The sequence below is a fragment of the Polyangium spumosum genome, assembly GCF_009649845.1.
Classification (GTDB): Bacteria; Myxococcota_A; Polyangia; order Polyangiales; family Polyangiaceae; genus Polyangium; species Polyangium spumosum.
The window spans coordinates 1-57,671 of sequence record NZ_WJIE01000013.1 but is presented as its reverse complement, the minus strand read 5'-3'; the positions used below and the strand labels follow the sequence as shown (position 1 = coordinate 57,671).

Sequence of the window (57,671 nt, the reverse complement as noted above, 5' to 3'; positions counted from 1 at the left end):
CCATCATCGGATCGCGGACGATGCTATTGCCCCACTTGATGTTGCTGTCCAGGTACGTGAGCTTCCGTCCGCGCTCGGCCGTCTTCAGCCACAGGGAGAGCTTCGTGATCTCCACCGACTCGGCGTTCACGTCGACCCCGAACAGGTTGTTGTTGAGCACCGTCTTCGTGAGGTCGAAGATCGTCGCCTGGCCCTTGTTCAGCTCCGAGAGCTCGGCGTTCACGCGCTCGTACTCGCGTGACAACGCGTCGAACGCGGCAATCAAGAACGCGCCCGATCCACAGGAGAGATCGAGCACGCGAATCTTCTTGATGTCCTCTCGATACGCCTCGTAGGTCGCCGTCCACGCCGCCTTCCACGCGGGCGACCCCTCCTTCAGCTTCTTCGCGCCTGGCCCGTGCGCGCCGAGGGCCGCCTGCCACCGCTCCTCGAACACCCGCCCGAGCGTCTGATCGACGATGAACCGCGTGATGAACGCGGGCGTATAGAAGACACCCTCGGCCTTTCGCTTGGAGAGCTTCGGCTGATCGGGCAAGACGATCCCCGAATTGCCGCGCAGCTCCTCCAGGTCCGTGATCGACTGCTCGAAGATGTGCCCGAGCACGTCCACCGAGACGTCGTCTCGATAGTCGTACGCCGCGAGCTTCTTGAACTCGGCGCACATCTCGTCCGTGACTTCGAGCTCGTCGATGTTCGTGTTCGGCGCGAAGAGCCCGCCGTTGTACTCGGGGAAGCGCTCCGCCTCGTGCCCCTTATCGATCCACCGGAACACGGCGCAGAAGTTCTCCCACACGGGCACCGGCCTGAACTTATTCCGGTAATCGCAGGTGTTCTTGATCGTGTCCTTCGGCAAAAGGCCCCGATCCTCGGCGAAGGCGATGAACAGGATCCGATCGAGGATGGTCTGCGCGTACTGGAGAACGTCGGCCGCGGGGAGGTTCGGGTGTCGCCGACAAAGGTCCCGATAGAGCTTCTTTCGCAGGTCACGATATTCTACGTAGAGCCGGTTCGTTACGTCGGCTTCCTCCTTCACCGACGCGGCGAGCAGCTCGTCGACGAACGAGACGCCCCCGGGCTCGGCCGGGAGCAGGTGCTCGCGGCCGAGGAGGAGGTAGAAGCGCTTGAACGCCTCGATGTCCTCCATCTCCGAGAGGAGGAAACTCTCGTAGGCCTCCGGCGTGCGGGCCGTGCTGTAAAGCCGCGTCTCCTTGTAATTGGACACGAGGATGAAGCGACAGCCGGGCGAGTGATTCGCGTAATCCCAGGCCTGCTGCACCGGCGTGTGGACCCGACCCATCGCGTGATCGAGCGAGCGCTTGGCGCCCTTCAGCTCGATCGGCGCGAGCACCACGGCGGGCTTGCCTGGCGCGAAAAACCCGAGCGCACCATCGGCCGACTTTCCCCCGCCCCCCATCGTGCGTTCGGCCGAGATCTCCCACGCGCCCGCGCCCGACCCGGTGCGCGTCCGATACCCGAGCGCCCGACCGAACACATCGCCGAGGAACTCCCCGTGCAGCTCGACCTCCTTGGCCGAATCGAGCTTCCCGGCCCGCTGCGCCAGGACCCATTTCTTCAAAATCTCATGGCGTGCATCGAGATCCGCAGGAAACGTGTGTCCTGACAGACGCTGCTTGAGGATGCCTGCATGAAACAGGGGCAAGCGGGTCCGCGAGAGGCTCATGGCGCGGCAGTTAAGGGCACCTACCGCCCGAACGCAAGAACTTCAAGCAGCACACACACCCACATCCACGGACAACGTAAGTTCACCCCTCGACGACACCCGAAGGTCTCGCGCACACGACCCGAAGGTCTCGCGCACGATACCCGAAGGTCTCGTGCGCCCGTCTCCAGGTCGCGCGCGCACGCCTTCCCCTCGTGCCCGCGCGACCTGGAGACGCGCGCGCACGCCTTCCTGACATTCCCGAACGATCTCCACGTCATGCGCGCGCGACCCGACCTCGCGCACGCGCCACGCGCGCCTCACGCACGCTCGCCCCACCGCCCCTCGCGCGCGACTTCGCCTCCTGCCCACGCGACATTTTCTTGCGCCCACGCGCCTCCGGGACGCGCCCACCCGCCTCGCGCCTCGCTCGCGCGCGACGCCTCGGCGACTACCCCGGCCCGAACGGCATCCGCGGCGGCGCGGTCTTCCACAAAAGCGCCACCTCCTCCGCCGTGAGCCCGTACGCCTCGTTCACCAGCGCCGACAGCCGCCGTTCGAGCCCGAGCGCCTCCCGCCGTCGCTCCCGCATCGGCAAAGCCTCGTCCGCATACATCTCGCGGAGCGCCTTCATCTCGGCCGCCCTCAGCTTGCCCGCGGCCTTCGGCCGACGCTTCAACACCTCCTGCACGAACGCGTCCGCGTCGAGCGACGCGAAATCGGAGAGCTTGTTCCCGGGCTCCGCGACGGCGAATTGCGAACGTAACGAATCGAGGACGGCCGCGCGCGCGTGGTGGCTCTCCTTCGTCGATTCGATCAGCCTGGCGACGGCCGGCTCGGCCTCGTCGCGGGCCGCTCGCGGCGGCGTCGCGATGGGAATGGACTCCATGTACATGCTCTTCAGCCGCAGGACCTCGTCCTTGCCGTGCACGACGTTGCGCCAGAGATAGGCCCAGAGCAGCGGCGCGTTGAGGACCGCGAGGACCCACGGGTCCTTTGTGGGGATCATGAAGCAGAGATCACTCAGAAACGTGCCCCGCTCGTCGAGGCAGAATTCGCTCCTCCAGGCCAGATCCGCATAACAGATCTTCGGCACCGCGAAGAGGTGCGCATAATCGGCCGCATACCGGCTGAGGGCGAACCACGGAAAACGCCCGGCCTTCACCTCCGGGCGGCCCTCCAGGGTATCACGATGCCCTTCGAGGTGACGCAGCACGGAAGGAAAACGGCGGATGTCGAGGTCCCAGGGGATGTAGAGCATCCACAGATTCGACGGCGTCGCGACCCACCGATCGATGTCCTGCCCCCGCAAAAATGGCTTCATGAGCTCGCCGCAATGCGGATCGGCCCGCAAGAGCGCGTCCCTCGTGGAGGGATCGACGACGAACGCCTCGTTGCACCCCGTCTTGATGCCATAATAGGGTTTCGTCCCGGCAAACTCGGTGAGCGGCGCCCCCGCGGATCGGAGCTTGGCCATCAAGGCTTGGAGCGCCGGCGGTTCGAGGCTCCACGGGGCGGCGTCGAATCGTGATTGCGGCACGGGATATCGATGCTGCCGGACGTATTCGGGGACGGCGCTCGCCGAGAGCTCCTCCCGCGGGAACATGGTCACGTGCACGTCATGGAGCGCGGAGGGCGCGGGGCCCTCCGGCTTCGCGAGCGTCACGACACACGGAAAAGCGTCGGCGTCGGGGAAGATCGGCGCGTGGCCGAAGTCGACGATCGACTCGAGGCGCGTCTCCGTCGCGAGGAGCCTGCGCAACGGCTCGGCATACCCCGCGCGCAGCCACTTGTTCGCCACGATGAACCCGAGCCGCCCGCCCGGCTTCAGCACCGAAATGCCGCGCTCGAAGAAATACACGAACAGATCCGCCATCCCATGATGAGCCCGGTACGTCGCCGAGAGGTGCTCCTTGTACCTCGTGAGGAGCTCGTGCCGCACGTAGGGCGGGTTTCCGATCACGACGTCGAACCCTTCCCGGAAGCGCGCGCTCCAATCGAACGCGCGAGGGTCGACCCGCCCGTCGGTGATGATGCTGTTTCCCCATCGGATGTTCTCGTCGAGGCAGGTCAGCCTGCGCCCGCGCGCGGCGGTCTTCAGCCACAGGGAGAGCTTCGTGATCTCCACCGACTCGGCGCTCACGTCGACCCCGAAGAGGTTCTCGTGGAGCACCGTCTCCGCGACATCGAGCCCCGCGTTCACGCGCTCGTATTCACGCGCGAATGCCTCGAACGCGGCGAGCAGAAACGCGCCCGCGCCGCAGGAGAGATCGAGCACGCGGATCGTCCGGAGGTCCTCTCGATACGCCCGCCTCGCCTCGGGCCCGTGCGCGGCGAGGGCCACCTGCCACCGCTCCTCGAACACCCGCCCGAGCGTCTCTTCGACGAGGAAACGCGCGAGAAACGCGGGCGTGTAGAAGACCCCCTCGGTCTTTCGCCGGCTGGGCCCGCGATGACCACGCAGCTCTTCGAGGTCGGCGATCGATCGCTCGAAGACGTGGCCGAGGTCCTCCACGGACACGTCCTTTCGATGCTCGTACGCCGCGAGCTTCGCGAGCTCGGCGCGCATCACGTCGGTGACGTCGAGCCCGTCGATGTCCTCGTTCGGCGCGAAGAGCTCGCTTTCGAGGGTATCCTCCGGCGACAGGCCTCGCTCCTCGGCGAAGGCGATGAACAGGGCTCGATCGAGGAGGGTCTGGGTCGATCGGAGCAGGTCGGTCGGGGCTCGGTCCGGGTGCCTCCGGCAGAGGTCGCGGTGGAGCCTGATCCGCAGATCACGCAGCTCCGCGTGCAGCCTCCGGGCGGCGTTCATTCCTGTAGTTCAAGGTATCTTCGACGCGTCCGCAAGAGGCGGCTGCATGACGACGAAGGCCCACGGCGCGCCCCTTGCTTCGACGCTTCGCCATGCGAAGCCGCTCCTCCCGGAGACAGTTCCTGCAAATGGCCGGCGCGAGCGGCGCCGCGCTCGCGGCGGGCCTCGAGCCCGGCGCCGCCGGCGCCGTGCAGGGAGAGCGCCTCACGGGCCGCGTCGTCGTCCCTGGAGATCTCGGATATGAAGATGCCCGCGAATCGTACAATGGGCGCTTCTCCAGGCATCCGCTCGCCATTGTTTTTTGCCAGAATGTAAACGATGTCGTGAACGCCATTCGATGGGCGCGCGCGCGTGGCGTCCCCGTCCGGCCCCGGAGCGGGAGGCATTGCTACGAGGCGTACTCGACCGCGGACGACGCGCTCGTCATCGACGTGAGCGACATGCGAACCGTACGCGTCGCCGAGGATCGGCGCACGGCCGTCATCGAGGCCGGCGCCTCGCTCCTGCACGTCTATGATTCGCTCGGCGAGGTCGGCGTCACGCTCCCCGCGGGCTCTTGCCCCACGGTCGGCGTCGCCGGGCTGACGCTCGGCGGCGGGCACGGCGCGCTCGTCCGCACGCTGGGGCTCCTCTGCGACAGCCTGCGGGCCGTCGAAATGGTCACGGCCGCGGGCGAGGTGATCTTCGCGGACGAGACCCACGAACCGGACCTCCTCTGGGCCTCACGCGGGGGCGGCGGCGGCAATTTTGGTATCGTCACCGCTTTCACGTTCGAGGTTCACCCGATCCCCGACGTCACCGTGTTCGACCTCTCGTGGCGCAAGGGCGACCTCGCCCAGGTCCTCACGGCCTGGCAGGACTTCGCGCCGTATGCCGACGATCGCCTCACGTGTGGGCTCAGCCTGCTCGGCAGCGGCAGGGTCCGATGCGGGGGCCAGCTCGTGGGCGGAGGAGCGGACGAGCTCCGCGCGCTGCTCGACCCGCTCCTCTCCGCCGCCGCGCCGACGAGTTTGTCCATCCGGCGCATGCCCTACATGCAGGCCATCGGCGAATTCGCCGAGCTCGGGGGTGACGCCGACGCCTGGACGTCACCCGTGCGGCAGACGCAGCGGAAATTCAAGAATACCTCCGCCTATGCGTACGAGCCCTTCGGCAGCGACGCGATCGCGACGATGATCGCGGAGCTCGAGCGCGCGCCGAGCCCCCGCTGCCTCGTGCACCTCAATGCTTATGGCGGCGCGGTGGCCAGGATCGCGCCCGACGCGACGGCGTTCCCCCACCGCGAGGCGCTCTGCAGCATGCAGTATCAGTCGTACTGGGAGGATCCGAGGGACGAGGCCAGGTTCATCGCGTGGGTCGACCATTTCCGCCGCGCGATGTTGCCCTACACGAGGGGCGCCTACGTGAATTACATCGATATCCTGGTCGAGGACTGGCCGACGGCCTACTACGGGGCGAACCTCCCGAGGCTCGCGGCCATCAAGGCGAAGTACGATCCGGACGGCGTCTTTTCCTTCCCGCAGTCCATTCCCCCACCGAGCGCTCGCGAGCCTTGACAAGGCCCCCCGGCCCTTGGTAGGCGCCGCGCGCTCAGCGCTTCTGCGGCTTCGACGACTTCGCGGGCGCCTTCTGTGCAGGCTTCGCGGGCGCCTTCTGTGCAGGCTTCGCGGGCGCCTTGGCCGAAGGCTTCGAGGGCTCGTCGTCGTCGTCCTCGTCTTCGTCCTCGTCGTCCTCGTCGTCCTCGTCGTCTTCGTCGTCCTCTTCTTCCGCGAGCCGCGCCGCGCGTGTCTCCTCGTCCTCACCGAAGAGCGACGGTCCACCGTCTGTGCCGTGCTCGGCGACGAACACGTCCGCGACCTCGAGCAGCGCCGCGATCTTGTCCTCGCGGATCGGCCCGTAGATCGTGAGCAGCATGGCCTTGCCCTCCACGCGCACCCACACCTCGCCCGGCTCGACGAGCAGCTCGCGCAGCGGGCGCGTCAGCCACTTGCCGATCGCCTTCGCCGACGCGGCCGAGCCGTCGACGAGGTACCTCTCCATGAACTCCGGGTGCTTGCGGAACTCGATGCCCGTGTTCGGCGCGAGCTTGCCGTCGACGAAGGGCAGCGGGCGCGCGGTGAACGTGGGGCCGGGCTCCTCCAGGCGCGCGATCACCGTCTGATGATCGCTGCTGCCCGCGAGATCTCCCTGGACGAACCGCGCGAAGGCCACCTTCGGCGCGAGCTCGTAATCGCCGAGCAACTTCCCGCCGCCCGCGAGCTCCGCCGCCCGGGCGAGATCGGACGCGAGGCCCCCGATCCGCTTCGGGCGCGTGTCCTTGCCCTTCTTCTTCTTCGCGCCCGCCTTCGCCCCGGCCTTGCCCTGCCCCGCGCGCCGCGCGCCGAGCGCCGAGCGCCAGGCCTCGATTGCCGACAGAGCCCGCCTGTCCACCTGCCCCGTGAGCACGAAGATGAGCCCCGCGGCGATCGGCGCGACGATCCACAGCCACCACATGGCGGCGGAGCCTAGTCCGTCTCCAAAATTTTTCCCACAGGATCGAGGAGGCCGGATCCCTGCGGGAGAGGTGAAACGAAGCGCCGTTTCCGTTACCGTAGGCCCCAAAGCTCGATGCCGCAGTCCACGCTCTACTGGCTCACCATCATCGCCCTCGGCCTCTGCGTGATGCTCTCGCTCCTCCGGCGACAAACGGTCGCGCGCCTCAAGATCGCGCAGCGCCAGCTCGCCGACGAGCGCAAGGATCGCGAGCGCGCCACGAGCGAGCTCATCCACCAGAAGTCCCAGCGCGCCGCCGCCGAGAAGGAGGTCGAGGCCGCGAAGGAACAGATCGAGGCCACGAAGAAAGAGGCCGAGGCCGCGAAAGAACAGGCCGAGGCCGCGAAAGAACAGGCCGAGGAGCTCGCGGAGGCGAAGCGCAAGCTCGAGGCGATGGAGGCCGACGTCGCGCGGCTCGTGCTCGAGCGAGACGCGGCCCGCGCCATGGAGGAGACCACGCGCGAGGAGGCGAAGGGCCTGCGCGCGGCGAAGGCGGCCGAGGCCGAGGCCGCGCAGAAGCAACACGCGGAGATCGAGGCGAAGCTGCGCGAGCGTGACGCGGCGATCAAGGCGTCGCAGGCGAAGGCCGTGGCCCTCGAAGCCGAGCTCGCGAAGGCCCGCGAAGAGGCCACGAAGACGCCCCCGCCCCCGCCCGCAGCGGCGAGCGGCGGCGGCGATTTCCTCGCGACGCTCGACGGTGATCCCTACCTGAACCGCGGTCAGAAGGAGACGATCCGCATGACCTACAACCAGTTCACCGCGAAGAAGCGCGCCGCGGGAGCGTCGTGATAGAGGTCCCCGCGTGACCCGCGTCCTCCCCAGCCTCCTCGGCGTCATCCACCTCCCGCCCCTGCCCGGCAGCCCTCGATCCGACGGGGATCTCGGGCCCGCCGAGGAGCGCGCCTTTCAGGAAGCCGCGCTCCTCGTGGCCGCCAGCTACGACGGCGTCGTCATCGAGAACTTCGGCGACGCGCCCTTCTTCCCCGGCCCCGTCCCGCCGATCACGATCGCGTGCATGACGGCGTGCGCGCGCGCCGCGCGGGAAGGCGCGAAGGGCGTCTTCCTCGGCGTGAACATCCTGCGCAACGACGCGGACGCCGCGCTCGCCGTGGCCGTCGCCGCCCACGCCGACATGATCCGCGTCAACGTGCACACCGGCGCGCGTGTCACCGATCAAGGCCTCGTCCAGGGCGCCGCGCACCAGACGCTCCGCGCGCGCCGCGCGCTCTCGGCCGATCACATCCGCATCTTCTGCGACGTCGACGTCAAGCACTCCGCGCCCCTCGCGCCGCGGCCCATCGAAGAGGAGGCGCACGACCTCGCCGAGCGCGGCCTCGCCGACGCGTTGCTCGTCACCGGCAGCGGCACCGGCCGCGCGGCCTCCGAGGCCGATCTCGACACCGTCCTCCGCGCCGTCTCCGTCCCCGTCTTCGTCGCGAGCGGCGTCACCACCGAGAACCTCGCGGCGGTCCGAAGAGCCCACGGCATCATCGTCGGCTCGGCGCTGCGCGCGGGCGGGCGCGCCGGCGCGCCGATCGACCGCGACCTCGCGGCGCGCTTCGCCGAAGCCTTCCGCGCCTCGCGTCGATGACCACCCATCCATCGCGCCGGCTCCCTCGCCGCCGCACGTTCCTCGTCGCCGTCACGCTCCTCGCGCTCGCGCTCCGGCTCGTGTGGAACCTCGTGGTCCACCCGCCTGCCGATCACATCTACTCCGACATGGCCGGCTACTTCGAGCGCTCCACGGCCCTGCTCGACGCGCCCCTCCGCAAGGATCCCTCGGCCGCCTTCTTCCCGTACGGCACCCACGCCCTCTTCGGCCTCGTCCGCGTGTTGTTTGGCCGGGAAAACCATGCCGCGCTCGCCGTCGTCCTCGCGGCGCTCGGCGCCTCGCTCGTGCCGCTCGTCTCGCTCCTCTCCGAGCAGCTCGGCCGCGGCCGGATCGCGCCCCGGGCGGCGGCCCTCGTCGCTTGTTTCTATTACCCGTGGATCTCGCTCGGCGGCTACTACCTGAGCGAGCTGCCGTTCACGGTCTGCGTCACGGCCGCGGCCCTGTTTTCGCTTCGCCTCGCCGATACGGGCCGGGGGCGCGACGCCTTTTTTTTCGGCCTCTCCGTCGCGCTCGGCGCCACCTTCCGCCCGCAGATCCTGCTCTCGCTCCCCTTGCTCTTCCTCGTCTGGCTCGCGCGCCGCCGCGCCTTGCCTCGTGTCCGCCCCTCGCACCTCGCGCGCGCGCTCGTGCCCGTCGCCCTCGTGCTCGCCGTCTCCGCCGCGCGTTTTCACTACCACACGGACAGGCTCGGCCTCGTCTCGGCCAACGGCCCGCTCAATTTCGCCTTCGGCCGCTGCCACGCCGTCGACATCGAGGCGCGCTCGCGCGGCTACTACGCCTCGTTCTTGCCGCCGCCCATGGGGTACCTCGACAAGCGCGACAAGAAAGATCCGGACGCCTTCGTTCGGCTCGATCCCGCGTTCGGCAGGAGGCTCTCGGTCCGCGGCACGATGTGGAACCCGGAGCCTTTCGAGGCCCTCGCGCGGCGGTGCGTCGCGAAGACGGGGCCCCTCCGGCAGGCCCGATACGCGATCTCCCACGTGGTGATGCTCTGGGGCTTCAATATCGCCTGGCCCGACTCGGGCACCGAAGCGTTCCGACGCCCCATGCGGCGAGCGCTCGATCTGCACAACGTCCTGCTCCTGCCGCCGATGCTCGTGGCCTTCGCCGCGTCCTTCCGGACGCACCTCGCGCGGCACGCGTTGCTCTCGGCGCACCTCGTCGCGCTCGCCCTCGTGGCCATGCTTTACTTCGGCGACGTACGGTATCGCGTGCCCTACGACGGCATCGTGATCGCCCTCGCATTCGAGGGCCTCCCCCGTATGCTCGGCTGGGTTCGCGGCTTGCTGCCGCGGAAGGTCCGGGTTTGACCGCGCCTCGGCGCGTCTCGTGCTCCTCTCGGATGCAATCTTCACGCGGGGCCGCACCTTGGTGTACCGTGCCCGACGTGCGACGACCCGGAACCGAATTCGGGCTGCGGAGGAGCCGTGTTCACGGCGTCCCCTCGGCCCTCCTCGCCGCGGCGCTCTGTGCCTCCCCGTCTCTCGCGGCAGCACAAACCGAGCCCACCGCCGACCCAGAGGCCCCCGCGACCGAAGGCGCGCCGCCGCCGGCCCCCCCCGACGAAGCGGCCAAACAGGCCGAGCCGCCGCCTGCGCCTGCGCCTGCGCCTGCGAATGACGGCGGGGCCGAGAAACGCCCCGACGCGGGCGACGTGAAGCCGGCCGAGCAGGCGAAAGCGGAGGCCCCGAAAGCGCAGGCCGAGGCTGACAAGGCCGCGGCGCCGCCGCCGGAGTCCGGGTTTTTCCTGGGCACGTACGGCCGCGTCGGCGCGGCGAGCGATTTCCGCAAGCGCCCCGGCCGCGACGCCGACATCGTGGCGCGCGGCTCGCGCCTCGACGAATCGCCGTACTTCGAGATCGACATCCAGCGCCAGGATTACTGGAAAGCCACGGGCACGACGACGCGCGCCGTGATCACGCTCGGCACCTCGGCGCCGCTCTTTCATTACAATGCGGATTTCACGATCCGCATGGCCGTGCGGAACCTGTTCTTGCAGGCGAACAACATCGGCACGAAGGGCCTCTCGGCCTGGGTCGGCTCGCGCATGTACCGCGGCGACGACGCGTACCTCATCGATTACTGGCCCCTCGACAACCTCAACACGATGGGCGGCGGCCTCCGCTACGATTTCGCGAATGGCCGCACCTTCCTCGCCTGGCACGCCGGCCTGAACCAGCCGCGCACGGGTTTCTTCAGCCAGACCGTGGCGCGCACGCCGGCCTTGAACCAGGTCGGCGCGACGGACGTCAACGTCCTCGACCGGCAGAAGTTCATCACGAGCCTCAAGGCGAGCCATATCGTGAAGGTCGGCGAGACGGCCGGCGTCAAGGCGGTCCTCTACGGCGAGCTCCACGACATCCCCTCCGGCCAGCGCGAGACCGAGGTGCGCGGCACGTTCGAGACCATGCCCGACGATATGGGGTTCGTCGTGGGCGCGCAGCTCGGCGCGTTCACGGGGCGCGACGCCTCGCACGTGAACCTCTTCCTCCGTTATGCGGGCGGCGCCGCGGCGTACGGCGAGTTCGGCTCGCCCTTCCAGCTCGCGCCCGACCGCACCTCGTCGGGCGCGCGTGAGCTATGGGTGACGCTCTCCGGCAACTGGGAGACGGGCCCGCTCGGGCTCATGACGGCCGGGTATTTCCGGAGCTTCCGCAACGCGAGCCCGGGCCTCGATTACCACGACGTCGACGAGGGCATCTTCCTCGCGCGCCCCCATCTCTTCCTCTCCGAGTGGGGCGGCATCGCGACCGAGATCTCCTATCAGGCGCAGCAGCGCGGCGTGCGCTCGCAGGCGGCCACGCCGCCGGGACAAACCATCGCGCCGCCCTCGGCCGATCCGGTCATGGGCGGCCTCTTCCGCATCGGCCTCGTCCCGTTCTTGAGCCCCGCGGGCAAGGGCAGCTACAGCCGCCCGCAGCTCCGGCTCATCTACCTCCTCACGCACCGCGACGAGGGGGCGCGCTCGATGTATGCGAAGGACGACGTCTACAGCCTGAGGGAATGGGAGCATTTCTTCGGCGTCGGGGTCGAGTGGTGGTTCAACGCGCAGACGACCTACGGTGGATGACATGAAAGCGAATCGAAGGAGCCTCATGAACCCGTCGCGTTCATCGGCCGTGATCCTCGGCCTCGTCGTCTCCGCGCTCGGAGCGACGGGCTGCATGGAGTTCTCGGATCCGCCCGAGGTCGAGCTCGCGACGAACGTCGTCGACTGGCGCGAGGAGATCATCTACCAGGTCCTCGTCGACCGGTTCGCCGACGGCGACTGGGGGAACAACTATTCGATTTTCCCCTCGGCGCCCGGCAAATGGCACGGCGGCGACTGGAAGGGCCTCGAGGATCGCCTCGATTACCTCGACGAGCTCGGCGTCACGACGCTCTGGATCTCGCCGGTCGTGAAGAACGTCTACACGGACGCCGGCTTCGACGCCTACCACGGCTACTGGGCGCAGGACCTCACCCAGCCGGCCCCGCAGTTCGGCGATCTCGAGGCTCTGCAGAGCCTCGTCAAGGCGGCCCACGCGAGGAACATGAAGGTGATCCTCGACATCGTGACGAACCACATGGGCCAGCTCTTCTTCTACGACATCAACGGCAATGGCCAGGCGGACGACCCGCTGAACCAGTCCGTCCCGGGGACGCCGGACGTCTTCAAGGAGAACGAATACGACCCGACGTACGACGTCCGCGGCGTGCAAGCGGAGACCTCGCTCGGCGAGTCGGGCCTCGCGCCGATCATCTTCGCGCACGACCCGGCGTCGAACCACATGCCGCCGCTGCCGGAGATCCTGCAGAACCCCCTCGCCTACAACCGCAAGGGCCGCACCTACAATTTCGACGACCCCGACCAGCTCCTGCGTGGTGATTTCCCGGGCGGCTTGAAGGACGTCAACACCGAGCTCTGCCCGATCCGCGACGCGATGGTCGACGCGTACACGCGCTGGATCGAGCTCACGGACATCGACGGCTTCCGCATCGACACGGTCAAGCACGTCGAGAACGGCTTCTGGCGCCATTTCACGCAGAAGGTCCGGCAGCGCCTCGCGGCGAAGGGCAAGACGAACTTCTTCATGTTCGGCGAGGCCTTCGACGGCCGTGATCCGCTCGTCGGCTCGTTCACGAAGAACGGCAATGACGCCCCGCCGCCGGCCGAGGAGCTCGCGAAGGACAACACGTGCGTGACCGACGGCGTCCCGCTGACGCCGGACATGCTCGACAGCGTGTTTTACTTCCCGCAGCAATTCCAGGTCGTCCGCGACGTCTTCCGGTACCGCGGGCCCACCTCGAACATCCAGAAGCTCTGGGCCGACCGGGCCGTCAATTACGGCGCGACGCCGGCCGCGGGCGGCGCGGTGAACGCGGCGGGCCAGGGCATCTCGCCGCAGAAGCTGCTCGTGAACTTCCTCGACAACCACGACGTGCCGCGTTTCCTCTTCACGGGCGCGGGCATGTACCCCGAGGACCCGATCTTCGGCGCGCCGCTGCCGTTCGAGACGCGCCAGAAGATGCTGCACAACGCGTTGCTCTTCCTCTTTACCGAGGAGGGCATCCCGTGCGTGTATTACGGCACCGAGCAGGATTTCCAGGGCGGCAACGATCCGGGCAACCGCGAGGACCTCTGGATCTCGGGGTACGACACGAACGCGCCCACGTTCCGGTGGATTCGACGCCTCTCGGACATCCGGCGCAAATACCCCGCCCTGAGCAAGGGGGACCTCCAGATCCTCTGGGCGAGCGACCGCACGGGCCCGAACGATCCGGACGCGAATGTCTTCGCCTTCGAGCGCACGGGCGGCGACGCGGGCGACTCCTATGCGATCGTCGTGATCAACGCGAACATCGAGAAGGACGGCTCGCCCGCGTTCGGCGGCCAGGCCATGCAGGTCGGCGCCGCGCCCGGCACGGTGCTCGTCGACGTCCTCGATGACGGCGGACAAACCCATACCGTCGGCCCGGACGGGCGGCTCTCGATCACGCTGCCGCCCTCGAGCGGCGCCGTCCTCGTCCCCGAGTCCCAGCGATAGCCCCGGGAGGTCCCGTTCATGGCGTCCGTCACCGTCACGGCCCTGAAGAAGAAGTTCGGACAAACCGAGGTGCTCAAGGGCGTGGACGTGCGCGTCCCGGAGGGCCATTTCGCCGTCCTCGTCGGCCCGAGCGGGTGCGGGAAATCCACGCTCCTGCGCCTGCTCGCCGGCCTCGAGGAGGCGGACACCGGCAAGATCGAGCTCGGCGATCGTGACGTCACGAGGCTCGAGCCGCGCGACCGGAACATCGCGATGGTGTTCCAATCCTACGCGCTCTATCCGCACCTCACGGTGCGGGAGAACCTCGCGTTCGGGCTGAAATTGCGGAAGACGGATCCGGCCGAGATCAACAAGCAGGTCGAGCGCGCCTCCGAAATGCTCGGCCTCGGGGCGCTGCTCGATCGATTGCCGAAGCAGCTCTCGGGCGGGCAGCGGCAACGCGTCGCGATGGGGCGCGCGATCGTACGCAAGGCGGACCTGTACCTCTACGACGAGCCGCTCTCGAACCTCGACGCGGCGCTGCGCGCGCAGGTCCGCGTGGACATCCGCAAGCTGCACGACGAGCTCGGCGCGACGAGCGTCTACGTCACGCACGACCAGGTCGAGGCCATGACGCTGGCCGACGTGATCTTCGTGCTGAACAAGGGCCAGGTCGAGCAGTCCGGCCCGCCGCTGGAGATCTTCGACAAACCGGCGACGAGGTTCGTCGCGGCCTTCCTCGGCAGCCCCGCCATGAATTTCGTCGACGGCGAGCTCGAGCGCGCGGGCCCCTCGTGGGTGTTTCGCGCGAAAAACCTCGTCGTGCCGGTCGACGAGGCCACGTTCGCGGGCGGGCTCGAGCCGGGGCGAAAGGTCACGCTCGGCATACGGCCGCACGAGGTGGCGCTCGCCGAGGGCGGCGGGGAGACGACGAAGCTCGTGGTGTCGGTCGTCGAGGCGCTCGGCCCGGAGACGTATGCCCACGGCGAGATCGCGGGCGCCCCGTTCATCGCCCGCGTGGAGGCCCGCCGGGGCCTCAAAAAAGGCGAGACGCTCCCCATCGTGTTCCGCTCGATCCACCTGTTCGACGTGGCCACCGGAAAGTCGCTCCGCGCGAGGTGAAAGCGTGAAATCGAGGCAGCGGCGGCGTCTCCCCGCACTCTGGGTCTTCTGCGCGCTCTTCGTGGTCGTCTTCTTCTCTCCCGCGGCGAGGGCCGAGCCGATCCGGCTCTGGCACGCGCAGCGCGGCGATGAACAGAAGGCGCTCGAAGAGATCGTCGCGCGCTTCGAGGGCGAGCGGGTCGAGCTGCTCGCGCTCCCCACCGACGGCTTCAAATCGAAGATCTCCGCCGCCGTCCAGTTCGGCGAGGGCCCGGACCTCTTCCTCGACGCGCACAACAGGCTCGGCGATTACGACGGCCGCAAGGTCATCGCGCCCGTGGGCGACGCGCTCGACGGGAGCGCGTTCGCCGGGCCCACGCTCGCCGCCGTCTCGCTGCGCGGCGAGCCCTACGGCGTCCCCATCACGCAGAAGAGCGTCGCTCTTTACGTGAACACGGACCTCGTGAAGGAGATCCCGGCCGATTTCGAGTCGATCGCCGAGCTCGCGAAGGCCCTCCCGGCCGGCGTCGTCCCCCTCGCCTACAACTCGCAATCGACCTATTACCACGCCGGCTTCGTCCACGCGTTCGGCGGCCTCATGCTGACGCCCGACGATGCATTCGCTTTCGTCGGGCCCGCGGCGGAGAGGTCGCTCGATTTCGTCCTCGGGTTGCGCGCGAAGAAGGTCGTCGCCGAGGACACCGACGTCGCGGTCGTGACGAACCTCTTCCGCTCGGGCAAAGCCGCGCTCGCGATCGACGGGCCGTGGCTCTCGACGAGCCTCGCGGAGACGCGCGCTCTCCATTATCGCGTGGTCCCGCTGCCCCCGATCCGCGCCGCGGGGAAGCCGCCCCAGCCTTATCTCGGCGTCGAGGCCGTCATGCTCACGCCCAGAGGCGCGGCGCGGCCCGAGGTGCGCGCGCTCGCGCGGCTGCTCGCGAGCCCCGAGGCCACGAAGATCCGCCTCGAACGAGCGCGCACCCTGCCCGCGCGGATCGACGTCCCCTTGCCGCCGGAGGACGCCTTCCTCGCCGCGTTCGCCGAGCAAGCCAAGAATACGGTCGCGATGCCCTCCTCGCTGGCCATGGACGCCGTGTGGGAGCCAGCGGACCGGGCCATTCGCAAGGTCCTCCGCGGCGACGCGCTCCCGGAGAGCGCGCTCTCCGAGGCCAAGCGACGATTCGACGACGTGAGGCGCCCGGCGCCCCCGCCCGCCTCGCGCACGCCGGGGCTCGTCGTCTTCGGGGCGTTGCTCTTGCTCGGCGCCTTTTCGCTCGTCCGGCGCGCGAAGGACCCGGAGTTCCGGAAGGACGTGAAGCGCTCGCTGCCTGCGTATGCGTACGTCACGCACGCCGTGATCGCGGTCGGCGTGCTCGTGGTCCTGCCGCTCGTCATTGGCGCGCTCACCTCGCTGCTCGGCGGCTCGATCCAGAATTTGAGAGAGGTCGGCTGGCACAACTACGTCGGCCTCCACAACTTCGTCCAGATCCTCACGGCGCGCGGCGGCTCGCTCTTCGCCACGGGATCGTTTTACGTGGTCCTCCTCGTCACCGTCCTCTGGACCGTGCTCAACGTGTTTTTCCACGTCACGATCGGGGTCGCGCTCGCGCTCCTGCTCTCCCGGCCGATGCTCCGGCTGCGCGCGCTCTACCGCGTCCTCTTGATCATCCCCTGGGCCGTGCCGAGCTACGTGACGGCGCTCGCGTGGAAGGGCATGTTCCACCGGCAATTCGGGGCCGTGACGGGGCTCGTCCACGCCCTCAACGAGACCTTCGGCACGAGCCTCGAGCCCATTTCGTGGTTCGCGAGCTTCTCCACCGCGTTCGCGGCGAACGTCGCGACGAACGTTTGGCTCGGCTTTCCATTCATGATGGTCGTGACGATCGGCGCGCTCACGGCGGTCCCCGCCGACGTGCTCGAGGCGGCGAAGGTCGACGGCGCGAGCCCCTGGCAGAGGCTCTGGCTCGTCACGCTGCCGATGATCCGGCCGAGCCTCCTGCCCGCTGTCACGATGGGCGCGGTCTGGACGTTCAACATGTTCAACGTCGTCTTCCTCGTCTCGGGCGGCGAGCCCGACGGGACGACGGAGATCCTGGTCACGGAGGCCTATCGCTGGGCGTTCACCCGCAATGCGCAATACGGCTACGCCGCGGCGTATGCGGTCTTGATCTTCCTCCTTCTCTTCGGTCGGACCCGGATCTCCGATTGGCTCGCGGAGCGGCGCGAGGCGCGCGAGAAAGAGGCCTCCGCGGCGGCGAGCGTGAAGGCGGCGGGAGGTGCGGCGTGAACAAGAAGCCATCGTTCTTCGAATCGGCCGCGTGCCACGTCGTCCTCGTGATCGCCGTGGCGTTCGCGCTGTATCCCGTGCTCTGGGTCGTCGCGCTCGCCTTCTCGGGCACGCAGACGCCCTCGCCGCGCGTGATCCCCGTCCCGGAGGCGCCGACGCTCGCGCACCTCTCCGCGGTCGTGGGCGCCTCGCGCAAGATCGACGGCGCCGAGGTATGGCTCTTCGGCCGCCAGCTCGCCAATTCGCTGGTCGTCTCGCTCTCGACGGCGCTCGTCGGCGTGCTCATCGCCATTCCGACGGCGTACGCCCTCGCGCGGTTCCGCTTCGCCGGCAAGGAGTCGGGCGTGCGGGCGCTGCTCGCCACGCAGATGTTCCCCGCCGTGGCGAGCGCGATCCCGCTCTACATGATCCTGAATCAACTGGGCCTCTTGAACTCGCGGACGGGCCTCGTCGTCTGTTATGCCTCGACGAGCGTGCCCTTCTCCATTTTCCAGCTCCGCGCGGCCTTCGAGGCGATCCCGGTCGACCTCGAGGAGGCGGCGATGGTCGACGGCGCCACGCGCTTCTCGGCGTTCGTCCGCGTCGTCCTGCCCGCGGCGCGCCCGGCGATCGCCGTGACCGCCCTCTTCGCGTTCATGGGCGCGTACAACGAGTTCATCCTCGCCGCGACGCTGCTCGACAAGGAGGAGATGTTCACGCTGCCCGTCATGCTGCAGCGGTTCATCGGCGAATACGACGCGCAATGGGAGAAATTCGCCGCGGGCGCGCTCGTCGTCTCCTTGCCCGTGATGGCGCTCTTTTACGTCGCGCAGCGCCACCTCGTCGCGGGCCTCACGGCCGGCGGCGTGAAGGGGTGAGAGAGATTTCTAGCTCTTGACCCCGAGAAGCGCTCTCCCGTAGGCTCGCCTACGAGGTGACGCATGGCAAGGATCTGCATCTTCGGCGCTGGCCCCGGCGGGCTTTACGTGGCTCTGCGGCTGCTTCAGAGCGGCTCGTTTTGCTCCGACGACACCCTCGAGCTCTTTGACTGGGGGAACTACCGCTTCGAGGGGGAGCACGGCTCCCGCGCGGCGGCGGGGCGCATTTGTACGTATCACCATCGCGACGACCCGACCCAGTCCTACATCGAGGTCGGCGGGATGCGTTATATCGAGTGGGACGAGACGCCGAAGGGCAGCGGCCACCGCCTCGTCTCCACGATGATTCGGACCCTCGGGCTCCAGGAGGAGTCGGTCCCCTTCAATACCACCGACAACCCGCTGTTCTTCTTGCGCGGCAAGAACTTCTACTCGAGCGACATCAGCGAGACCTCCCCCGCGCCCTACAACACGCCCCACGCCGCGAAGTCCCCGGACGACGCCTTCACCTACGTCGCCGACCAGGCCATCCAGAAGGGCCTCGAGCTCGACGACCGCGCCGAGCAATGCCGGTTCTACTCCGACGGCCGGCTCTCGGACACGTACCGCGGCGTCTTCGAGCCGGGCCAGCGGCTCCGCGACATCGGCTACTGGAACCTGCTCTACGACGTGCTCGGCAACGAGGGATATCGTTATGCCGACATGGGCGGGGGCTACGAGTCCAACGTCATCAACTGGCACAGCGCCGACGCGCTCATCTACAACAGCGAGTTCGCCCCCGGCGGCACCTTCAAGACCCTCCGCCACGGGTATTCGACCCTGTTCGCGCGGATGTTCGCCGAGATCGAGGCGCTCAGCAAGAAGGAGGGCGCGCCCCGCTTCCATTACCACGCGCGCCACCGGCTGCATTCGATCACCGCGCCGCACGGCAAGATCTCGTTCCGCACGGCGACGGCCGAGGCCCCCTACGTCGGCGGCGAGGCCCAGACCGCCGACAAGGTCGTCCTCGCGCTCCCGCCCGAGTCCCTCGAGCTCGTCGCCCAGGCGACGCGTTACGCGAACGTCGAGGGCGACCTGCTCAACGAGCCGAAGGTCGCGCTCTACCGCGACTCGGTCATCAAGCAGCCGTCCTACAAGGTCGCGATGTTCTTCTCGAGCCCCTGGTGGGAAAAAACCAAATACCCGCCGCGCCTCGTCGGCTCCGATCCGAGCGCGACGAACGTGTTTGGCCCGACGATCACGGATCTGCCGATCCGGCAGGTCTATTATTTCGGCAACAACTCCCCGTCCGGCGCGAGCCCGGCGGTCTACGCCCTGCTCGCGAGTTACGACGACGAGAGCTTCACGTCGTTCTGGCAGGAGCTCGAGATTGGCCCGAACCGCGATCGTCTCGTCCCGGTCTCGCAGCAGCTCCAGCCCCTGCACGGCCCTCGCCACGCGCCCGAGGCCATGGTCCGCATGCTCCGGGGCGAGCTCGCGCGGGTGCATAACGGCCCCGACGCGACCCTGGAGCTCGTCCCGACGCCGCTCGAGACCGTCTTCATGGACTGGTCGCAAAAGCCGTTCGGCGCCGGCTACCACGCGTGGGCGGCCCATTACGACATCTGTGACGTGATGGCGAACATCCGCAAGCCGAGCCGGCTCGTCGAGGGGCTCGACGCCGAGGTCTACATCGTGGGCTCGGCGTATTCGAACGACCAGGCCTGGGTGGAGGGCGCCTTCTGCACGGCCGAGTCGGTGCTCAACGATTTCTTCGGGGTCGCGCCGATCATCGATCCGACGGACTACCCCTTCATTTGTCGTTGACGCGCTGGAAGACGTGGGCCCGGGTGGTGCTGAAATCACCCAGGTCCACCTGATAAGGCGTCGAGCCCGTCACGGCCAGATCGACGAGGATCCGTCCGAACAGCGGCGTGTACTTGAAGCCCCGGCCCGAGGCCATGCAGAGGATCGAGGCGTTCGTCCGGAACTGCGTGGCCTCGGGCGCGATCGGGATCCGGCCGAGGACGATGTCGCCGTCCGGGGCCATCGAGTACATGCAGGCGCCCTGGAGCGTGGGGTTGTCGATATCGAGGACGCCGGGCTTCACGAGGGCCCGCAGGTGGGCCTGGATATCGGCGATGATGCGCGGATCCGGGCTCCGCTCGATCTGGTCGGGCGAGGACCAGGTGGTGTACGTGTAATCGGCGCTGATCTTGAACTTGCCGCGGGTCTCCTCGCTGAAGCCGACGTCCGGGAAGCCGTAGAACAGCCGGTTCGCGTCGCTGTTCGTATTGCCGAACTCGTACCAGATCGGCCAGTGCGCGTCCTTTCCGCTGGGGCCACGCGCGAAGAAACCCAGGGTCATCTGCCAGATCGACCAGGCAGGGTCCTTCTTGTACGCGGCGAGCCCGAGCGGGGCGAGCACGCTGTCGAGCCACACGCCGGGGCACAGGATGAGGTAGCCGGCGTGGATCTTCTCGCCATTGACGAGCGTGACGGTCCACGCCCCCGAGGTGTGTTGCTCGATATGGACGACGCGGTCGAGGATCTGCCGATAGCGGCCGGTCCGCTCGGCGAGCTCGCGGGTGACCTCGAAGGCGCGCTGCACGTTGATGGTCGCGCCGTTGTTCTGGACGAGCCCCACGTAGGCGGTCCCATCGGGCGTGTAGAGCCCGGCCTTCTCGAAGATCGGATAACGCGCGACGATCTCGTCCGGGCTGCCGAGTCTTTCGTACGGGACCCCGAGCTGATCCATCGTCGCCTGGATGTTCGAGATGTTGCCCTCGAACGTGGAGACGTCGGGGTTGCCGAAAAAGAGCATATCCTGCTCGACGAGCAGCGGGCGCGCAGGGTCGACGCGGGCGTGCTGCTCGAGCTCGTGCCACATGGCGTACGCCGTCTCGACGAGGCGGACGCGCTCGGGCTGCGCGTAGAGGATACGAAACATCCGCTCGAGGCCACGCGAGCTCCCGAGATCGTTCGGGCCGCTTCCCTGGTTGGGAAACTGATCCACGAGGATCGTACGTAGACCGCGCCGCGCCGCGTGATAGGCCGCCGAGAGGCCGATCGTGCCGCCGCCGACGATGAGGACATCCGTGCTGTGTTGTAGGGTGGTCATGGGTCGCAGCTGACTCCTGTCGATTCAGGAGACTGCGACTCGTCGGGCATTGTCAAGGTTTCCTTGACGTGCCCGCGCGCGGATTTACTGCCTCGGCAGCGGGCAGAGGTAGGATACGCCCGCCCCGACGAGCCCCTCCCCCACGAGGTCGATTTCCGGCACGTACGAGCATTTCCTCCCGGCCTCGTCCGTCAGGATGCTCGCGCGCCGCTCGAGCAGGTTCTCCACCTGCGCCCGCGTGATCGGGCCCGTGCCCGCCACACGCTCGGAGATCTTGACGGTCGGGCTGCCCTGGCAGGAGAGCACCGCGGTCACCGCGAGATCGGGCTCGACCTTCTGCCCGGCCTCGCGACCGGCGACGATTGGCCTCACCGTGCCGCGAATGCTCGCGCTGTACCAGCAGCCGTTGTCCAGGGGAAACGTGAAAAGCTCGTCGTACGACCACACCGACGAGACGGTCGGATTGTCGTCGGGTGGTGGAGCGGGCGCCTCGATGCTTGCGTCGGGCCCGCCTCGCTGCGCCAGGAGCGAGACCGTATCCGCGAGTGCCACACCGGAGATCGGGAGAAGCGCAAATGCCGCGAATCGACCGAACCCCGTGCCTTTCGACCTGACCATATCCCTCCAGCGGCCCTGCCGAGGGAGCGCGTTTTGCGCGCGCCCCAGGCACACGGACCCCTCGCCTCGGAGCGATTGCCAGGATGATGCCAACGGACGCCCGGCGAGCGCCGTCGACCGGGCGCGAGGGACGAGAACTGGCGCCGAGCGGGGAGAATCAGAAGATCCAGACGGGGCGCGAGATCAGGATCGGCTGCGCGCCCGTCTTCGTGCCGATGAGGCGGTGATCGGGGTCGAGCGTCACGGTCGAGACCGGCTCGGCGAACGGGATCGTCATCGTGACCGCGGCCGCCTCGGGAGCGAGGCCATAATCGAGGGCGACACGCGCCGTCTCCGTCGCGCCCTTCACCTCGACCTCGACGACGCAGGGGAAGAGCTTTCCGCCGGGGTTCTGCTGGGTGACGGTGATCGTGGCCTCGCCGTCGAGCTGCGTGGCCGAGACGTCGAACGTGGGCCAGACCGGCGCGCCCTGGCCGAAGACCCAGGCGTCGAAATAGGCGTCGAGGTTCTGCCCGGAGGCCGCTTCGAGCGCGTCTTTCAGCTCCGTCACGCTGCGGCCGCCCGACTTCGAGAGGAAATCCGCGATCCCCGCGAGCACGGCGGTCCTGCCGATGAGCGGCTCGAGCTGGAGATAAAGCACCATCGGCCCGGGGCCATAAACATCGCCGTAAAACGCCTGCACCTCGGGCGCGGGCTCGTCCGTCGGCCGAGGCCAGTGCTTGGATTGGGGCGAAATGCCGTCCCAGTACGCCCGCGTGGCCGCGGCCTCGCCCTCGGGCCGCGCGATGTCCTCGAAGACGTAGGCGAGGTACTCCGCCGTCGCCTCCTTCCACACGAAATCGGTCGCGGACGCGAGGGTCGTGTGATCACCCGCCCATTGATGGATGATCTCGTGCATGAGCACGTGCATCGTGCCGTCGGCATAATCGAGCTGCAGCTTGTCGAGCTGCTCCTGCAGGAGGATGTTGCCCGGGTGCTCGAAGCCGAGCCAGGCCGTGGGGCCGCCCGCGATACGCAGCTCCTTGCCATACGGGAACGGCCCGAGCAGCGAGACGATCCAGTCCATGAAGGCGCCGACGCTGGCCTTGTCGAGCGACGACGCGAGCGTGCCGAGCGGGACCTCGTAAAACACGAGGTCCACGCCGGCGTACGCGCCGAACGGCGCCCGCTCCCAGAGCGGATCCGCCGCGATCGCGAACGCCGAATAGGTCGGCGCGTTCGTGACGTCGCAGGTCGTCTTCGTCTCCCCGGGCGCGAGCGTCCCGGGGCAAAGCACGGTCGTGCCCGCGGGGTGCGTGACCTCGAAATGGAAATCGCTCATCTTCGAGGGATCGTCGTCACAAGGGCCGAACCGATCACAGCCGCCGACCCACGAGAGCAGGTACGAGAACTCGCCGCCCGCGAGGTTTTTCTTGCGCGAAAAGCCGACGTCGAGGTTCCACCAGGTATCGTTCGAGACCGTCGTGCGTGCTCCGACCGAGACCGTCGGCCCCGCGGGCATGCCCGCGCCGCAGGTCTTCAGGACGTTGCTCGCGAAATCGGCCGACACGGCCGGCCCCTCGTTCCAGGTGACGTCCGTGAGTGAAGACGCCTCGCACGAGACGCTGTAACAATCGCCGCCCGGCGCCGCGACGTCGAGCGCGAGCTTCGACGTCGCCTCGGCCGTCGCGAGGTCGAACGTGTAGTCGTATCGCAGCACGTTCGCCGTGATGTCCCCGGTCGGCCCCGCGCCGCCCATACCGCCCGCGCCGCCGTCGCCGCCCGTGCCTCCGCTGCCGCCGTCTTCGCAGATCGAGGCGGTGCACCGCTCGGGCTCGTCGCTGCAAGCCGTGCCGAGCAAGGCGAGCGCCGCGAGGCCGACGAAGATCGTTCGAGGGGTATACAAGGAGGACCGGGAGGCGAAGCGCATACGTCCATCCTACAGAAAAATGCGGCGCCGAGAAGAGTTGCGGGGACCGCGCGAAAGGCCCTTCCGCTCGGGGCGCGGGATCCATTACGCTCACCGCGATGCCCTACAAAAGCCTCTCTTCTCCCAGTCGCGTCGCGTCTCTCGACGCGGACATCCGCGGCGCCGCCGCGATCGACAATCCGGGCCTCGTGGCCATGGTCTCCGCCGCGCCCGCGCGCCTCGCCGTCCTGCCGATCGGCAGCGGCACGCCGAAGACCGTGAACCTCTCGCTCGGCCAGGGCGACGAGGTCGCGATGCTCTCGCGCGACGTGGCCCTCGTGCGAAGCGAAAACGAGGTGTGGGCGGTGCTCGACATCCACCACCGCGCCAAGCTCGAGCGTGTCGCGAGCGACGTGCGCTCGCTCCGCGGCCGATCCTCGGGCGAACACGCGCTCGCGCTCACCTGGGACGGCAACGCCATCCAGCTCTCGGTCTCGGGCAACGAGGTCGAGGCGCGGCCCTTCGTGCTGCGCGGCGACGTGAAGCTCGCCGACGTCGGCGCCGTCGACACCACGGTCGTCGTGGAAGTCCCGGGCGGACTCGAGCTCCGCATGCACCCCGGCCCGACGCCGGAGCCGGGCGCGAACGGCCGCGTGGGGCTGCCCGCCGAGGCGAAAAAGGCGGACCGCCTGGCGAGCGGCGTGGCGCTCCACGCGCTCTACAAGAGAGGCGACAGCGCGGTCTGCCTCGTGACCCAGCGCGGCGGCCGGCTCGCGGCGAAGATGGTCGACGTGGGCGTGCCGGTCACGTGCGCGGCGGTGAGCGAGACGAGCCTCGTCGTCGGGTTCGGCGATGGACGCGCGGCGCTCTTCGACGGCCAGACCCTCGACGCCGCGGGCGGCGGCCCGATGACCCCGACGCACTCCCTCTCGCTCGGCGCGCGCGGCGAGCCGACGACGATGCTCATCACGAGCAAAGGCTCGGCCTCGGTGTGGGTCGGGACGAGCGGCGGCGAGGTCGTCCGCGTGTCGCTGCCCCGGAAGTAATCGCCCCGGGCGACCGCGCCTCCGTCGCGATCGCCCTCGCCTCTCCTCGAATCTCCTCCTCAAAAAAACTGGTGCATGATTTCGTGGTTTTCACCGCGATCTCGGCTCGCCTGGTTTTGCAGAGACTTGCAAAGCTACAGGCGTGGGACACATTACGGCCCGTCCGGCGGGACCATGCCACGGCGAGACGTCCGCGACGCCGATCGGCGGCGGATGAAGTGTCTTCGTGCGCGCTCCGCCGCGCGCCCTCGGGGGGGCGTGGGCCAGATACCTTTCTTCATTGAATCGGAAGGCACCATGTCGAAGCAGGAGGCATCGAACATCGTTTCGGTAGGGGACGTCCTCGCCGGGAAGTACCGCGTGGAGAAGGTGCTCGGGATGGGCGGAATGGGCGTCGTCGTCGCCGCCACACACCTCGATCTGCGCGAGGTCCGGGCCGTGAAGCTCATGCGGCCCGACGCGTCGAGCGAGCAATCCGTGGAGCGCTTCCTCCGCGAGGCGCGCGCCGTGGTGCGATTGCGCAGCGAGCACGTCGCCGAGGTCTACGACGTCGGCCGCCTCGACTCCGGCGCGCCGTACATCGTCATGGAGATGCTCGAAGGGCACGACCTCGCCGCGCTCCAGAAGCGCCGCGGCGCCTTCCCCATCGAAGACGCCGTCCTGTACGTCTCGCAGGCCTGCCACGCGCTCGCCGAGGCGCACGCCGCCGGGATCGTCCACCGTGATCTCAAGCCGGGGAACCTCTTCCTCACGCGCCGCAAGGACGGATCCCCCTGCATCAAGGTCCTCGATTTCGGGATCTCCAAGCACACGAGCCCCGATTGCGGGGACCCGGAGATGACCGGCGCGCGCGACCTCATGGGCTCTCCACTTTACATGGCGCCCGAGCAGATGCGATCGGCGAGCAAGGTCTGCGCGCGGGCCGACGTCTGGGCCCTCGGCGCCATTCTGTACAAATTGCTCACCGGGCGCGCCCCCTTCCAGGCCCCCACCGTCCCCGAGATCTTCGCCGCCGCCCTGGCCAAACCCGTCAAGTCGCCCTCGGCGATCCGCCCGGACGTACCTCGTGGCCTCGACGACGTCGTCCTGCGTTGCCTCGACAAACAACCCACGCGCCGGTATACGTCCGCCACCGACCTGCTCGCCGCGCTCCGGCCCTTCGGCCCCTGGGGCGTGGCGGAGGAGGAGGGGGAGGCGACCCGGATCGTCGCCGCCGCCGCCCGTCGCTCGAGCATCCCGCCCGGCCGGCTCCGGCTCGTCACGCCGCGAGAAACCCTGGATTCGTCCGGCCTCTCGCCATTGCCGGCCTCGATCCCTCCGTCCTCGAGGCGCGCGCGCAGGCCGAGCCGCCCCGTCCTCACGCTGGACGAGGAGCAGCCCGCCGATTCGAGCGGAAAAACCGATCGGAGCGTGGGGCCCTGGGAGGGTTCGCAGGCAAAACCCCCCTCGCGGCCCGCGCGCCTCGTGCTCGTCGCAGGCCTGACCGCGCTCTCGGCGCTCGCGGGCGCGGGGATCGCGGCCATCGGCGTACACTGGCCCCACGTCACCATCACGACGCACAGAGCCGAGGAGTCGAGGGCCCCCGGCGTGCACGGGCCCCTCGGGATCACGAATGAGTCATTCCCGACGCCCGCGGCGCAGGCGCCCGCTCCCACGGTGACGCCCGTGGCGAATGAAATGAACATCGTGAGGACGCCCGCGGCCACGCTCGTCCCGGCGGCCTCGGCGTCCGCCAGGAAGGAGCTCGCTCCGGCCCGCGAGACAACCGGCGAAAAGCCACCTCGATCCGCCGCGGCCAGGAGCGGGCATCCGACGCCCCGGGACTACGATCCCTTCACGGGGCGCCATTGACGGGGCGAACGAGGAAGGAGCTTCGACATGAAATCCGGCAAGCACACGGGCGCCGCGCTCCTCGCGGCGATCACCCTCGCCTCCACGATCACCCCCGCCCGCGCCGAAGATCCCGCGTCCGGGCACGAGCTCGACCCGGTCGAGCGCGCGGAGGTGCTCTTCACCCGCGCCATGGAGCTCTCGGCCGAAGGACGCGAAATGGAGGCCTGCCCGATGCTGGAGCAGAGCCTCCGGCTCGACCCGGCCATGGGCACGCGATACAGGCTCGCGGAATGTTATGAGAAGACCAACCGCCGCGAGGCCGCCTACCGGCTCTACACCGAGGTCGCGGACGAGGCGCGACGCGCCGGCATGAGCGACCGGGAGAGCCGCGCGCGCCTGCGCAGCGAGGCGCTCTCGGCGATGCTGGCGCGGCTCGTCGTCTGGGTGCCGAAGGACGTCGCCGAGACGCCCGATCTCGTGGTCACGATCGACGGCGCCCCGCTCGATCGCGCGACGTGGACCGGCGAGCCGCTCCCGGTCGAGCTCGGCGAGCACGTGCTCGAGGCCATGGCGCCCGGTCGAAGACCCTATCGCCGCGTGGTGGCCGTGCACGACGCGACGATCCCCGTCGAGCTCTCCGTGCCCACGCTCCGCGGCGAACACGAGGCGCCCCCGGCGCCGCGCCCCGTCGCCGCCGATCTCCCTGCGAATCCGGGCGGCACGAGCGCGGCCCCGAGCGCGACGACCACGGCCGCGCTCGTGCTCGGGCTCGGCGGCGCGGGCGCCTTCCTCGCGGGCGCGGGCCTCGGCGCCGCGGGCCTGGCGACGGGAGGTTTGTCCGAGCCGGTCCAGTCCACCGCCGCGACCGGCGTCGGCGTCGGCGTCGGCGGCATCGTGGCCGCGGGGGTCCTCTGGTTCGTCACGCCGCGGGCGAAACGGGCGAGCGGCGGCGCGTCGATGGCCCTCGTCCCGAGCTTCGACCCCCTCGGCGGCGGCGTCTCGCTGCGCGGGCGATTCTGACGAGCCTGTTCAGTCCTTCGGCGCGACGAGCTTCGCGAGGTCCCGCGCCTGCTTGGCGAAGTCGGCCTTGCCGAGCTTGTCGTAACCCTTGGCGAGGTCCTCGTAGATCGCGCTCATCTCGGCCGGCTCGGGTTTCGTGAGGATCGCGCTGTTGAGCTCGAAGATCGCCGAGATGTGCCGGCCCGTGCGGGCGAGGGCTTTTGCATAGAGGCGGTGGACCTTCGTGCTCGAGACGTCGACGTACATCGCGCTCTCCCCCACCTTGACCGCCTCTTCCCAGAGGCCGCGCTCGACGAGCAGCGAGAGCAGCCGCACCCACACGCGCCGATCGTGCTGATCGAGCAGCGAGAGCCGCCGCAATGCGTCGAGCTGCCCCGCGACGTCCTTCTGCTCCTTCGCGAGGTCGTAGAGGCCCTGGAGCGGCTCCGACTGCGAGGGGTCGAGCTTGAACGCGGCCTCGAAGCTCGCCTTCATGCGCGCCTTGTCCTTGCGCATCTCCGCGAGGTCCGCGGCCTTCATGCGCAGGACGTAGCCGTCGTGGCCATTCGCCACCATCTTGTCGAGGATGCGCGCCGCGTCGTCGAGCTTCTTTTCGCCCATCGCGAGGCGCAGGCGCATGTAATTCGCGTCCGGCTGCTTCGGATCGAGTGAGAGCGCCTCGTCGAGCACCGCGAGCGCCTCCGGCTTCTGGCCGTCCCGGAGGAGCGAGAGCGCGAGCCGCACGAGCTTCTTCGGGTTCTTCGGGTCGGTACGTAATGCCTTGCGCGCCTCGTCGAGCGGCGGCGCGTGCAGGTCGGGGACGTATTGCTTCTCGTACCGCGAGAGCCGCTTCTTCAGCCATTCGCGGAACTGCCGATCGACCTCGTCGTGCGGCACGCCGAGCGTGTTCTTCACGACGTCGGGCGTGCGCTCGCCGCGGCCCCAGCGCGGCAGCATGGCCGCGACTTTGTCGAACCCGTATGTATCGGCCATGAACACGACGAGCTGGCTCGCCGCGAAATAGGCCATGGTCACGTCCTCGACCGAGTCGACGTGGGTGAAGGCGCGGTTGAACCCTTCGAGCGGCGGGACGCGGCCGCCCTTCAGCGCCGCGAAGAGCGCGGGGTCCTCCTCGCGTCGCCACTCGGGCCTCTGGATGATGGTCTCGTATTCGCTGAGGCCCTCGGTGAACCAGCGCGGGACGTGGCTCTTCGAATACTGGATCGCGAAGACGTGCCCGAGCTCGTGCCAGAGCACGTTGCCCCAGTTGAAGGGCCCCGCCCCGGGCGAGAGCGCCGCGAGGGACTGGCCGAAGCAGACGCCCTGGATGCCCACGTTCGGCAGGCCGCTCGTGCGGATGCTGAAATGCTCCGAGTCGGCGTAGAGCTCGATCGAGACGGGCATCTTCGGGGTGAAGCCATAACGCTTCACCATCGACGTCCAGGCCTCGTCGAGCATCCGCGGCACGTAGCGCTCGAGGACGGGCTTCTCCTCCTTGTGGTAACGAATGCGGAAGCGGGTCCCGTTCGTCGTCACGTACTCGGCCGGGATCGTCTTCTCGAAGAGGTTCAGCGTGTTGTAGGCGCGGACGTTGAACCGGTCCTTCTTCCACGACTTGCGCAGCGCCTCGAGCCCGCCGTCGTCGTCGCCGAGGCGGATCTTGTTCAGGCCGAGCGTCGCGAAGGCCTTCATGTCCTGCGCGTCGACGCGTGTCGCCTCGTCCATCATGCGGACGATGTCCTCGTAGCGGTGCTCCCACTCGGCGTACTCCGCGACGATCTGGAAGAACGTCGAGAACTCCGGGTTGAGCGAGAGGACCTGCTTCTTCGTGGCCTCGTAACCCGCGAGATCGTCGGCGAGGAAGCGCGACGCCGCCTTCATCGAGAGCAGCTCGAGGTGCGTCGGATCGACCTCGAGCCCGCGCTTGACGGCCGCGTCGGCCGCCGCGATGTCCATCGTGCGCAGCGCGAGCCCGGCCCGGATCACGTAGGCCGAGGGCAGGTTCGGGTTCACCTCGAGGGCCTGCTTGATCTCGCTCTCGGCCGCCTCGAAGTCCATCGCGTTCTCGAGCTTGACGCGCGCCATGGCCACGTGGACGCGTGGATCCTTGGGCGCGACCTTCAGCGCATCCTTGACGCTCTCGCCCGCCTCGCCGGGGTTGTACTTGTCGAGGAAGAGCTCGGCGCGCCAGAGCAACGTCTCGACCCGCGTCCTCGCGCCCGCCTTCTCGGCCTCGCCGTACGCCTGGTTCGCGTCGTGCGCCGAGCGGAGCAGATGCGCCGCGCGCCCGACGAGCGAGAGGCCCTCGGCGTCGCGCTCGTTGATCGTGTCGTCGTTGTACGCCTCGACGAGCCTGCGCAGAGGCACGCTCGCGGCGCCACGTTTTCCGCTGCGGATCAGGAGCTCGCCGAGCACGAGCCGCGCCCGGTGCGCGGTGTCCTCGTCCGCGACGTCCTTCACGGCGTCGATCGCGTCGCTCACCTTCCCTTGTGACGCGAGGGCCTCGGCGAGGGTGGGCGCGGCCTTGATCTTCGCGTCCTTGCCGAGCGCCGCGGCGCTCTTCGCCGTCTTCACGGCGTCTGCGTAGCGGCCCTGCAGGAGCTCGAGCTCGGCCTTCGCGACGAGCGCCGCGGCGCGCTCGGGCCCGGACTTGACCGCGTCGAGCTCCTTCACCGCGGCGGTGTAGTCGCCCTTCTGCGTGAGGATCGCGGCGCGCGAGAGCGCCTTCTCGTCCGCGAAGGACGCGGCGGGCGCGAGCAAGGTGGCGGCGAAGAGGGCAGCGAGGAGGGGGCGGTTCGTGCGCATGTTCGTCGGGCCGGAAAGGCAGGTTCTTTCTTACGACGCGGGGCGGCCGCTTTCCAGGGCCGACAGAGGCCTGGCGAACGAGCGGACGCTCGACGTCGCTGGATTTTGGATCGAAAGAAGTCTAGGAGGAGCGGCGCTGTGGGTGCGAGGGCATGCGAAACGGACGCGCGAGAGCACGAGGGCGCGCAGGACGACACGCGCCGGACGTCGCGCCGCGTCAGCGAGCTCGTCGATCAGGGCCTCGTGGATCGCGGGGAGATCGAGGCGCTCGAGCGTGTCGCGGAGCGCTTCAGCGTGGCGATCACGAAGGACCTCGTGGACCTCGCCACGCCGGGTGATCCGAACGACCCGATCACGAAGCAGTTCGTGCCGAGCAAACGCGAGCTGCGGATCCTGCCGGAAGAGCGCGTGGATCCGATCGGCGACGATCCGCACACGCCGGTCAAGGGCATCACGCACCGCTACCCCGACCGGCTGCTCCTGAAGCCCGTGCACGTCTGTCCCGCGTACTGCCGCTTCTGCTTCCGGCGCGAGAAGGTGGGTCCGGGCAGCGAGGTCCTGTCGCGCGAGGAGCTCGCGGCGGCGCTCGGGTACATCCGCGCGCACGAGGAGGTGTGGGAGGTGATCCTGAGCGGCGGCGATCCCATGATCCTGCCGCCCCGCAAGCTCGCCGAGATCACGGCCGCGCTCGCGGCGATCGAGCACGTGCGGGTCCTGCGGCTGCACACGCGCGTGCCGGTGATGGAGCCCGGGCGCGTCGACGAGGTGATGGCGCGAGCGCTGCGCGCGCCGGACCTGACGACCTACGTCGTATTGCACACGAACCACGTCCGCGAGCTCGGCCCGAAGGCGCGCGAGGCGATCGGGCGGCTCGTGGACGCGGGGATCCCGATGCTGTCGCAGACGGTGCTGCTGCGCGGGGTGAACGACGACGCGGAGACCTTGAAGGAGCTCTTCCGGGAGCTCGTCGTTTTACGGGTCAAACCGTATTACCTGCACCACGGAGACCTCGCGGTGGGGACGGGCCATTTCCGGACGAGCATCACGGAGGGGCAATCGATCGTGCGCGAGCTCCGGCAGGGTCTGTCGGGCATCGCGCAGCCGACGTACGTGCTGGATATCCCGGGCGGATACGGGAAGGTGCCGATCGGGCCGGGGTATCTCGGTCCGGAAGGCGAGGACGGGCGGCGGACGGTGGAGGATCCGTGGGGGCGGCGGCATGGGTATCCGCCGGGGGGTGGGGAGGGCGCGGGCTGAGGCGCCCGGCGCGCGGAGATCAGGCGAAGTCGATGACGGGCTCACCGCGGGCCGGATCCCAGCGCCAATCGAAGCGCAGGATCTCGTTCCAGGAGACGCCCCCGTCCGGCTGGTCCGCGCGCTCCAGGATCACCGCCGGGAAGTTCTGACGGGCGAACGCTTTGGCGTCCTCCAGGGTATCGAAGGGCACGGAGCGCCGGGCATCGACGAAATAGCGAGGGGGCTTCATCGGAAGAGATCATGAAGCCTGGAGACGGCGTCTGGCAAGAGGTCGTCGGGCGGCGGCGCGCCGGTGCGCAGCTCCCAGAGGCGGGCGAGCTCTCCGGACTCGATGGAGGCGACGATTTCGAGGTAACCGCGGCGCAGAGGGAGCTCGAGGTCGCGCGCTTCGATCTGCGCGCGGAACCGGTCCTTCTCGATCGTGTCGCCCGCGTCCCGCAGAAGCGCCACGACATCCAGGATATCCTTGTCTCGGTGGGAGAGAATCTTCATCGCGAGCAGGTCTTCGAGCGCCGGGACGGGGATCGGCTCGCCGCCAGGCTCGGCGCGTTGCCGCGCTTCCGTGGGTGCAAGCGGGTAGCTCTCGAAAGACGCCATGTCCACGACGGCACCCGAGGCGATGTCGAGGAGAACCCTCTCCTTGCCGCTGCCTCGCTCGGCCCGCCACCACGGAGCGCTGCGGTAGACGTGGTAGCCGCGGGAGGTGAGCAGCTCGCCGAGAGCGTCGAGCGCGTCGGGCAACGCGAGGAGGTCGACGTCATGCGTGAACCGTTGATCGGGCGCGCGCAAGTACGTCCGGACGGCGAACGCTCCGAGAACGACGAGCGGGATCGAGCGCTGCCGGGCCTCGGCGAGGATGGCGATGAGCTCGCTCTGGAGCGGGTGCACCGAGGTATGATAGCAAGATCCTGAGTCGAGAGGGGAATCAGTGACGGGTCGGATGACCTCGGTCCGTCCTTGGGCACGAACCCAAAGGCAGCGCATCGTGTAGCTTGCTCGCGCCGCCCGTAGCGGCGTAAGATCGACCTTCGACACCAACGTCGGGCTCGGGGACAATGGCGCTTACCGATCTGTGGAAGAAGTCACGAGAGCAGCTCCTGGACAAGCGTGTGGCCCAGGTCATCGCGTTCGCGGGTTCTGGGAAACTCACGGATGATGGAGAGACGTCGAAGGAGTTCCGCGAGTTCTTGAACCATGTCCCATCGGATGTCCTCGTCCGCTATGCCGAGGACTGCCTCAAGGATCCGTTCCCCGACTCCGGCCTTGCGCTCCAAGATATCATCAATCAAGTCGGCCGGCGTCTCGGCTTCGACGTCTTGGACGGCAAGTACCGAGGGCAAAAGGGGCAGCCCGGTCAGGATGGCATTTGGAGATTGCGCGATGGCCACGCAATCGTCGTGGAAGTCAAGACGACAGACGCATATCGCATCGACCTCGGGGTGCTCGCCGGCTACAGGAATTCGCTCGTCGCGGCCGGTATCGTCGCGGCCGATCGTTCTTCGAACCTCATCGTGGTCGGTCGCCAGGACACAGGCGATCTCGAGGCGCAAATACGCGGATCGCGCCATGCATGGGACATCCGCCTCATCAGCGTCGATTCGCTCATGCGGCTCATGCGGTTGAAGGAGACCGTGGAAGCCCCTCAAACCGTGTCCCGCATCCATGCCATTTTGGTGCCCAAAGAATTCACCCGCATCGACGCGATCGTGGACATCGTGTTTTCGGCGGCCGAGGAGGTCAAGCAGGCAGAACCAGACCCTGGCGAGGCGCCGCTCAATGGCCCAGCCGAGCGTCCCGAGGAGGGCCCGAAGTTCACGCCCGTGAGCTTCCACGACGCCTGCGCTGCGAGACTCGAACAACAGCTCAAGACGACCTTGGTGCGGCAGACCCGGGCGAGCTACGCGAGCCCCGACGACAAGATCAGGCTTACCTGCTCCATATCCAAGAAACATCATTTCGCTGGAGACGAGGCCTATTGGTTCGCGTTCCACCCATACTACCTGGAGTTTCTGACGCAAACCAAACGTGCTTACGTGGCTTTCGGGTGTGGCTCCGAGCAGCAAATTTTTCTCGTTCCGCTCGATGACTTCCGCCCTTGGCTCGAAGGTTCGTATACGACGGAGAAGGAAGGGCGGCTCTACTGGCACGTCCAAATCTATCGCGACGGGTCGAAGTGGTGGTTGAAGCGGCGCCAGGGAGTCGGCGACATCGAAGTAACCAAGTTCCTGCTCACACCGCGCGCTGCGAACCAACGATGAACGCGGGCGGCAAAAGTCATCGGAGACCACCGATGGGATCGGGCGAAGTCGATGAGCGGCTCGCCACGGTCCGGCTCTTCGCGCAAATATGGTGGGTGAATCTGGGCGGACATACGATGCCCTCGCGGGGTGAGGGCATCGCATGTCCGAGCGCGGAAGGGGGGTTGATCAGGCGGGGCGTTTCAAGACGGGCGCGTCATCCCTCGCTCGGTCCCTCTCCCTCCCCGGCCGGCGCGCCGGCATTCTGCTGGTTCTTGCGGCGGGTGGCGACGCCCTTGTCCGCGTAGAGCGTGCGATACTGGATCGCGGACTCGAACGTCGCGAGCAGGGCGGGCTTGTTTTCGTCCTTCGCGGTATCGAGGACGGTCTTGGCGAGCCTGCTGAGCAAACCCTCGAGCTTGTCCTCGTAGTAGGCCTCGCTCTCCCGGAGGACCTCGGCGAGTTTGTCGGCCTCGGGGCGCTGGGCGCGGATCTCCTCCAGGGTCTGCACCGTCTCGACGATCTCGGCATAACAATCCGGGTGGATCCGCGCCTCCTGGCCGTGCTCGGGCATCGACTTCGCGAGGTCGGCGAGCACGCCCGCGCAGCCCGGCTTCGAGCGCTTGAGCCTCCCGAGCCCGCCCTGCTGGACATCGACGAGCTTGTGCTTGAACGGCATCGCGTTGGCGATACCCGTGCCCGTATACTTCCCGATCGCGTTCTCCGACATGGTCATCCTCCTTGTGCAGGGGAACTGGCCCCGTATGCGCGTTCGACGAGGCGCGGGTATTCATCATCCGCCGGGAGCACACTTTTGGCGCGTGGGTGGTTCGTGGACGAGGTGCCGAGGGGTCGAAGGCAACCGCGCCGGGCTTGTCGGCGACGGGGTGGGGCGTTGTCGACGGGCTCGGCGGGCTTGTCGGCAACGGGATGGGGCGTTGTCGGCATGCTCGCGGCGGTTGTCGGCAACGGGAAGGGGCTTTGTCGGCATGCTCGCGGCGGTTGTTGGCAACGGGAGGGGGCGTTGTCGGCATGCTCGCCACGGTTGTCGGCAACGGGGGGGATCCTTGTCGGCATGCCTGCGACGGTTGTCGGCAACGGGAGGGATCTTTGTCGGCATGCCCGCCGCGCTCGTCGGCAACGGTCGGGGGCTTTGTCGGCAGGCCCGCCGCGCTGGTCGGCAACGGTCGGGCGCTTTGTCGACGTGCGCGGCAGCCTTGTCGACGAGGGTCGGGGGCTTTGTCGACGTGCGCGGCGAGCTCGTCGACGAGCGTCGGAGGCTTTGTCGACGTGCCCGCGGTGGTTGTCGGAGCCGCGATCCCGGCGGAGATTCCCTCACCCCCAACCGCACGGCCTGGGCGATGGAGCTCGTCGGTGTATGCTTCTGCCATGGTGTCATTGTTCGGTTGGCTACGCGAACGGCTCTCAGCCACGGCGGGGGATGTCCACCCCCCCAAGCGACTGAAGCTCTTATTCGTCGGCGCCAATGCGATCGACACGTCCCGCCTCGATATCGGCGCGGAGTTCCGGGATGTCCAGGCGGAGCTCGAGCGTGCGCAAAGGCGGGGCGAAATCGAGGTCCGCGTCGAGCTTGCCGTCTCGCCCGTGGATTTGAACCGGCTCTTGCTCGAATACGAGCCGGACGTCGTGCACTTCAGCGGCCATGGCATGGTGCTCCGCGCCGACGCACAGGGCCGGCTCCGGGCCACGCGCGAGTTCGAGCCGCTCGACGTGGAACCTTCGGCGGAGGGCGCGAAGCAAGGTGTGATTCTCCTCGAGGCGCGCGACGGAAAGTCGGCGGCGGTGTCGGTAGAAGCGCTGGCGCGTCTCTTCGGGATCCTGAAGAATCAACGGTGTATCGTGCTGAATGCATGCTTCAGCGCGCTCCAGGCCGCTGCGATCACGGAGCATGTCGATTGGGTCATCGGGATGAAGCGCGCCATCAATGACGAATCGGCGATCGTGTTCTCAGTCGGGTTCTACCAGGCCATCGCGAGTGGGCGGACAGTCGAGGTTGCTTTCGAGCTTGGGTGCAGCCTGGTCACCCTATGCGGACTCCCAGGCGCGGACATACCGGAGCTATTCGGACGCTCGGATCCCGAAGCGGCACGGCTCGTCGGCAAAGGCGCGTTCGCAGCGACGAGCCATCCATTGCAGGTGTCGGAGGTGCACGTGATCCCGGGCGAAGGGATGTGTACGCTCGATTTTCGCGTCTACAACAGTGGCGATGTGGATGTCCTCATCAATCGCGTTTCTTTGCGAGCCGTCGAGGTGCGTCTATTCAACCACGGCACTTTGGGCTACATGGCATTCTCCCATGAGTACGACATGGACATCACGTCTCTCGAGAAGTCCGGCGATGTCGTGTCGTGTAACGTCGCTCAACTCGTCGGCCGGCGTGGTGTCGATCGTTTCGGCATTCGCTTGAGCGCGAGGCTTCCCCCAGCGAAACACGGCTCCTGGAAGCTACGACCGTCGTTGTCCACGAACCTCGGGAGCGTTGAAGGACCCGTGGTGGAGCAGGTCGATCTGCCGCCCAAGTCTCCCCGGGATTATCTTTTTCGAGATCTGGAAAGGGCGGAGACAAGGGCATGGAGGCACGCCGCCCCGGATTGCCTGATGCCGTATCGAGACATCATCGGCGGGCCCGCCGCCGACCTTGGCGCAGCTCGCGAGACACTCGAACGTTCGTATCCGGATTCGGCCTCGCGCTGCCTGGTTCTGTTCGAATGGCTTGGCAATTGCGTCGGCTCATGGAAGTGGAGCGACAGGGTATCCGTGCCCGAAAGCCTCCTTCTGGAGTTTCCGACGACGACCCTGGTCGATGCCATCACGACGCACGGGTTGACACCACCGCAACTCCACGGAGCCATCAAGTACTTCGCGGTCTGGCGCTGGAGACCGGAAAAGTTCAAAGAACCAAACTTCTGGACCGAGGAGCTCAAGGACCTGCTCCTGAGCAACTGCCTCGCAGCGGGATACGATGCGGAGCAGATTCGCGAGGTGGAACTCCTGTTCCACCGAACGACGAAAAGCGCCGCGCCCCCGCGGAAGTCGTGACGCGCCAGCCTGCGAGCGGGCGCCGGAGCGGAGGCGCGTGCGCGAGGGAATCGCCAGATGCGCCCCCTTGGTGGACCTTGACACGGGTCCAGGTTGCGGGTCTTCCTACCCTCCCACGATCTCGTGATGGAGGATTCGAATGGATACTCGGAGGTGCCCTCGCCGTGAGGGACGCTGGACTGCATCGGGTCGGGCGCTGTTCGCGCGGGTGATCGTCCCCCTCGTCGCGCTCGTGGCCATTGCGTGTGGCGACAATCCAGGCACCGGCGACCCGGGCGGGGCTGGCGGGGACGGTGCCAGCAGCACCAGCAGCGCCAGCAGCACCGGCGGGTCCGGCGGGGCTGGCGGGACGGGCGGCGGCGGGGCGACGGTTCCTGCTCGAGGGTGAAATTGCCGGGTTATTTGCCCTAGAGCGCACTGGGCTTCGCGTGCGCACGCTCCGACGTCGTGACCACCACGACCGCTCGCCTCGAGCGCGACGAGCTCCCCGCCGACGAGCGCCGCGATCACCTCCTCGGTCTCCTCGTGACCGCGGGGATTGCCCCGACGCACGGCGCGGCCCTCGGCAAGGCGCTCGGCCTCGCTCGAAATCTCCCCCGAGGTCCGTGGGGCTAGACCGCGGACGAGCAGCTATTCGCTGGGCTTTCGGCGACGGCCGCCACGGAGGCGCGAAAGGAATCGTCGTCGATCATCCCGGGAGGAGGCGAGTAGCGCCCCGCGTCCGCCTTCGCTGCCGGGCCCGCGTCCGCCTCCGCGGTCTCCTTCACGTACTCGAACACGAAGCATTACCGAAGCCGTCCCACTCCGCGAGTTCCGTGCACTCCCCGAGTATCATCCATATACAATCCCAGAGGCCGCTGCACGTGCACTCCCCGTCGGTCGGATCGCACTCGTAATCGCCGCTCCCCGGATTACACGAGCTCAACCCGCCTGCCGAGTCCTCCACACAGAACGCGAAGTCGTCGGCCGTATACACATTGTCGCCGCCCGTATAAACGACGAATCCGCCTTGGCCGCGCGCGAAGATGACGGATTGCCCGGAGGCGAGGGTCGTCACGAGGTGTCCATTCGCATCCCCGTATTGCGACGCGACCGCAGCGAGGTTCCTCGTGAGGAGCGGATCGATCGCAGCTTGCGCGAGCGCGGGTGCGGCGAGGGTCGAGAGAGCGAGGGTGGCGACGAGAGCAACGCTGGTTTTCATGTTTTTTTCTACCCGGTATCGTTCGTCCCATCGGAAACGTCGTTTCAATAGTCCCACGTTTGCAACGGGCGCGCCAAAGCAAGATCCGCGGCCAATGCCCGCAAAACGCGCCGGCGGCCTCGCCCCTGTTCCACGCCCATCACACGTCGCCGTTACGCCGCCGTGACATCGTCACGCCGCTGCAACACCCAAGGCGCCCGCACGCGCGTCGCTTCAATTTTCCGCTCGCCGCGCACGCGCCCGATCGACGGCACCCTGCCAGCCGAGACCCCGGCCTCGTCGCTGTCCGTACCGAGCTTTCGGCTCCACGTGGTGAGCGGGCCGGACGCGGGACAGGCGATCTGCTCCACCTCCGAGCGCGTCGTCGTCGGCACACACCCGTCCTGCGATCTCCGGCTCTCGGATCGCCTCGTGTCGCGCTTCCACTGCGAGCTTTCGGTGGCCTTCGGGCAGATCGTGCTGCGCGATCTCAACAGCCGCAACGGCACCCGGCTCGACGACGTCCAGGTGCGCGAGGCGTTCCCGCGCTGGAGAGGCCGCGCGCGCCGCCGGCGTGGATCGCGTCTACCTGTATCGGCTGCTCTGGAAGTACGATCTGAAGCGGAGCCGTGGGCGCCCGGAGGCTTGATCTCTCCTGTTGCGCCGAAGACAGTCCGCATTCGACAGCCGTGGCTAAAGCGCGCGTGTCGAGCATGACAGACAGCATCGCAAGCTGCTCGGCAGGCAACCGTTGTTGCTCCGGGGGCAACGCGGGCGGGGCACGCCGCGGAAGGCCCGTGCTGGCGCAGCGGTCCCGGCCACGAAAGCGCGGCGGAGCCGTGCGGCGCGGGGCTGGCACCACTGTTGCTATGGGGGGTCTCCGAAGCCGAACGGTGATTGACCGTTCCATACCCAGGAGACCGATCATGCGTGTACTCAAGGCAGTCAACCCCGTCATCGCAGCAGGCGCCCTCGCCTTCTGCCTCGCCCTCCCGGGCAGCGCCGAGGCGGCGCCGCCGCAGGTCATTCCGGGCGCGGCCAACCTCGACTCCATGCTGAGCGAGCACGCGGGGCACTGGCTCGCGGGGAAGGCGACGCCGGGCATGGTGGCCGCGGTCATCAAGGGCAACCACATCGTGGCGCTCGGCAAGGCGGGGTATGCCCGGCTCCCGGACGGCGAGTATCCGGCGGGCGTGGCGATGAGCCTGGATACCATCTTCAACATCGGCTCGAACACCAAGAGCATGACCGCGCTGCTGCTCTCCATGCTCATCCAGGAGACGGCGCTGACCTGGGACACGACGCTGGCCACCGCGCTGCAGCTGCCGCGCGCCTATTTCCATAACGGCGTGAGCGACGACCGGGCCGACGTCACCCTGCGGCAGCTGGTGGCCCACCGCTCGGGCTTCGATTGCGCCGACGGTACCGTGGTCTATTCGCATCCGCAGTTCCCCGCGGGCTGGAGCAGCTTCACCCGCGAGGAGCTGCTGGACAGGTGGCTCAAGGGGACCGTGACGCCGAACATCATCGGCGGCGTCCTCCCCGTCGGCTACCTGGCAGACTGCACCGGCACCGCCATCAACTCCTACGACTACGAGAACCTGAACTTCGCCATCGCCCAGTCGATCATCGACAAGTGGTCGGGCATGGAGTTCGTCGAGTATGCGCGGACCCACCTCGTCGAGCCCTACGGCATGGACTACAGCTACGTGTGGGCCCACGTCTACAACCTGGCGGTGGACGACGTCTTCGAGATCGAGGCAGGCGTGGTGTGGCCTTACTGGGACGACTACTATTACCCGAAGGACAAGGACCAGTACCTCGATCACACGTTCGTCCGCTCCTACAACACGAGCTTCAACCTGATCGGCATCAACGACCCGGGGGAATACGGCTTGGCGCCGGGGGCGGGCGGCTTCGGCTTCGACATCTACGACTGGTCGAAATACGGGACGGCCCACCTGCGCGAGCAGTCGCAGGCGTGGAAGGACGTGCACGGGACCGAGTTCACCACGTACAACTACGGGTTCGGCACCTCGAAGAAGACCGGCGCCGTCCTCAACTACACGCGGATGGCGCACACCGGCGATCTGGCCTCGATGCGCTCCGTCATCTCGGTGTATCCGGAGCTCGACCTGGCTTACCTCGCCTTCGCCAATGGCGGCGTCGACGACAACGGGGCGCTCAGCGAGGTGCTCTCGGACCTGGAGGGCAGCTTGACGCTCGGCGTGGACACGGGCGGCTGCGCCAACACCTCGAGCGTGAAGGACGTGCAGCGCTTCTACGACCAGACGATGTTCGGCTGCGCCGGGACCGTGACAAAGGCCAACGCAGGCACGCTTTGCAAGACGGGGTACCACGTGTGCAGCGCCGAGGAGTTCTACGAGAACAACAGGTACGGCGGCGGCCCCGCCGAGGCGCCCACGCATCACTACTGGACGTCGACCACCCTGAAGTACTCGGGCACGGGGAGCAACAACTGCTCGGTGAGCGCCACCACGGGCACGACCTGCAACCAGCCCATGCGCGCGTGCGCCCCCAGCACCACCGACCCGTTGGGCAACTCCTGCAACTGGATCAACTGCGGCTACGAGGGCGATACCGACAACAGCTACTTCGGCGGCTGCGCCAACAACACCACGGCGGGCACGCTTTGCTGTGAGACGATGATATCGCTCTGATCGCTGCTTCGGACAAGGGGCGGCGCTCAAGGTAAATAACCCGCCGATTTCACCCTCGCGCAGGAGCCGTCACCCGGCCCCGCCGCCGCCTCCGCCTTACCAACTCAGAACCGAAACGCGATCCCCGCGCGCACGTCCGTGCTCGCGCGCCCCGCGCGGACCGGGCCGATGCGGCCCCTGCGATCGAGGTGCTCGACCTCGATCCACGCCAGGCGGAGCTTGTCGCTCGGCAGCGTGTACGAGAGCCAGGCGCGCTGGCCATGGCGTTGATCCTGGAGCGTTCGTGACCCGCCCACCCCTGCATGCGCTGACCATTGGTTCCATGTCGATCGTGCGTGCTGCAAGGACTTCGGTCCCATCGGAACCCAGAAGCAAAAAAGCCGAGGATTGAAGCTGATCGGCGCGCTCGGGGTCAGCGCGGAGGGCGTACCGCTGGGGGTCGCCGCGATGACGTATTGGGCCCGGCCAGCCGAGCAAGGCGTCGCTCGTACGCGCACGAAACGCACGCTCGAGGAGAAAGAGCTTCGGTACTGGAACGAGACGGTCGACCAGGCCATCGAGCACCTGGGCGTCGAAAGCGGTCCCAAGCTCCTCTGGTTTCAGCTCGATCGAGAGGCAGACGCCTGGCCGATCCTGGAGCACCTGGCATCGACGGGACACACGTACACCGTCCGCGGAAGCTGGAACCGAAGGGTGCGCGAAACGGGCGCTCAGCGCCGATACCTTCTCGACGTGCTGGCGAGTCGAAAGCCCATGGGCACGTACACGCTACACGTGTCCGCGGGACCTGGCAGGACTGCGAGGACAGCACGAACGAGCATCCGAACCGCGAGCCTCACGCTCGACGTGCGCGACAAGCAGACAAGCAGACGAGCAAACGACACCCGCTGCACACGAACGTGGTGTGGGTACGCGAGAAAGGTCGGGTCCCGGAGGGAGAGGAGCGTATCGAGTGGTTGCTCTTGACCAACCATCCGATCACGACCCTCGAAGACGCCTGCCTCGTGGTTTTCGGTTATACGCAGCGCTGGCGCATCGAGGAGTTTCATCGCACGTGGAAGCAGGGCGGCTGCAACGTCGAGGCGACGCAGCTCCAGACCAGCGAACACGTGAAACGATGGGCTACGCTGCTGGCTGCCGTGGCCATGCGCATCGAGAGACTCAAGTACCTGTCACGCAACCAGCCCGATCTGCCCGCAACCGAGGAGCTGTCGCGCTACGAGATCGACGCGCTCATCCTCAAGAGGCGCAAGAGGAAGAATCCCGGGATCCCCGATGGGATCCTGACGATCGGCATCGCAACACAGTGGATCGCGGAGCTCGGCGGCTACACGGGCAAGTCTTCCGGAGGCCCGCCAGGATCCATCACCATCGGTCGAGGGCTCGAACGCTTGGCCCCCGTAGCAGAAACGCTGCAACAGCTCGATGAGGCGGGGCTGTTGCGATGAGATGAATGGTCAGCCCGGTCCCGGGAGAGGGGCCAGGACGCTTTTCCTAGGAAGCGCGGCGGTAGACGAGGCGTGCCAGGGTGGGATCGAGCACGCCATCAGAACCTCGTTGGGCAATTGCTCCGATGGTCATCTTACGCGCACCACACCAGCCCGCAGGAGTGCTGGATTGCGCTCGACGAAGTTCGCTCGACAGGCGTCGTTCGTGAACGCGAGAGTGACGTGCCTGATATCGCCACTCCTCCACCGGCGCCGAACACCAACCAAGCGGATGGGTTGAAACGCCGTCGTCTGACCATTGCGAGGACGCCGGATAGCTCCGTACCACAGCATCGGCCAGAGCGCCGTGAGACCGATGGTGATCCAGAGCGTGAGCTCGATCCGTTCTGGCCCCGTCTCGACGAACATACCGGCGATGGGCCAGATGGGAAATACTGCGACAAGGAACACCAGAAAGGTGAGCAAGGCGAGGCCCACCAGCGTGGGAGCGAGGCGATTCATTGTCCGGGTACATCGCGGGCACGAGGGCAGGCGGATGGGAAGCGTGACTTCACTCCCGAACACGACCGGAAAGGGCACGAAGGTGGTCCTGACGAGACGCGCATCTACCCACGATATGCTCTCGGTCGCACCGCAGTTGCAGCACGACTCGGGGAGATCCAAAGCGAGTCCACCCGGGAGTCCTTCGATCGAAATCTCATGCGTGAAGTGGAAGTGCATCGCGCGCTGTCTTCAGGAGCCCATGATTGTTTCCGACATGTCCAGAGCTCGCGCTCGACGCCGCCCCCGCGAACGCCGAGCGGCCGTCGCGGCGAGCGCGAGCATCATGAGTCCGGAGAGCTCGCCCAGCCCCGAACCGCTCCCTGGAACCCCGCACGCGCACTCCGGATCCTCGTGGTTGATCAAGGCATATTCGCACATACCCGTCGACGTATAGCATGATCCCGGCAGGTGACACACATCCGGCGCGGCGCACGAGAGCAGCTCGCCAGCGTCACGCCGAAATAGTCCCATCCAAGCTGCGGGGTGGGCCAGGGCGCGGCCACCTGGATCCAGTCGCCGCCGACCCGCGAGAAGATCCGGCACCCGGCGCCGCCTCCGAGCGCCAAGGTGTCCCCTTCCAGTGCCACCGCCCGGGTCAAACGAATTCACCCCCCGTCAGGAGCGGTGGGTTCACTCGTGTCAAGTGGGCCGGCGGATCGACCCGGGTAAACCCGGTGGTATCTACATTCGTCTCCCAACCGGGCTGGACGCCGGGCTCGAGAGGCTCGACCTCCAAGGTCCTCGTCCACAGGTCCGGCGGCAGCGACTTGTCGACGCGCAGGTGTTGCCTCACCCTCCTCCAGACCGTGCCGCCCTGGACGCCGAGCGTGAAGAAGAGATACCGCTCCTTGACATCCCAATCGCCGCTGAGGCCGATGCTGGGGACATCGTGTATCTCTATCGTGAGGATCCCGCCCTTCTTTCCAAGGTAGCGGCGGCTCGCCTCTGCCTGGTCGTCCGCCGTATGGACGTCCTCCGTCCTCGGATGCGCGTCCCCGCCTCGCCGGTGGAACAGCTGCGCGCCCCCCCGAATGACAGAGCCCGGCATCCCGACGGCGGAGCGATAACCCTCGCGGTACCGCGCGAGCCATGGCGCGAAGTTGGGGCTGCCGGGGTTACGCGCGTACTGGTCGACGCTGACCTCCCACCACGTCCGTGACTCCTCGGTCTGCGCGGCGACAGGCGTGATCGCATCTGCGTCGACGGCATCCCCGGCCGGGCTGGGCCGCCCCCGAATTTCCATGCAGATGATATGCTCGTGCCACAGGAGCCTCGGGGTCTCGCGGAACCTGCTGATCCGCGAGGCATCATACCGCATCCGAAACAACGCGTGGACGTTATGGCCGAGAACCTCGGCGCTGGTGCGGTTCGTGGCGAATATGGTGATATTCTCGAGGCGCCATTTTCCCATACACTCGATTCCTTTCCTGTTCAGGATACGAGATCGAAGATGTATTTCAAGAAGTTAGCTTTTCAAAAACCCAGGTGTCTCGGACGAATGGGTTCGTCGGTAGCGCATCGAGCATCGCGCCCCGCGCGGAGAGCACAATCAGGTTCACGGTTCCGACCCATGCGAGAGATCATCAAGCTCGGGGGCCGGTCCTGGGTTGGAGTTCCCTCACCCCCGACCCCTCTCCCGGTCGCGCTGACTCCTACGCGGCGATCCGGCAGACGCTGGGGGGCCTGTCGGATAGCGGATTCGACCTCAACTTCGCGAACTCGGCGCGGATCAATGGCCATCTTCCTACAGCTACGCCTGGGCGGACAACGCGACGGGATCGAACGTCCAGGTGACGTCCTACGGCACCGGATCGGAGTACTGCAAGGTCGTGAGCTGGAGCGGTGACGAGGCCAATGCACAGGCCGACGTCGCCTGTTTCGACGCCGACGGCGAGCCGACGGACACGCGCTTCGTGATCGTGTACACGGACGACAAAGTCTCCGTCACGTGAGCCGCAGGCCGGGGAGTCGGCTCATGGAAATGGAGTGACAGGGCCGCGGAAGTCGTGACGCGCCAGCCCGTGAGCGGGCGCGGGAGCGGAGGCGCGTGTGCGTGGGAATCGCCAGATGCGCCCCCTTGGTGGACCTTGACACGGGTCCAGGTTCCGGGTCTTCCTACCCTCCCACGATCTCGTGATGGAGGATTCGAATGGATACTCGGAGGTGCCCTCGCCGTGAGGGACGCTGGACTGCATCGGGTCGGGCGCTGTTCGCGCGGGTGATCGTCCCCCTCGTCGCGCTCGTGGCCATTGCGTGTGGCGACAATCCAGGCACCGGCGACCCGGGCGGGGCTGGCGGGGACGGTGCCAGCAGCACCAGCAGCGCCAGCAGCACCGGCGGGTCCGGCGGGGCTGGCGGGACGGGCGGCGGCGGCGGTGGAGGCACCGGCTGCACGCCAGGCGCGTCGCAGAACGTGCCCTGCGGCCTCAATGGCAACGGCCAGCAGGCGCAGGTCTGTGCAGAGGGCGTCTGGGTCGACGACGGCGCGTGCAACGATCCGGACATGTGCGTCGACGGGACACAGCAGACCAAGCCTTGCGGCCTCAACGGCGCCGGGACGGAGACCGAGACCTGCACGGTCGGCGCCTGGCAGCCGGGCACGTGCGTCGATCCCGACGAGTGCAAGACGGGCAGCGAGCAACAGGTCGCCTGTGGCCTGAACGGCGCCGGCACGCAGCCCCAGACCTGCACCGCCGGAACGTGGCAGGACAGCGGCGCCTGCGCCGATCCCGATATCTGCGTCAATGGTACGACCCAGCAGGTCGCCTGCGGCCTGAACGGCGCCGGCACGTTACCCCAGACCTGCACCGCCGGAACGTGGCAGGACAGCGGCGCCTGCGCCGACCCCGACGTCTGCGTGAACGGCGCGACCCAGCAGGCGAGTTGCGGCTTCAATGGCGCCGGCACGCAGCCCCAGACCTGCACCGCCGGAACGTGGCAAGACAGCGGAGCCTGCGTCGACCCCGACGTCTGCATGAATGGCGCGGCCCAGCAGATCGCCTGCGGCCTGAACGGCGCCGGCCTGCAGCCCCAGACCTGCACCGCCGGAACGTGGCAGGACAGCGGCGCCTGCGTCGACCCCGACGTCTGCGTCAATGGCGCGACCCAGCAGGAGAGCTGCGGTTACAATGGCGCGGGCACCAAGCCCCAGACCTGCACCGCCGGACAGTGGCAGGACAGCGGCGCCTGCGTCGACCCCGACGTCTGCGTCAATGGCGCGACCCAGCAGGCGAGCTGCGGTTACAATGGCGCGGGCACCAAGCCGCAGCTTTGCACCGATGGCCAGTGGCAGGACAGCGGCGCCTGCGACGACCCCGACGTCTGCGTGAACGACACGACCCAGACCCTCTCGTGTGGGCTCAACGGGCGTGGCGATCAGCTCCAGACCTGCACGACGGGCGCGTGGGTGGACACCGGCGCGTGCGTCGACCCCGACGAGTGCGTCGACAACGCGGTGGAGCTCGCCACGTGCCCCGGCGGCGTGCAGAGCACGACGTGCGTCGAGGGGGCCTGGATCCAGGGCGGCGCGTGCGAGAAGAGCCCGATCAGCGCGAATGAGCGCAACACGTGCGCTGTCGTGGGCGGGAAGGTCTACTGCTCGGGCAACGGCATCAACGGCGAGCTCGGCAATGGCACCACGGTCTCGACGGGCACGCTCACGCCGGTCTCGAACCTGACGGACGCGGTGGCCGTCGCGGTGGGCTCATACCACGCGTGCGCGCTTCGCGCGACGGGCGCCGTGGTCTGCTGGGGCGCGGGTGGCCGGCTCGGCAATGGAACCACGACGGGCGCGACGACGCCCGTGCCCGTGTCCGGTCTCAGCGACGCCGTGGCGCTCGACGCCGGAGCCGAACACACCTGCGCGCTGCGCTCGACCGGCGCCGTCGTGTGCTGGGGCGAGGGCAGCGCGGGCCAGCTCGGCCACGGAGCGACGACGGACGCGACGACGCCGGTCACGGTCTCGAACCTCGCGGACGCCGTCGACGTCGACGCGGGCGGCGCCCATACCTGCGCGCTGCGCTCGACCGGCGCCGTCGTGTGCTGGGGTGCGGGCAGCGCGGGCCAGCTCGGCAATGGCCTCACCGCCAATCAGACGACGCCCGTGGCCGTCTTCGGCGTCAACGACGCGATCGCGATATCGGCCGGCTGGAGGTATGGCTGCGCCGTGCGGGCCAGCGGCAGCGCCGTCTGCTGGGGTCGAGGGGGCAATGGCCAGCTCGGCAACGGCGCGACGAGCGACATGTTCGTGCCCGTCGCGGTGCTGAACCTGACCGACGCCGTGGCGATCGAGACGAGCAGCGCCGCCAATTACAGCAACGGAGACCCGTTGCAATGGGGCCACACGTGCGCCCTGCGCAAGAGCGGCGCGATCCGGTGCTGGGGATATGGCCTCGATGGTCAGCTCGGGCAGGGCGCCTACGCCTCGAGCTCGGGCGGGGTCGCCGTGCTGGACATGAACGACGCGCAAGCCGTGGCGCTCGGCATGTATCACACGTGCGCCGTGCGAAGCTCCGGGGAGATCCGCTGCTGGGGAGATGGGGACGCAGGGCAGCTCGGAAACGGCTCGATCAACACCGCGCCGGTGCCGGCCCCTGTGGTGAACCTCGCTGACGCGGTGGAGATCGTCGCGGGTTACCAGCACACGTGCGCGCTGCGCCAGAACGGCCAGGTGCAGTGCTGGGGCAATAACTCCGAGGGTCAGATCGGAAATGGCTCCACGACGCGGCAAACGACCCCCGTCACCGTATCCAACCTGACGGACGCCGTCCAGGTCAGCGCGGGTGGTTTTCACAACTGCGCCGTGCTCGCGAGCGGGCAGGCGCGGTGCTGGGGCGATGGCGGTTATGGCCGGCTCGGAAACGGCGGGTCGACGGACAGCACCACGCCCACCGCGGTGTCGAATTTGACGGACGTCGCCGCGATCAGCGCGGGTGGTTACCACACGTGCGCCGTGCTGAAGACCGGGCAAGTGCGCTGCTGGGGCTACGGGCAGAACGGACGGCTCGGGAACGGGGCCACATCCAACCAGACCTCGCCTGTCGCCGTGGTCGGCGTGACAGACGCCATCGATGTCGCGGCTGGCGAGGGGCACACGTGCGTCTTGCACGCGACAGGCGCCGTCTCGTGCTGGGGCACCGGGACGAGCGGACAGCTTGGAAACGCCACCCTGACGACCTCGACGACGCCGGTCGCGGTGACGGCCCTGAGCGACGCCATCGCGATCGACGTGGGGTACGCGCACACGTGCGCGGTGCACAGCACGGGCGCGGTGAGCTGCTGGGGCAGCGGCGGGAGCGGGCGGCTCGGGAATGGCGCGACGACGAACGTCACCATCCCTGTCGCGGTCCCGAACCTCTCCAATGTCGTGCAGGTGAGCGCGGGCGAAACGCACACCTGCGCGGTCACGGCCCTCGGCGGCGCGTTCTGCTGGGGTAGCGGCGGCTACGCACAGCTGGGCAATGACTCGACGGCCAATGCGCTCACGCCGGTGCCCGTCATGAACATGGCCGACGCGGTGAACATCAGCGCCGGCAACCGCCACACCGCCGTGATCCGTGGGGCGGGCTCGGCTGCGGCATGGGGAACCGTGGATCAGGGGCAGCTCGGCAATGGCAGCCCGATGGTGAATTTTCCCATCGTGGTGACCGTGCTCTGAGCGGCGAACGGACCGGATACCCTGGCGGGGGCAGCGCTCCACAAGGCGCTGCCCCCGCCAGCCCGACCCATTCATGGAACGACATCGTAGATCTCGAGCATTGACGAACCCTCGCCCGTTCGTCGCGTGACCGGGTCTAGAGATCCACGCGCTTGCGGTTGTCCGACGAGACGCGGTCGATGAGCTTGTTGTTCGGATCGAAGCCGGCTTCGTAGGGCTCCGCGTCGACCACGACGGTCAGCTTCACCTGCTGCTTGGTCACGTGGTGGCGCTCCAGGTACAGCACCTCTTCGTCCGCCTCCTTGCCGGACTTGCCGCGGGCGAAGACGCCGACCTCGATCCAGTCGTCGAGCTCGCCCGCCGTCTCCTTGCCCTTGCCGTCCGCGTAGCGCTTGTCCGCGAACAGGTCGAGGGTCACCTCGTATTTGCCGTCGTCGCGCTTGCGCGCGGTCGCCGCCTGCACCCGATTGTCGTAGAAGCAGATCTTCTCGAACAGGTCGGTGATCAACGCCTCGTGTGCCGGACCGGCCTCGGCGCGGATGTAGGAAAGGAGCTCGGCCGATGTCGTGTACGGCGGCTTTTGATAACCCTTGTCCTGCAGGAACTTCTTCAGCGCGCGGTTGAGCGCCGCCTCGCCGATCTCCTCGCGCAGGCGGTAGAACACGAGCGATCCCTTCTGGTAGTGGATGTACTGCTGGTTCTCCACCCGGTAGAGCGGCAGCTCCTCGACCCGCTCGCGGCCGCGGTTGGAGAGGTACTTGTCGAGCTCCTCCTTGAGGAAGCGTCGCATCTTGGCGCGGCCGTACTCCTGCTCCATCACCATCAACGCCGAATACTGCGAGAGCGACTCCGACAGCACCGTCGCCCCCTGCACGTTGGCGCCGATCACCTGGTGCGCCCACCACTGGTGCGCGATCTCGTGCGCCGTCACGTAGAACACGTAATCGATGTTGGTCTCGTCGCGCAGGTCGGCGATGAAGCCGATCGACTCCGAATAGGGGATGGTATTGGCGAAGCTCTGGGCGAAGCTCTCGTATTGCGGAAACTCGATGATCCGCACCTGGCGGTGCTGGTACGGCGTGAAGTTGGCCTCGTAATAGGAGAGCGACTTGCGCACCGCGGCGATCATACGATCGACGTTGTACGGGTGCTTGGGGTCGTAATAGATCTCGATCGGGATCTGCTCCGGCGTGCCCTCCTTGTAGAACCCCTTCTTCACCTGCCAGCGCGCCGACAGGAAGGCGTAGAAGTTCAGCATCGGCCGGTCCATGGCATAGCTGAAGCAGCGACGGCCGTCGCGCTGGAACTCCTCCTGCAGGTAGCCCGGCGCGAGCGCGATCTGATCCGGCGCGGTGCAGATGGTGGTCTTGAAATCGAGCCAGTTCGCGTCGTCACCGATATAGGTGCTCGCGCGCGCCGCCTGGTCTTCCAGCTTCGGCATGCGGGTGGGCTCGCCCAGCCCGCGCTTGCGGCGGTCGTTCCGGTCGTCGATCTGCGCGCGCTCGTCATAGCCGAACTGCGGGAACATGCGGTTGTTGAAGAAGCTCCCATTCTCGACGATCTGCGTCGGCGAACGATCGTTGGTGATGCCGTTCGGGTGGTAGTCGAGCGTGAAGCGCACATCGCGCTCGTCGCCCGGCTGCATCGGGCGATCGAGGCGGTAGATGCGGTAGCCCAGCGGGGCATCGTGCTTCACGAGCTCGGCGCCGCCGAATTCGATCGCGAGCAGCGCCTTGTCGTCGGCGAGGTTGATGTGCACCTCGGGGATCGGCGAGGCGTGGGGGTTGTGCACGCGGTAGACCCCATCGATGCGCAGCACCTGCGTCTCCGGATGCAGGTCGATCTGCGTGGACGAGGCCAGGATCTTCGGCTGCGGCAGATCCCTGTAGGCGCCGTATTCTTTCTCGTAACGCGCCGACAGGTCGAGCTTCTGCTCCGGCGAGCGGTATTCATTGCGGACGTTGGTGTTCCAGAAGAGGAAGCCGCCCACGGACGCGAACGCGAGCAGGCTCGAGCCGAAGGCCACGCCCAGCCGGCCGCGCAGCCGTCGCCGCGCCACGACGAAGCGCTCGCGGCGGCTGCCGACGCTGCCGCGCACCCAGAACGCCACCGACAAGAGCAGCAGCGAGAGCAGCAAGAGGCCCCAGTACCCCTGGAACCAGAGCTGCGCCGGCAAGAAGTGGCCATAGCCGTTCATGTCCGAGTACGGCGCGTTCGGCCAGCTCCCGAAATTGTAGAGGTGATGGGTGAAGTCCATCAAGCCGAGCGCGGTCTGCAGGATGAGCACCAGGATCAGCAGCGCATAACCGACGAACTTGTTGTTGCTGAACACCTGCAGGGTCAACGCCAGGCCGCCCATCAGCGCATACACGACCGAGTCGAGCGCCAGCGTCTTCAGGTAGAGCAGCGGTTCGAGCTGGGTATGGCCCTTGGCGAGCTGGATGAGCATCGCGGCGGCCGCGCCGACAAGCTGGAATGTGGCGATCACCGCCAGAAGCGCCCCGAGCTTGGCCAGGAGCGGCACCCAGCTCGGCACCGGCATCGCGTCGGTGACCTCGTGGATCTTCGCGCCGCGCTCCTTCCACACGAGCTCGCCGGCGTAAAACAGCACGATGATCACCAGCAGGAAGCTATAACTGCCCTGCAGCGCAGACAGCATCTGCGAGGTCACCGGATGAATCGGTGTTTCATACATGGTCTGGCGGAACAGCGCGGACGGGATGAAGTTGGCGATGCCAAACGCGAGCATCACCAGGAACGGCACGCTACGGAACACGCCGACGGTGTCGAAGCGCAGTTGACGCAAGAGCTGCCGCCCTACCGTGCGGGTCGTGAAGATGGGCTCCGGCCTCCGCACCGCCGCCACGGCGACGGGCCGGGCCGCGCGCTCCGCCGCGGCGAGCGCGTCCATGTTCACCTTCCGGCCCCAGCGCCGGCGGCCGGTGCCGCTGCGCTCGGTCTTGAACAGCGCGAAGGTCGCGACCAAGAGCGCCGCGGCGATCGCGGTCCAGAGCGCGCGGTTGCCGAGGAGGTAGCCCCCGATCGCCGGCAGCCCGGTGTTACGCTCTTCTGCCGACCAGTAACGAATGGTGCGCTCGAGGGCACGCGCGCCGAGCGGATCCATCAGCGTCGCTATCCAGACATTGTCGAGATCACGCAGCAACACCGCGCTCGTGCCGTACAGCACGAAGAAACCGAGCACGCCGATGTAGACCCACAGGATGCTGCGTGTCACCGCCGCCATCAGCGAAAGCAGCGCGCCGGTGAACAGCAGGTTCGGGATCACGAACACCCCGAACGCCCACAGGTAGGGCTTCAGGGACACCGGCCCGAGGCGCGCAGGATCGATCCAGGGCATGAACTGGGCAATGAACATGCCCAGGCCAATCACGAGGTACACGACCAGGCTCGCCGCGAGCGCCGCGCCGAGCCGGCCGAGCAGGTAATCGCGTTTGCGGATCGGGCTGGCGAAGAACAGCTCCGCGGTGCCCTGGTCGAAGTCGCGCAAGAGGGCGCTGCTGATGAAGATCGTGATGACCAGCATCCCGATCAAGGTGAACAGCGCGAGCCAGGTGGCGACGACGGTCGGCGCATTGCGGAAGACATTGCCGATGCTCCCGCCCACCTGGACGGCCTCGCTGCTGGCCGCACCGAAGGCCAGCAACCCGAACAAGCCGGCGACGAGCCAGAGCAGCGGAGAACGGAGCTGCTCGCGCAGCTCGAAGCGGAAGAGTTCGCGGATCATGGCAACGCTCAGGCGGCCTGCACGCGCAGGAGCTGGAAGTACACGTCCTCGAGGTTCGGGGCGACCTGCTCGAAGCCTTCCCCCGGGTGCTCGCTGCTGAATACGTGGATCACCGGACGGCCGGCGACCAGCCGCGTCGACAGCACGACGTGGCGCGCCTCGTATTCGGGCAACGCCGCTTTCGTGACCTGCTTGCGCCATACCTGGTTGGCGAGCGCGGCGATCGCGTCACTCGGCTTTCCGGTCAGCAGCACCTGGCCCTTGTTCATGATGGCCATCGTCGGGCACAGGTCGGTGACGTCCTCGACGATGTGCGTGGACAGGATCACCGCGACGTTCTCGCCGATCTCGGCGAGCAGGTTGAGGAAGCGATTGCGCTCCTCGGGATCGAGGCCGGCGGTGGGCTCGTCGACGATCACGAGGCGCGGATTTCCCAGGAGCGCCTGCGCGACACCGAAGCGTTGCCGCATGCCGCCCGAATACGTGCCGAGCTTGCGCTTGCGCACGTCCCACAGGTTCACTTGCTGGAGCAGCCCGTCCACGACCTCGCGGCGCTGCTTGCGGTCGATGAGACCCTTCAGCACGGCGAAATGCGTCAGCATGTCCTCCGCGCTCACCTTCGGATAGACGCCGAAGTCCTGCGGCAGGTAGCCGAGCCGGCGCCGGACCGCGTCCTTGTCGCGCAGCACGTCGATGATTTCGCCGTTCGCGCCCTCCAGCGTGGCGCTGCCGCTGTCGGCTTCCTGCAATGTCGCCAGGGTGCGCATCAAGGACGACTTGCCGGCGCCGTTCGGACCGAGCAGGCCGAACATGCCGCGCGGAATGTCGAGGGTGACATCGTTCAGCGCGTGAACGCCATTGGCGTAGGTCTTGCCGAGATTGCGGATGGCGAGCATCATGTCCCTGCAGAAGAAAGCCGCGGACGACGAACGCGCCCAGGGCAAATGGCAATACGACGACGGTTCCGCGACCTCGCCTACCACGCCTTCCGTACGGTAGTCAACAACGGGCAAGCGACCACGGTGGCCCCCGGACGGTGGCCTTCGAGCTCCATCCCGACAGCGACGTCATGCGCGGCGGGCTCGCCTTCCATCTGGAGACGCCGCTCCCGCCCCGCCCACCTGCCTCTTTGACGTGAGCCACCCTCCCCGCCTACCATCGCGGCTCCGAGCATGCCGCTCCTTCGCTCCCAGGACGTCGAACTCCGCGACCTCGCGCGCGGCGCGCCCCCTCTCTCGGACGCGTGGGGCAGCCCCACGGGCGCGCGCCTCGCGCGGCTGCTCGGCGTCGGCGGCATGTCGAGCGTGTTCCTCGCCGAGGTCGATACGGCCCGGCGTTCGAGCGCGCTCTCGCCGATCTGCCCGCCGCGTATCGCCGTCAAGATCATGAAGCCCGCGATGGTCTCCGACCTCATGCAGGAGGGGATCTTCGCCGGCCAGCTCGCGCAGCGCGAGGCCACCGCGCTCGGCCGCATCATGGATCGCACGCCGCCCACCGAGTTCGTCGTCGGCTTCTACGGCATGGGCGAGGCGCCCGTCGACGTGCGCGGCAGGACCGTGAAGTTGCCGTGGCTCGCGCTCGAATACGTCGACGGAGGGCAGGACGGCTCCTCGCTCGCCGATCGCGTCACGCGCGCGCCCGACGGCTGTGATCCGATCCGCGCCCTGCGCCTCTGCCGCGGCATCGTCGAGGGCGTGCTCGCGCTCCACGACGAGGACATCATCCACCGCGATCTCAAGCCCGACAACGTGCTCATCGTCGGGCCCGTCGGCGACGAGACGCCGAAGATCGCCGACTGCGGCATCTCCAAGGTCGCCGACTCGACCTACACGATCGCCGCGCTGACGCGCGAGTACGCCGGCAGCGAGCAGTGGCTCTCGCGCCCCGGCGAGAAGAACCCGCTCATCGGCCCGTGGACCGACGTGCACGCGCTCGCCGCCGTCGTGTGGTTCGTGCTGGGAGGCGAGCACTGGTGCCGCGGACCCTGGGACAACGGCTTTCTCGTCACGGGGGAGCGGCGCTCGCTCGTCACCGCCCCGCGCCTGCACCCGGGCTTCGCCGCCGATCGCGTGACCCTCGGCGAGCTCGACCGCGTGCTCGGCAAGGGCGCCTCGCCGGCCCTGCCCGAGCCGCTGCGCGACCTCGAAAGCGCGCGCGCGCTCGCCCCGCGTGACGCACCTTCCCGCTTCGAATCGGCCCGCGCCTTCGCCGACGTGCTCCTGCCCCTGCTCGAGTCCGCCGCCGCGCGCTGGAAGGCCCGCGCCGCGCGCGAGGACCGCGCGACGACCGCGTTCCGCACGACGCAGGCGCTCGCGTCCCCCGCGGTCACGCTCGAACCGACGGCGCAGATCGTCGAGCTGCCGCCCGTCGAGATCAAGAACGTGATGCTGCCGCCGCTGCGACCGGGCAACATCGCGTTCCAGCCGGATGGCCGCGCGCTCGCGCGTTTCGGCGGGCGCCTCCTGTACCTCTGGGGCCCGCGCGCCTTGCCCATCCCCGTCGGGCCCAAGGACGCGCCCGTCGTCGCCGCGACGACCTTCGTCGTGCGGGGTCCTCACGCGGGCTTCGCGCTCGTCGGCCCCTCGCACGTGCAGCTCGTGCGGCCCGGCCGGATCGTACCGCTCGGGTTGCCTCCACGCGCGAGCCCCATCGAGGCGGCGCTCGGTGATGGGCAGACGTTCGCCGTGGTCACGGCCGCCGTGGAGGGCGACGAGGACAGCTTGCCGGAGCTCTGGCTCTGGAACGACGAGTCCTGGTCCGCGCCCGTCGCGCTCCCACTCGCCGGCCGCGTGCTCGCGCTCTCCTCGGGTCCGTACGGCATGCTCGTCGTCGGCGCGAACGGCAAGGGCACGCGCGGCCGGGCGCTCTTCGCGAGTTACGACGGACAGACGACGGTGTACGCGACGGGCGTGCAGGACAAACCCGCGCTGCTCACGGCGCTCTGCAGCGGCGAGCGGCTCGCGTGGGCCGCGGGCGAGGGGTTTGTCCTCGGCCTCGATCGCGGGGCGGTGATCCCCGAGGAGGTCGAGGCGAAGGATCGGCCGGTGGTGATGGGGCTCGACCCGGTGGGCCTGCCGTGGCTCGTGACGATGTCGTCGGTGATGCGCCGGCAAGCGGGCGGGACCACGGCGGTGTGGCGGACGTATTACGAAAAAGACGCCGGCGCGCCGCCGCTCGTCGGGATCACGTTCACGCACGAGGGGGCGCGTGTCGTGGACGCGCGTGGTGGCGGGGCGAACCTCGTGCCGCGGGACATCGGGAGCTGGCAAAGCACGTCCGCGGTGCTCGAGCAGGGCTCGTGACCTCGATCGCTTGACCACCAACGAAACCTGTGGCTCGACTTCGGGCCATGAAGCGCGCCCTCTCCGTCCCTGCCGCCCTCCTCGCTTTTTTCCTCGCACAGGAGGCGAGCGCCGATTACGAAGTCTGGCTCTGGGCCGAAAACCGCGTGCCCATCGTCCGGGCGGACAAGCCCACGTTCCCGCGTATCGACCTGCGCGTCTACGCCGAGTCGCGTTTGAACGGTCGAAGCGACGGCCTGCATCAATCGTTCCTCCGGACGGGCCCCCTGTTTTTCCTGACCGATTTCCTGTTCATCGGCGTGCAGGGCACGATTTACGCCGATCGCCTGGCGTCGGGCGCGTTCGACCAGGAGGCGCGCTTCGAGTTCGAGCCGAACTTCTTCGGGCGTATCGGTGATTTCACGTGGAACGACCGGAACCGCTTCGAGGCTCGTTTCCGCGAGGCCGAGACGCGGTATCGTTATCGCAATCAGCTCCGCATCAACTACGCGCCGAAGGGGGCGAAGTGGATGCCGTTCGTCTGGGACGAGGTGCTCGTGGACCTCTCGGGGCTCGGCCTGAACCAGAACCGCGCGCTCATCGGCCTCGCGCGCCAGCTCAACCCCACGACGCGCCTCGACGCGGGCTTCATGCTCCGGAGCCGGGAGGAGGCCTCGGGGTGGGTCCACGACCGGGTGTTTTTCGCGGCGCTCTTCTTCGACGTGGCGCCCCCGGGGAAATGACGCCGGGAGGCGTATCGCTCCCGGTAAAACGTTTTACTTGACCGTGCGGACGACCCAGCGTACGCACGCGCCGTGCCCTCCCTGCTGCACGAGGCGATCGTCGAGCTCTTCAGGAACCGGCCGGTGATGGCCGCGGAGCTCCTCCACGAGGCGCTCGGCGTACCATTGCCATGGAGGACCAGGGGGTGGCGACGGGGCGAAAGAGTCGTCGGTGAGAACCCGGGGGAGTGCGTTTCAAGGCGGCTCCTCCTCGTCGACGCGCTCGTCCTCCTCGCTCCCGAGCGCGGTGTCGACCTCTACCGTGAGGCCGTCACCGTTGCCGAGAGCCTCGGAGACGCAGCGCTCGTCGAGTCCGTGCTGCGGCGCGCTGGCCGTCGAGGGACTAGGCCGAGCGGCCACGCGCGCCGCGCGCTGGTCCCGCGCCCCTCGGTGACGAGCGTGGCACCTAGAGCGCCGATCCCTTCAACTTCCCCGATCCTTCCGCGTACTTACACGAGGGGGATCGACAGGCGCTTGCCGACGTGATCCACTCTCCGCGGCTCGCCCAGCCAAACGGAGAAGGCACGTCCATGTCGACCCCCGTCCCGCGCTGGAATCCGAGCTCTGTCGCGACTCGTAGGGAGCAGATGCTCCTGGCCCGGCTGGGCAACCACCGGAAGCTGTTCGCGTTCCTTTATCAGCATCGCCTGGAGTTGTTCGACGACGCTTTCCAGGACGAACTCGCGGCCATGTACCGCGACACCGGCGAAGGCAGGCTGCCTGTACCTCCAGCCTTGCTGGCGATGGTCTTGTTATTACAGGCGTATCACGGCGTATCCGATCGCGAGGCGGTCGAGTTGACGGTCGTCGATCTGCGCTGGCAGCTCGTGCTGAGCATCTTGGGAGCTGAAACGCAGGCGTTCGGGCAGAGCACCTTGCAGGCGTTCCGCGAGCGGATGATCGCGCATGGTATGGACCTCCGGATGCTCGAGCGCACCATCGAGCTCGCCAAGAAAACCCAGGGGTTCGACTGGGAAAAGTTGCCGACGACGCTGCGCCTGGCGGTCGACTCGCGTCCCCTGGAAGGCGCGGGTCGTGTCGAGGACACGATAAACCTACTCGGCCATGCGGCCTTCAAGCTCCTGCGCGGAGCGGCCGCGTTACTCGAGCTGAAAGCGGAGCAAATCGCGGCGTGCGCGGGAGCCCCTGTATTCCTGGCGCCAAGCATCAAGACGGGCCTGGACATCGACTGGTTCGATCCCGAGCAAAAGGCGGACGCGATCGTCGAGCTCACGCGGCAGATCGACGCGCTGGAGGCGTGGATTCGCAGGCAAGCCGGCGCCGCGGCCGACGAGGCGCCGCTGAAGGAGCTGTTCGATTGTATTGCGCAGCTGCGCGCCCAAGATCTCCAACCGGATCCGCCGGGAGGCGGCAAGCCCCGCATCCGCGAAGGCGTTGCCAAAGATCGGCGTGTGTCGATCGAGGATCCGCAGATGCGCCACGGGCGCAAGAGCAAATCCAAGCGCTTCAAGGGCTACAAACAACATATCGCGAACGATCTGGATACCGAGCTGATCCTGGCCGTGTCTGTTACACCTGCCAATCGTCCCGAAGGCGAGGGCGCGGCAGACCTCGCGAAGGATCTCTCACGATCCCCGAGGAATGACAAAATTGACGAGGTGTACATCGATCGCGCATACGTGAG

At 67.9% G+C, this 57,671-nt stretch carries 43 protein-coding genes (1 of these 43 running past the window's edge); 26 read left to right on the top strand and 17 right to left on the bottom strand.

Features of this window, described 5'->3' with window-relative positions:
- Together GF068_RS33055 and GF068_RS33050 are read right to left on the bottom strand one after the other, a co-directional pair.
- A protein-coding gene (locus tag GF068_RS33055) for an Eco57I restriction-modification methylase domain-containing protein (RefSeq protein ID WP_153823519.1) crosses the window boundary here: on the bottom strand, positions 1-1,681 show its 5' portion. The gene continues 1,649 nt to the left of window position 1, outside the view; 1,681 of the gene's 3,330 nt are visible here — the first part of the coding sequence; its start codon is at positions 1,679-1,681; the stop codon falls past the left edge of the window.
- A gap of 430 nt (positions 1,682-2,111) precedes the next feature.
- Positions 2,112-4,472 (bottom strand): Eco57I restriction-modification methylase domain-containing protein, encoded by a 2,361-nt coding sequence (locus tag GF068_RS33050; RefSeq protein WP_153823518.1) that lies wholly within the window; start codon positions 4,470-4,472, stop codon positions 2,112-2,114.
- A gap of 92 nt (positions 4,473-4,564) precedes the next feature.
- Between GF068_RS33050 and GF068_RS33045 the strand changes: the two genes are divergently transcribed.
- Positions 4,565-6,028 carry an FAD-binding oxidoreductase gene (locus tag GF068_RS33045; RefSeq protein ID WP_153823517.1) on the top strand — a complete coding sequence of 488 codons (1,464 nt, stop codon included), beginning with the start codon at positions 4,565-4,567 and terminating at the stop codon, positions 6,026-6,028.
- 34 nt (positions 6,029-6,062) lie between these two features.
- Here the strand turns inward: GF068_RS33045 and GF068_RS33040 are convergent, their stop codons facing one another.
- On the bottom strand, positions 6,063-6,965 hold the full coding sequence (locus GF068_RS33040) for a hypothetical protein (protein ID WP_153823516.1): 903 nt from the start codon (positions 6,963-6,965) through the stop codon (positions 6,063-6,065).
- A gap of 114 nt (positions 6,966-7,079) precedes the next feature.
- On the opposite strand from GF068_RS33040, the gene GF068_RS33035 reads away from it, so the two are divergent.
- From GF068_RS33035 to GF068_RS32995, 9 genes are all read left to right on the top strand, one after another.
- Complete coding sequence (locus tag GF068_RS33035; RefSeq protein ID WP_153823515.1) at positions 7,080-7,793, top strand: hypothetical protein; 714 nt, start codon at positions 7,080-7,082, stop codon at positions 7,791-7,793.
- A 13-nt stretch (positions 7,794-7,806) separates the two neighbouring features.
- On the top strand, positions 7,807-8,595 hold the full coding sequence (locus tag GF068_RS33030; protein ID WP_206079600.1) for a BtpA/SgcQ family protein: 789 nt from the start codon (positions 7,807-7,809) through the stop codon (positions 8,593-8,595).
- Positions 8,592-9,926: a glycosyltransferase family 39 protein gene (locus GF068_RS33025; RefSeq protein WP_153823514.1), complete on the top strand. Its 1,335-nt coding sequence runs from the start codon at positions 8,592-8,594 to the stop codon at positions 9,924-9,926. The genes GF068_RS33030 and GF068_RS33025 overlap by 4 nt, the downstream gene beginning before the upstream one ends.
- 77 nt (positions 9,927-10,003) lie before the next feature.
- Entirely contained in the window at positions 10,004-11,686 is a 1,683-nt protein-coding gene (locus GF068_RS33020) for a carbohydrate porin (RefSeq protein ID WP_170319827.1), read from the top strand.
- A 1-nt stretch (position 11,687) separates the two neighbouring features.
- Positions 11,688-13,643, top strand: a complete 1,956-nt coding sequence (locus tag GF068_RS33015) for an alpha-amylase family glycosyl hydrolase (RefSeq protein ID WP_153823512.1) — start codon at positions 11,688-11,690, stop codon at positions 13,641-13,643.
- Positions 13,644-13,661: 18 nt separating this feature from the next.
- Positions 13,662-14,744, top strand: a complete 1,083-nt coding sequence (locus GF068_RS33010) for an ABC transporter ATP-binding protein (RefSeq protein WP_153823511.1) — start codon at positions 13,662-13,664, stop codon at positions 14,742-14,744.
- A gap of 4 nt (positions 14,745-14,748) precedes the next feature.
- A complete protein-coding gene (locus tag GF068_RS47210) occupies positions 14,749-17,010 on the top strand; it encodes an extracellular solute-binding protein (protein WP_338046667.1) in 2,262 nt (753 codons plus the stop codon).
- Positions 17,007-17,867, top strand: a complete 861-nt coding sequence (locus tag GF068_RS33000; protein ID WP_338046666.1) for a sugar ABC transporter permease — start codon at positions 17,007-17,009, stop codon at positions 17,865-17,867. Before GF068_RS47210 ends, GF068_RS33000 begins: the two co-directional genes overlap by 4 nt.
- 63 nt (positions 17,868-17,930) lie before the next feature.
- Positions 17,931-19,673 carry a flavin monoamine oxidase family protein gene (locus GF068_RS32995; protein WP_153823509.1) on the top strand — a complete coding sequence of 581 codons (1,743 nt, stop codon included), beginning with the start codon at positions 17,931-17,933 and terminating at the stop codon, positions 19,671-19,673.
- On the opposite strand, the gene GF068_RS32990 is transcribed toward GF068_RS32995, so the two are convergent.
- The 3 genes from GF068_RS32990 to GF068_RS32980 form a co-directional block, all read right to left on the bottom strand.
- Positions 19,660-20,967: an FAD-dependent oxidoreductase gene (locus GF068_RS32990; protein ID WP_153823508.1), complete on the bottom strand. Its 1,308-nt coding sequence runs from the start codon at positions 20,965-20,967 to the stop codon at positions 19,660-19,662. The genes GF068_RS32995 and GF068_RS32990 overlap by 14 nt on opposite strands.
- Positions 20,968-21,051: 84 nt before the next feature.
- Positions 21,052-21,519, bottom strand: coding sequence for a hypothetical protein (locus tag GF068_RS32985; protein ID WP_153823507.1), 468 nt, complete (start codon positions 21,517-21,519; stop codon positions 21,052-21,054).
- Positions 21,520-21,742: 223 nt separating this feature from the next.
- Positions 21,743-23,494: a M1 family metallopeptidase gene (locus GF068_RS32980; RefSeq protein ID WP_153823506.1), complete on the bottom strand. Its 1,752-nt coding sequence runs from the start codon at positions 23,492-23,494 to the stop codon at positions 21,743-21,745.
- A 98-nt stretch (positions 23,495-23,592) separates the two neighbouring features.
- Between GF068_RS32980 and GF068_RS32975 the strand changes: the two genes are divergently transcribed.
- The 3 genes from GF068_RS32975 to GF068_RS32965 all read left to right on the top strand — a co-directional run bounded on the left by GF068_RS32975 (position 23,593) and on the right by GF068_RS32965 (position 27,372).
- Entirely contained in the window at positions 23,593-24,519 is a 927-nt protein-coding gene (locus GF068_RS32975) for a hypothetical protein (protein WP_153823505.1), read from the top strand.
- A gap of 297 nt (positions 24,520-24,816) precedes the next feature.
- Positions 24,817-26,370 (top strand): serine/threonine-protein kinase, encoded by a 1,554-nt coding sequence (locus GF068_RS32970; RefSeq protein ID WP_170319826.1) that lies wholly within the window; start codon positions 24,817-24,819, stop codon positions 26,368-26,370.
- A gap of 27 nt (positions 26,371-26,397) precedes the next feature.
- On the top strand, positions 26,398-27,372 hold the full coding sequence (locus GF068_RS32965) for a tetratricopeptide repeat protein (protein ID WP_153823503.1): 975 nt from the start codon (positions 26,398-26,400) through the stop codon (positions 27,370-27,372).
- A 9-nt stretch (positions 27,373-27,381) separates the two neighbouring features.
- On the opposite strand, the gene GF068_RS32960 is transcribed toward GF068_RS32965, so the two are convergent.
- Complete coding sequence (locus GF068_RS32960; RefSeq protein ID WP_153823502.1) at positions 27,382-30,156, bottom strand: tetratricopeptide repeat protein; 2,775 nt, start codon at positions 30,154-30,156, stop codon at positions 27,382-27,384.
- 138 nt (positions 30,157-30,294) lie between these two features.
- Here GF068_RS32960 and GF068_RS32955 point away from each other — a divergent pair, with 138 nt between their 5' ends.
- Positions 30,295-31,413 carry a lysine-2,3-aminomutase-like protein gene (locus GF068_RS32955; protein ID WP_206079599.1) on the top strand — a complete coding sequence of 373 codons (1,119 nt, stop codon included), beginning with the start codon at positions 30,295-30,297 and terminating at the stop codon, positions 31,411-31,413.
- 19 nt (positions 31,414-31,432) lie between these two features.
- Here the strand turns inward: GF068_RS32955 and GF068_RS32950 are convergent, their stop codons facing one another.
- Both GF068_RS32950 and GF068_RS32945 read right to left on the bottom strand, forming a co-directional pair.
- Positions 31,433-31,642 (bottom strand): hypothetical protein, encoded by a 210-nt coding sequence (locus tag GF068_RS32950; RefSeq protein WP_153823500.1) that lies wholly within the window; start codon positions 31,640-31,642, stop codon positions 31,433-31,435.
- Positions 31,639-32,301: a nucleotidyl transferase AbiEii/AbiGii toxin family protein gene (locus GF068_RS32945; protein ID WP_170319825.1), complete on the bottom strand. Its 663-nt coding sequence runs from the start codon at positions 32,299-32,301 to the stop codon at positions 31,639-31,641. Before GF068_RS32945 ends, GF068_RS32950 begins: the two co-directional genes overlap by 4 nt.
- Before the next feature lie 221 nt (positions 32,302-32,522).
- Between GF068_RS32945 and GF068_RS32940 the strand changes: the two genes are divergently transcribed.
- A complete protein-coding gene (locus tag GF068_RS32940; protein ID WP_170319824.1) occupies positions 32,523-33,671 on the top strand; it encodes a hypothetical protein in 1,149 nt (382 codons plus the stop codon).
- A gap of 196 nt (positions 33,672-33,867) precedes the next feature.
- On the opposite strand, the gene GF068_RS32935 is transcribed toward GF068_RS32940, so the two are convergent.
- Positions 33,868-34,380 (bottom strand): hypothetical protein, encoded by a 513-nt coding sequence (locus tag GF068_RS32935; RefSeq protein WP_153823497.1) that lies wholly within the window; start codon positions 34,378-34,380, stop codon positions 33,868-33,870.
- A 659-nt stretch (positions 34,381-35,039) separates the two neighbouring features.
- Between GF068_RS32935 and GF068_RS32930 the strand changes: the two genes are divergently transcribed.
- Both GF068_RS32930 and GF068_RS32925 read left to right on the top strand, forming a co-directional pair.
- Positions 35,040-36,710, top strand: a complete 1,671-nt coding sequence (locus GF068_RS32930; protein WP_170319823.1) for a CHAT domain-containing protein — start codon at positions 35,040-35,042, stop codon at positions 36,708-36,710.
- Between the two features lie 447 nt (positions 36,711-37,157).
- Positions 37,158-37,325, top strand: coding sequence for a hypothetical protein (locus tag GF068_RS32925; protein WP_153823495.1), 168 nt, complete (start codon positions 37,158-37,160; stop codon positions 37,323-37,325).
- A 148-nt stretch (positions 37,326-37,473) separates the two neighbouring features.
- Here the strand turns inward: GF068_RS32925 and GF068_RS32920 are convergent, their stop codons facing one another.
- Positions 37,474-37,911, bottom strand: coding sequence for a hypothetical protein (locus GF068_RS32920; protein ID WP_153823494.1), 438 nt, complete (start codon positions 37,909-37,911; stop codon positions 37,474-37,476).
- Positions 37,912-38,073: 162 nt separating this feature from the next.
- On the opposite strand from GF068_RS32920, the gene GF068_RS32915 reads away from it, so the two are divergent.
- Positions 38,074-38,607 carry an FHA domain-containing protein gene (locus tag GF068_RS32915; RefSeq protein WP_153823493.1) on the top strand — a complete coding sequence of 178 codons (534 nt, stop codon included), beginning with the start codon at positions 38,074-38,076 and terminating at the stop codon, positions 38,605-38,607.
- A 209-nt stretch (positions 38,608-38,816) separates the two neighbouring features.
- Entirely contained in the window at positions 38,817-40,571 is a 1,755-nt protein-coding gene (locus tag GF068_RS32910) for a serine hydrolase domain-containing protein (protein ID WP_170319822.1), read from the top strand.
- Between the two features lie 104 nt (positions 40,572-40,675).
- On the opposite strand, the gene GF068_RS32905 is transcribed toward GF068_RS32910, so the two are convergent.
- Complete coding sequence (locus tag GF068_RS32905) at positions 40,676-40,867, bottom strand: hypothetical protein (protein WP_153823491.1); 192 nt, start codon at positions 40,865-40,867, stop codon at positions 40,676-40,678.
- A 91-nt stretch (positions 40,868-40,958) separates the two neighbouring features.
- Between GF068_RS32905 and GF068_RS45625 the strand changes: the two genes are divergently transcribed.
- On the top strand, positions 40,959-41,537 hold the full coding sequence (locus GF068_RS45625; RefSeq protein WP_240807804.1) for a hypothetical protein: 579 nt from the start codon (positions 40,959-40,961) through the stop codon (positions 41,535-41,537).
- Positions 41,534-42,019 carry a transposase gene (locus GF068_RS45620; RefSeq protein ID WP_338046665.1) on the top strand — a complete coding sequence of 162 codons (486 nt, stop codon included), beginning with the start codon at positions 41,534-41,536 and terminating at the stop codon, positions 42,017-42,019. Before GF068_RS45625 ends, GF068_RS45620 begins: the two co-directional genes overlap by 4 nt.
- Positions 42,020-42,148: 129 nt before the next feature.
- On the opposite strand, the gene GF068_RS32895 is transcribed toward GF068_RS45620, so the two are convergent.
- Together GF068_RS32895 and GF068_RS32890 are read right to left on the bottom strand one after the other, a co-directional pair.
- A complete protein-coding gene (locus GF068_RS32895; protein ID WP_153823489.1) occupies positions 42,149-42,520 on the bottom strand; it encodes a hypothetical protein in 372 nt (123 codons plus the stop codon).
- Positions 42,521-43,157: 637 nt separating this feature from the next.
- A complete protein-coding gene (locus tag GF068_RS32890) occupies positions 43,158-43,973 on the bottom strand; it encodes a hypothetical protein (RefSeq protein WP_153823488.1) in 816 nt (271 codons plus the stop codon).
- 379 nt (positions 43,974-44,352) lie between these two features.
- Here GF068_RS32890 and GF068_RS44535 point away from each other — a divergent pair, with 379 nt between their 5' ends.
- Both GF068_RS44535 and GF068_RS32880 read left to right on the top strand, forming a co-directional pair.
- The gene (locus GF068_RS44535) at positions 44,353-44,514 is read left to right on the top strand and encodes a hypothetical protein (RefSeq protein WP_206079598.1); all 162 of its coding nucleotides are present in this window, start codon (positions 44,353-44,355) and stop codon (positions 44,512-44,514) included.
- Positions 44,515-44,780: 266 nt separating this feature from the next.
- Positions 44,781-48,218, top strand: a complete 3,438-nt coding sequence (locus tag GF068_RS32880) for an RCC1 domain-containing protein (protein ID WP_153823487.1) — start codon at positions 44,781-44,783, stop codon at positions 48,216-48,218.
- Between the two features lie 136 nt (positions 48,219-48,354).
- Here GF068_RS32880 and GF068_RS47470 read toward each other — a convergent pair whose 3' ends face one another.
- Positions 48,355-51,963 (bottom strand): M1 family aminopeptidase, encoded by a 3,609-nt coding sequence (locus tag GF068_RS47470; RefSeq protein WP_153823645.1) that lies wholly within the window; start codon positions 51,961-51,963, stop codon positions 48,355-48,357.
- Between the two features lie 8 nt (positions 51,964-51,971).
- On the bottom strand, positions 51,972-52,859 hold the full coding sequence (locus tag GF068_RS45610; RefSeq protein WP_153823644.1) for an ABC transporter ATP-binding protein: 888 nt from the start codon (positions 52,857-52,859) through the stop codon (positions 51,972-51,974).
- Between the two features lie 276 nt (positions 52,860-53,135).
- On the opposite strand from GF068_RS45610, the gene GF068_RS32865 reads away from it, so the two are divergent.
- Together GF068_RS32865 and GF068_RS32860 are read left to right on the top strand one after the other, a co-directional pair.
- Positions 53,136-55,265 carry a protein kinase domain-containing protein gene (locus GF068_RS32865; protein ID WP_153823486.1) on the top strand — a complete coding sequence of 710 codons (2,130 nt, stop codon included), beginning with the start codon at positions 53,136-53,138 and terminating at the stop codon, positions 55,263-55,265.
- A 47-nt stretch (positions 55,266-55,312) separates the two neighbouring features.
- Positions 55,313-55,987, top strand: a complete 675-nt coding sequence (locus tag GF068_RS32860; protein ID WP_153823485.1) for a DUF2490 domain-containing protein — start codon at positions 55,313-55,315, stop codon at positions 55,985-55,987.
- A gap of 234 nt (positions 55,988-56,221) precedes the next feature.
- Here the strand turns inward: GF068_RS32860 and GF068_RS32855 are convergent, their stop codons facing one another.
- On the bottom strand, positions 56,222-56,386 hold the full coding sequence (locus GF068_RS32855) for a hypothetical protein (RefSeq protein WP_153823484.1): 165 nt from the start codon (positions 56,384-56,386) through the stop codon (positions 56,222-56,224).
- 170 nt (positions 56,387-56,556) lie between these two features.
- Between GF068_RS32855 and GF068_RS32850 the strand changes: the two genes are divergently transcribed.
- Positions 56,557-57,671: transposase (locus GF068_RS32850; protein ID WP_153823483.1), on the top strand; the 1,115-nt coding region annotated here is incomplete at its 3' end.

Coding starts and splice junctions, on each gene's coding strand:
- GF068_RS33040 (WP_153823516.1), bottom strand. CDS start 6,965: ATGTGGTGGCTGTGGATCGTCGCGCCGATCGCCGCGGGGCTCATCTTC.
- GF068_RS45610 (WP_153823644.1), bottom strand. CDS start 52,859: ATGCTCGCCATCCGCAATCTCGGCAAGACCTACGCCAATGGCGTTCAC.
- GF068_RS32935 (WP_153823497.1), bottom strand. CDS start 34,380: ATGTCGGAGAACGCGATCGGGAAGTATACGGGCACGGGTATCGCCAAC.
- GF068_RS32960 (WP_153823502.1), bottom strand. CDS start 30,156: ATGCGCACGAACCGCCCCCTCCTCGCTGCCCTCTTCGCCGCCACCTTG.
- GF068_RS33035 (WP_153823515.1), top strand. CDS start 7,080: ATGCCGCAGTCCACGCTCTACTGGCTCACCATCATCGCCCTCGGCCTC.
- GF068_RS33010 (WP_153823511.1), top strand. CDS start 13,662: ATGGCGTCCGTCACCGTCACGGCCCTGAAGAAGAAGTTCGGACAAACC.
- GF068_RS32910 (WP_170319822.1), top strand. CDS start 38,817: ATGCGTGTACTCAAGGCAGTCAACCCCGTCATCGCAGCAGGCGCCCTC.
- GF068_RS32920 (WP_153823494.1), bottom strand. CDS start 37,911: ATGAAAACCAGCGTTGCTCTCGTCGCCACCCTCGCTCTCTCGACCCTC.
- GF068_RS32970 (WP_170319826.1), top strand. CDS start 24,817: ATGTCGAAGCAGGAGGCATCGAACATCGTTTCGGTAGGGGACGTCCTC.
- GF068_RS32865 (WP_153823486.1), top strand. CDS start 53,136: ATGCCGCTCCTTCGCTCCCAGGACGTCGAACTCCGCGACCTCGCGCGC.
- GF068_RS32990 (WP_153823508.1), bottom strand. CDS start 20,967: ATGACCACCCTACAACACAGCACGGATGTCCTCATCGTCGGCGGCGGC.
- GF068_RS32930 (WP_170319823.1), top strand. CDS start 35,040: ATGGTGTCATTGTTCGGTTGGCTACGCGAACGGCTCTCAGCCACGGCG.
- GF068_RS32965 (WP_153823503.1), top strand. CDS start 26,398: ATGAAATCCGGCAAGCACACGGGCGCCGCGCTCCTCGCGGCGATCACC.
- GF068_RS32995 (WP_153823509.1), top strand. CDS start 17,931: ATGGCAAGGATCTGCATCTTCGGCGCTGGCCCCGGCGGGCTTTACGTG.
- GF068_RS32895 (WP_153823489.1), bottom strand. CDS start 42,520: ATGAATCGCCTCGCTCCCACGCTGGTGGGCCTCGCCTTGCTCACCTTT.
- GF068_RS33045 (WP_153823517.1), top strand. CDS start 4,565: ATGCGAAGCCGCTCCTCCCGGAGACAGTTCCTGCAAATGGCCGGCGCG.
- GF068_RS33015 (WP_153823512.1), top strand. CDS start 11,688: ATGAAAGCGAATCGAAGGAGCCTCATGAACCCGTCGCGTTCATCGGCC.
- GF068_RS32890 (WP_153823488.1), bottom strand. CDS start 43,973: ATGGGAAAATGGCGCCTCGAGAATATCACCATATTCGCCACGAACCGC.
- GF068_RS33025 (WP_153823514.1), top strand. CDS start 8,592: ATGACCACCCATCCATCGCGCCGGCTCCCTCGCCGCCGCACGTTCCTC.
- GF068_RS32975 (WP_153823505.1), top strand. CDS start 23,593: ATGCCCTACAAAAGCCTCTCTTCTCCCAGTCGCGTCGCGTCTCTCGAC.
- GF068_RS32980 (WP_153823506.1), bottom strand. CDS start 23,494: ATGCGCTTCGCCTCCCGGTCCTCCTTGTATACCCCTCGAACGATCTTC.
- GF068_RS47470 (WP_153823645.1), bottom strand. CDS start 51,963: ATGATCCGCGAACTCTTCCGCTTCGAGCTGCGCGAGCAGCTCCGTTCT.
- GF068_RS33050 (WP_153823518.1), bottom strand. CDS start 4,472: ATGAACGCCGCCCGGAGGCTGCACGCGGAGCTGCGTGATCTGCGGATC.
- GF068_RS32860 (WP_153823485.1), top strand. CDS start 55,313: ATGAAGCGCGCCCTCTCCGTCCCTGCCGCCCTCCTCGCTTTTTTCCTC.
- GF068_RS32950 (WP_153823500.1), bottom strand. CDS start 31,642: ATGAAGCCCCCTCGCTATTTCGTCGATGCCCGGCGCTCCGTGCCCTTC.